At 64.9% G+C, this 55,302-nt stretch carries 50 protein-coding genes and 4 pseudogenes (1 of these 54 only partly in view); 23 read left to right on the top strand and 31 right to left on the bottom strand.

Annotated elements, in window-relative coordinates; genetic code table 11:
- Positions 1-153, top strand: the final stretch of a protein-coding gene (locus tag AC1DFE_RS19515) for a MarR family winged helix-turn-helix transcriptional regulator (protein ID WP_476907516.1). It extends 387 nt beyond the left edge of the window; 153 of the gene's 540 nt are visible here — the last part of the coding sequence; the start codon falls outside the window, past its left edge; it ends in the stop codon at positions 151-153.
- Positions 154-360: 207 nt separating this feature from the next.
- Here the strand turns inward: AC1DFE_RS19515 and AC1DFE_RS19510 are convergent, their stop codons facing one another.
- Complete coding sequence (locus AC1DFE_RS19510; RefSeq protein WP_476907515.1) at positions 361-750, bottom strand: MerR family transcriptional regulator; 390 nt, start codon at positions 748-750, stop codon at positions 361-363.
- Between the two features lie 197 nt (positions 751-947).
- On the opposite strand from AC1DFE_RS19510, the gene AC1DFE_RS19505 reads away from it, so the two are divergent.
- The 4 genes from AC1DFE_RS19505 to AC1DFE_RS19490 all read left to right on the top strand — a co-directional run bounded on the left by AC1DFE_RS19505 (position 948) and on the right by AC1DFE_RS19490 (position 4,658).
- Positions 948-2,447 carry a SulP family inorganic anion transporter gene (locus tag AC1DFE_RS19505; RefSeq protein ID WP_476907514.1) on the top strand — a complete coding sequence of 500 codons (1,500 nt, stop codon included), beginning with the start codon at positions 948-950 and terminating at the stop codon, positions 2,445-2,447.
- A 676-nt stretch (positions 2,448-3,123) separates the two neighbouring features.
- Positions 3,124-3,780, top strand: coding sequence for a phosphatase PAP2 family protein (locus tag AC1DFE_RS19500; RefSeq protein ID WP_476907513.1), 657 nt, complete (start codon positions 3,124-3,126; stop codon positions 3,778-3,780).
- A gap of 155 nt (positions 3,781-3,935) precedes the next feature.
- Positions 3,936-4,286: a DUF3846 domain-containing protein gene (locus tag AC1DFE_RS19495; protein WP_476907512.1), complete on the top strand. Its 351-nt coding sequence runs from the start codon at positions 3,936-3,938 to the stop codon at positions 4,284-4,286.
- Between the two features lie 150 nt (positions 4,287-4,436).
- On the top strand, positions 4,437-4,658 hold the full coding sequence (locus AC1DFE_RS19490; RefSeq protein WP_476907511.1) for a hypothetical protein: 222 nt from the start codon (positions 4,437-4,439) through the stop codon (positions 4,656-4,658).
- 443 nt (positions 4,659-5,101) lie between these two features.
- Here the strand turns inward: AC1DFE_RS19490 and AC1DFE_RS19485 are convergent, their stop codons facing one another.
- The 7 genes from AC1DFE_RS19485 to AC1DFE_RS19455 form a co-directional block, all read right to left on the bottom strand.
- A complete protein-coding gene (locus AC1DFE_RS19485; RefSeq protein WP_476907510.1) occupies positions 5,102-5,890 on the bottom strand; it encodes an SDR family NAD(P)-dependent oxidoreductase in 789 nt (262 codons plus the stop codon).
- Positions 5,891-6,273: 383 nt separating this feature from the next.
- Positions 6,274-7,089, bottom strand: a complete 816-nt coding sequence (locus tag AC1DFE_RS19480; RefSeq protein WP_476907509.1) for an SPFH domain-containing protein — start codon at positions 7,087-7,089, stop codon at positions 6,274-6,276.
- Between the two features lie 428 nt (positions 7,090-7,517).
- Positions 7,518-8,639, bottom strand: coding sequence for an NAD(P)/FAD-dependent oxidoreductase (locus AC1DFE_RS19475; protein ID WP_476907508.1), 1,122 nt, complete (start codon positions 8,637-8,639; stop codon positions 7,518-7,520).
- A 68-nt stretch (positions 8,640-8,707) separates the two neighbouring features.
- Complete coding sequence (locus AC1DFE_RS19470; RefSeq protein WP_476907507.1) at positions 8,708-9,751, bottom strand: Gfo/Idh/MocA family protein; 1,044 nt, start codon at positions 9,749-9,751, stop codon at positions 8,708-8,710.
- Positions 9,751-10,521 (bottom strand): amino acid ABC transporter ATP-binding protein, encoded by a 771-nt coding sequence (locus AC1DFE_RS19465; protein WP_476907506.1) that lies wholly within the window; start codon positions 10,519-10,521, stop codon positions 9,751-9,753. The genes AC1DFE_RS19470 and AC1DFE_RS19465 overlap by 1 nt, the downstream gene beginning before the upstream one ends.
- Entirely contained in the window at positions 10,518-11,306 is a 789-nt protein-coding gene (locus tag AC1DFE_RS19460; protein ID WP_476907505.1) for an amino acid ABC transporter permease, read from the bottom strand. Before AC1DFE_RS19460 ends, AC1DFE_RS19465 begins: the two co-directional genes overlap by 4 nt.
- Positions 11,307-11,387: 81 nt before the next feature.
- Positions 11,388-12,236: an ABC transporter substrate-binding protein gene (locus tag AC1DFE_RS19455; protein WP_476907521.1), complete on the bottom strand. Its 849-nt coding sequence runs from the start codon at positions 12,234-12,236 to the stop codon at positions 11,388-11,390.
- A 177-nt stretch (positions 12,237-12,413) separates the two neighbouring features.
- On the opposite strand from AC1DFE_RS19455, the gene AC1DFE_RS19450 reads away from it, so the two are divergent.
- Positions 12,414-13,487 (top strand): LacI family DNA-binding transcriptional regulator, encoded by a 1,074-nt coding sequence (locus AC1DFE_RS19450; protein WP_476907504.1) that lies wholly within the window; start codon positions 12,414-12,416, stop codon positions 13,485-13,487.
- Positions 13,488-13,736: 249 nt separating this feature from the next.
- On the opposite strand, the gene arfB is transcribed toward AC1DFE_RS19450, so the two are convergent.
- Positions 13,737-14,159: an alternative ribosome rescue aminoacyl-tRNA hydrolase ArfB gene (gene arfB / locus AC1DFE_RS19445; RefSeq protein ID WP_476907503.1), complete on the bottom strand. Its 423-nt coding sequence runs from the start codon at positions 14,157-14,159 to the stop codon at positions 13,737-13,739.
- A 55-nt stretch (positions 14,160-14,214) separates the two neighbouring features.
- A complete protein-coding gene (locus AC1DFE_RS19440; RefSeq protein WP_476907502.1) occupies positions 14,215-15,705 on the bottom strand; it encodes a PucR family transcriptional regulator in 1,491 nt (496 codons plus the stop codon).
- Between the two features lie 176 nt (positions 15,706-15,881).
- Between AC1DFE_RS19440 and speB the strand changes: the two genes are divergently transcribed.
- From speB to AC1DFE_RS19415, 5 genes are all read left to right on the top strand, one after another.
- Positions 15,882-16,886, top strand: coding sequence for an agmatinase (speB, locus tag AC1DFE_RS19435; protein WP_476907501.1), 1,005 nt, complete (start codon positions 15,882-15,884; stop codon positions 16,884-16,886).
- Complete coding sequence (locus AC1DFE_RS19430; protein ID WP_476907500.1) at positions 16,883-18,340, top strand: purine-cytosine permease family protein; 1,458 nt, start codon at positions 16,883-16,885, stop codon at positions 18,338-18,340. Before speB ends, AC1DFE_RS19430 begins: the two co-directional genes overlap by 4 nt.
- Positions 18,341-18,352: 12 nt before the next feature.
- Positions 18,353-19,876 carry an aminobutyraldehyde dehydrogenase gene (locus tag AC1DFE_RS19425; RefSeq protein ID WP_476907499.1) on the top strand — a complete coding sequence of 508 codons (1,524 nt, stop codon included), beginning with the start codon at positions 18,353-18,355 and terminating at the stop codon, positions 19,874-19,876.
- Between the two features lie 28 nt (positions 19,877-19,904).
- Positions 19,905-21,194: a D-arabinono-1,4-lactone oxidase gene (locus AC1DFE_RS19420; RefSeq protein WP_476907498.1), complete on the top strand. Its 1,290-nt coding sequence runs from the start codon at positions 19,905-19,907 to the stop codon at positions 21,192-21,194.
- 231 nt (positions 21,195-21,425) lie between these two features.
- Positions 21,426-22,448, top strand: coding sequence for a Gfo/Idh/MocA family protein (locus AC1DFE_RS19415; RefSeq protein WP_476907497.1), 1,023 nt, complete (start codon positions 21,426-21,428; stop codon positions 22,446-22,448).
- Here the strand turns inward: AC1DFE_RS19415 and AC1DFE_RS19410 are convergent.
- From AC1DFE_RS19410 to AC1DFE_RS19395, 4 genes and pseudogenes are all read right to left on the bottom strand, one after another.
- A complete protein-coding gene (locus AC1DFE_RS19410) occupies positions 22,445-23,686 on the bottom strand; it encodes an NAD(P)/FAD-dependent oxidoreductase (RefSeq protein ID WP_476907496.1) in 1,242 nt (413 codons plus the stop codon). The two genes, AC1DFE_RS19415 and AC1DFE_RS19410, sit on opposite strands and share 4 nt — an antisense overlap.
- Positions 23,687-23,893: 207 nt before the next feature.
- Entirely contained in the window at positions 23,894-24,073 is a 180-nt protein-coding gene (locus tag AC1DFE_RS19405) for a hypothetical protein (protein ID WP_476907495.1), read from the bottom strand.
- Positions 24,033-24,359 (bottom strand): annotated as a pseudogene (locus tag AC1DFE_RS19400) (hypothetical protein); the annotation flags it as partial. The gene AC1DFE_RS19405 and the pseudogene AC1DFE_RS19400, both read right to left, overlap by 41 nt.
- Positions 24,349-25,153, bottom strand: a pseudogene (locus tag AC1DFE_RS19395) (aldo/keto reductase). The pseudogenes AC1DFE_RS19395 and AC1DFE_RS19400, both read right to left, overlap by 11 nt.
- A 3-nt stretch (positions 25,154-25,156) precedes the next feature.
- Here AC1DFE_RS19395 and AC1DFE_RS19390 point away from each other — a divergent pair.
- Positions 25,157-26,028: pseudogene (locus AC1DFE_RS19390) on the top strand (helix-turn-helix domain-containing protein).
- A gap of 195 nt (positions 26,029-26,223) precedes the next feature.
- Positions 26,224-26,499, top strand: coding sequence for a hypothetical protein (locus AC1DFE_RS19385; protein WP_476907494.1), 276 nt, complete (start codon positions 26,224-26,226; stop codon positions 26,497-26,499).
- A gap of 30 nt (positions 26,500-26,529) precedes the next feature.
- On the opposite strand, the gene AC1DFE_RS19380 is transcribed toward AC1DFE_RS19385, so the two are convergent.
- Together AC1DFE_RS19380 and AC1DFE_RS19375 are read right to left on the bottom strand one after the other, a co-directional pair.
- Positions 26,530-27,156 (bottom strand): gluconokinase, encoded by a 627-nt coding sequence (locus tag AC1DFE_RS19380; RefSeq protein ID WP_476907493.1) that lies wholly within the window; start codon positions 27,154-27,156, stop codon positions 26,530-26,532.
- Entirely contained in the window at positions 27,153-28,559 is a 1,407-nt protein-coding gene (locus AC1DFE_RS19375; RefSeq protein WP_476907492.1) for a GntT/GntP/DsdX family permease, read from the bottom strand. Before AC1DFE_RS19375 ends, AC1DFE_RS19380 begins: the two co-directional genes overlap by 4 nt.
- 305 nt (positions 28,560-28,864) lie before the next feature.
- Between AC1DFE_RS19375 and AC1DFE_RS19370 the strand changes: the two genes are divergently transcribed.
- From AC1DFE_RS19370 to acs, 5 genes are all read left to right on the top strand, one after another.
- On the top strand, positions 28,865-30,709 hold the full coding sequence (locus AC1DFE_RS19370) for a glycoside hydrolase family 15 protein (protein ID WP_476907491.1): 1,845 nt from the start codon (positions 28,865-28,867) through the stop codon (positions 30,707-30,709).
- A gap of 188 nt (positions 30,710-30,897) precedes the next feature.
- Positions 30,898-31,260: a cupin domain-containing protein gene (locus tag AC1DFE_RS19365; protein WP_476907490.1), complete on the top strand. Its 363-nt coding sequence runs from the start codon at positions 30,898-30,900 to the stop codon at positions 31,258-31,260.
- 40 nt (positions 31,261-31,300) lie between these two features.
- Positions 31,301-32,623 (top strand): amidohydrolase, encoded by a 1,323-nt coding sequence (locus tag AC1DFE_RS19360; protein WP_476907489.1) that lies wholly within the window; start codon positions 31,301-31,303, stop codon positions 32,621-32,623.
- A 120-nt stretch (positions 32,624-32,743) separates the two neighbouring features.
- Positions 32,744-33,418 carry an acetate uptake transporter gene (locus AC1DFE_RS19355; protein WP_476907488.1) on the top strand — a complete coding sequence of 225 codons (675 nt, stop codon included), beginning with the start codon at positions 32,744-32,746 and terminating at the stop codon, positions 33,416-33,418.
- A gap of 6 nt (positions 33,419-33,424) precedes the next feature.
- The gene (acs, locus tag AC1DFE_RS19350; protein ID WP_476907487.1) at positions 33,425-35,404 is read left to right on the top strand and encodes an acetate--CoA ligase; all 1,980 of its coding nucleotides are present in this window, start codon (positions 33,425-33,427) and stop codon (positions 35,402-35,404) included.
- A gap of 61 nt (positions 35,405-35,465) precedes the next feature.
- Here acs and AC1DFE_RS19345 read toward each other — a convergent pair whose 3' ends face one another.
- On the bottom strand, positions 35,466-35,690 hold the full coding sequence (locus AC1DFE_RS19345) for a hypothetical protein (protein ID WP_476907486.1): 225 nt from the start codon (positions 35,688-35,690) through the stop codon (positions 35,466-35,468).
- A 282-nt stretch (positions 35,691-35,972) separates the two neighbouring features.
- On the opposite strand from AC1DFE_RS19345, the gene AC1DFE_RS19340 reads away from it, so the two are divergent.
- A complete protein-coding gene (locus tag AC1DFE_RS19340; protein WP_476907485.1) occupies positions 35,973-37,433 on the top strand; it encodes an MFS transporter in 1,461 nt (486 codons plus the stop codon).
- Here the strand turns inward: AC1DFE_RS19340 and ftsW are convergent.
- Complete coding sequence (gene ftsW, locus AC1DFE_RS19335; protein WP_476907484.1) at positions 37,430-38,668, bottom strand: putative lipid II flippase FtsW; 1,239 nt, start codon at positions 38,666-38,668, stop codon at positions 37,430-37,432. The two genes, AC1DFE_RS19340 and ftsW, sit on opposite strands and share 4 nt — an antisense overlap.
- A gap of 124 nt (positions 38,669-38,792) precedes the next feature.
- A complete protein-coding gene (locus tag AC1DFE_RS19330) occupies positions 38,793-39,266 on the bottom strand; it encodes a CHAD domain-containing protein (RefSeq protein ID WP_476907483.1) in 474 nt (157 codons plus the stop codon).
- A 226-nt stretch (positions 39,267-39,492) separates the two neighbouring features.
- Here AC1DFE_RS19330 and AC1DFE_RS19325 point away from each other — a divergent pair, with 226 nt between their 5' ends.
- On the top strand, positions 39,493-40,113 hold the full coding sequence (locus AC1DFE_RS19325; RefSeq protein WP_476907482.1) for a dihydrofolate reductase family protein: 621 nt from the start codon (positions 39,493-39,495) through the stop codon (positions 40,111-40,113).
- Between the two features lie 25 nt (positions 40,114-40,138).
- On the top strand, positions 40,139-40,804 hold the full coding sequence (locus AC1DFE_RS19320; RefSeq protein WP_476907481.1) for a dihydrofolate reductase family protein: 666 nt from the start codon (positions 40,139-40,141) through the stop codon (positions 40,802-40,804).
- Positions 40,805-40,866: 62 nt separating this feature from the next.
- Here AC1DFE_RS19320 and rhaS read toward each other — a convergent pair whose 3' ends face one another.
- From rhaS to AC1DFE_RS19300, 4 genes are read right to left on the bottom strand one after another with little or no spacing between them, the layout of a single operon-like run.
- Positions 40,867-41,964: a rhamnose ABC transporter substrate-binding protein gene (gene rhaS, locus AC1DFE_RS19315; RefSeq protein WP_476907480.1), complete on the bottom strand. Its 1,098-nt coding sequence runs from the start codon at positions 41,962-41,964 to the stop codon at positions 40,867-40,869.
- Between the two features lie 50 nt (positions 41,965-42,014).
- The gene (locus tag AC1DFE_RS19310) at positions 42,015-43,028 is read right to left on the bottom strand and encodes an ABC transporter permease (protein ID WP_476907479.1); all 1,014 of its coding nucleotides are present in this window, start codon (positions 43,026-43,028) and stop codon (positions 42,015-42,017) included.
- Positions 43,018-44,040 (bottom strand): ABC transporter permease, encoded by a 1,023-nt coding sequence (locus AC1DFE_RS19305; protein ID WP_476907478.1) that lies wholly within the window; start codon positions 44,038-44,040, stop codon positions 43,018-43,020. The genes AC1DFE_RS19310 and AC1DFE_RS19305 overlap by 11 nt, the downstream gene beginning before the upstream one ends.
- Positions 44,037-45,602 (bottom strand): sugar ABC transporter ATP-binding protein, encoded by a 1,566-nt coding sequence (locus tag AC1DFE_RS19300; protein ID WP_476907477.1) that lies wholly within the window; start codon positions 45,600-45,602, stop codon positions 44,037-44,039. The genes AC1DFE_RS19305 and AC1DFE_RS19300 overlap by 4 nt, the downstream gene beginning before the upstream one ends.
- 190 nt (positions 45,603-45,792) lie before the next feature.
- Here AC1DFE_RS19300 and AC1DFE_RS19295 point away from each other — a divergent pair, with 190 nt between their 5' ends.
- Positions 45,793-46,803 (top strand): LacI family DNA-binding transcriptional regulator, encoded by a 1,011-nt coding sequence (locus AC1DFE_RS19295; protein ID WP_476907476.1) that lies wholly within the window; start codon positions 45,793-45,795, stop codon positions 46,801-46,803.
- Between the two features lie 339 nt (positions 46,804-47,142).
- Here AC1DFE_RS19295 and AC1DFE_RS19290 read toward each other — a convergent pair whose 3' ends face one another.
- Entirely contained in the window at positions 47,143-47,301 is a 159-nt protein-coding gene (locus AC1DFE_RS19290) for a hypothetical protein (protein WP_476907475.1), read from the bottom strand.
- Positions 47,302-47,393: 92 nt separating this feature from the next.
- On the opposite strand from AC1DFE_RS19290, the gene ribA reads away from it, so the two are divergent.
- Positions 47,394-49,268 carry a GTP cyclohydrolase II RibA gene (ribA, locus tag AC1DFE_RS19285; RefSeq protein WP_476907474.1) on the top strand — a complete coding sequence of 625 codons (1,875 nt, stop codon included), beginning with the start codon at positions 47,394-47,396 and terminating at the stop codon, positions 49,266-49,268.
- A gap of 27 nt (positions 49,269-49,295) precedes the next feature.
- Here the strand turns inward: ribA and AC1DFE_RS19280 are convergent, their stop codons facing one another.
- From AC1DFE_RS19280 to AC1DFE_RS19250, 7 genes and pseudogenes are all read right to left on the bottom strand, one after another.
- Positions 49,296-50,480 (bottom strand): cytochrome P450, encoded by a 1,185-nt coding sequence (locus AC1DFE_RS19280; RefSeq protein WP_476907473.1) that lies wholly within the window; start codon positions 50,478-50,480, stop codon positions 49,296-49,298.
- Positions 50,477-51,154, bottom strand: a complete 678-nt coding sequence (gene bioD, locus AC1DFE_RS19275) for a dethiobiotin synthase (protein ID WP_476907472.1) — start codon at positions 51,152-51,154, stop codon at positions 50,477-50,479. Before bioD ends, AC1DFE_RS19280 begins: the two co-directional genes overlap by 4 nt.
- Positions 51,151-52,326, bottom strand: coding sequence for an 8-amino-7-oxononanoate synthase (locus AC1DFE_RS19270; RefSeq protein WP_476907471.1), 1,176 nt, complete (start codon positions 52,324-52,326; stop codon positions 51,151-51,153). Before AC1DFE_RS19270 ends, bioD begins: the two co-directional genes overlap by 4 nt.
- A gap of 8 nt (positions 52,327-52,334) precedes the next feature.
- Entirely contained in the window at positions 52,335-53,753 is a 1,419-nt protein-coding gene (locus AC1DFE_RS19265; RefSeq protein ID WP_476907470.1) for an adenosylmethionine--8-amino-7-oxononanoate transaminase, read from the bottom strand.
- On the bottom strand, positions 53,723-53,959 hold the full coding sequence (gene bsaP, locus AC1DFE_RS19260; RefSeq protein WP_476907469.1) for a biotin synthase auxiliary protein BsaP: 237 nt from the start codon (positions 53,957-53,959) through the stop codon (positions 53,723-53,725). The genes AC1DFE_RS19265 and bsaP overlap by 31 nt, the downstream gene beginning before the upstream one ends.
- Before the next feature lie 5 nt (positions 53,960-53,964).
- The gene (bioB, locus tag AC1DFE_RS19255) at positions 53,965-55,014 is read right to left on the bottom strand and encodes a biotin synthase BioB (protein WP_476907468.1); all 1,050 of its coding nucleotides are present in this window, start codon (positions 55,012-55,014) and stop codon (positions 53,965-53,967) included.
- Positions 55,015-55,210: 196 nt separating this feature from the next.
- Positions 55,211-55,302: pseudogene (locus AC1DFE_RS19250) on the bottom strand (aldehyde dehydrogenase family protein); the annotation flags it as partial.

The raw sequence follows: 55,302 nt of genomic DNA, 5'->3' as shown, positions 1-55,302 counted from the left end.
AGACTCCGGCAAGCCCTGGAACGGCTCCCGGAGTCCTACCAGGATGCAATAGAAAGCGCCGTTCCGGCCCTGGCCGCCCTCGCGTCCCTGCTGGAGACCAACGAGCAGTTCCAAGACCGGAACCCGCACCAGCAAAGCGGGATGCAGCAGTGACATGGAGCCCCCTCAGGGCCGACTCCGGAACAAACCGGAACAGTACGGAAAGAGGCTGGCCGTCCGGTTCGTCTACACCACCTCTACCGCGACACGTTCCGGTGACCCCTTTGCAGCCGAAAACGGTACCCCCTGCCCGGGCCCTTCCTTTTACAGCGCTGAACGGCGTGTCCCGAAGGTGCCGCAAGAGGGCTCGTTGGAGGCCGTCTACTGAGCGTGCAGTAGTGCCAGGAACTCGTCTGCCATGGCGAGTTGTTCCTCCAATTTGGCACGGCGCTTCGCTGCCTCTTCAATGAATCCGTTCAACTCGGAGCGAACATCGGTGTCGCCTTCGCCGGGTTCGGAGGTCTCCAGTGCGTCGATAAGCCGGAGGAGGTCAGCCATGGCTTCCAGCGTGAACCCTAGCGGCTTCATCCTGCGGATCAGGAGCAGGCGTGTGAAGTCGCGTTCGGTGTACAGGCGGAATCCGCCCTCCGTGCGGCCGGACGGTTTGAGCAGGCCGACCTCGTCGTAGTGGCGGATGGTCCTTAACGACATCTGCGAGCGGTCTGCCAGCTCGCCGATGTGCATTGTGGTCACGACTTCTTCGGCCGTCATGTCCTTCATCATCGCTTCACCCGTCCGACTCAACCCTCACGTTACGGTAATGTTGCAGTCGCGGCCGAAAAGTCACCGGTCTGCTCTTTTCCATACCCCATTGTCTTCCATGACAGGGCTGGACTCGTGCGCATCGTGGCGCGCAGACATGTTACCCACACGCTCTCGGGAGAGAGCCAAGCCCCTGGAGCCGCTCCTTGGCCACCGCCGATCGCCCACGCCTGGTCCGCCAGTCGGTCACCGTACTGAGCGCTCTGCGCTCTCCGCGGCAGCTTACCCGCGAGGTCCTCGCGGGCATGGTCACCACTCTCGCCCTGGTCCCTGAGGTCATTTCGTTCTCGATCGTCGCCGGGGTCGATCCTAGGGTCAGCCTCATTGCCTCCATCGTCCTGGCTTTGACCATGTCGATCCTTGGCGGACGGCCGGGCGTGATCACCGCCGCGGCCGGATCCGTCGCCCTCGTCATCGCCCCGCTCGTGCACGAGCACGGTGTCCAGTATGTTCTGCCGACGGTGATCCTGGCCGGTATCATCCAGATAGTCTTCGGCTTTGCCGGTCTTGCACGTCTGATGCGGTTCATCCCGCGCTCGGTGATGATCGGGTTCGTCAACGCCCTGGGTGTGCTCATTTTCACGGCACAGGTGCCCCACGTGCTGAACGTCCCCTGGCTCGCCTACGTCCTGTTCGCTCTCACATTCGCGATCATTTTCATCCTTCCGCGTTTCACCAAGGCCATCCCATCGCCGCTGGTTGCGATCGTCGTCGTCACGGCGATCGTGATCATTGCCCACCTCGTCGTTCCGGACGTCGCGGACGAGGGACCCATCACGGGGAGGCTGCCCGGGTTCACCCCGTTCCTCGTTCCGCTGGACCTGGCAACGCTCAAGCTGATTTTGCCGACTGCGCTGAGTGTGGCGTTCGTTGGCCTCATGGAAACCCTCCTCACCGCAAAACTCGTCGATGAGATCACCGACACCCCCTCGCACAAAGGCCGTGAGTCCTGGGCCCTGGGCCTCGCGAACATCTTCGCCGGGTTCTACGGCGGCATCGCCGGCTGCGCAATGATCGGCCAGACCGTCCTTAACGTCAAGACCGGCCAGGCCCGAACCCGCATCTCCACGTTTGTCGCCGGGGTCTTCCTTCTTGCCCTGGTGACGGGGCTCAGTTCGGTCATGGGGCAGATCCCCATGGTCGCCCTCGCCGCGGTCATGATGGTCGTCGCTGTCACCACAGTCGACTGGCACAGCGTCAAACCATCCACCCTGAAACGGATGCCCGTCCCGGAAACGATCGTCATGGGCCTCACCGTCGCGGTGGTGGTCACCACAGGGAACCTCGCCTACGGCGTCATCGCCGGTGTCATCCTCGCGATGGTGCTCTTCGCCCGCCGGGTCGCCCACGTTATCAGCGTCAACCGAACCCCGGCAGCCGATGGCGCGACCGTCCGGTACGAGGTGATCGGGCCGCTGTTCTTCGGCAGCAGCAACGACCTCGTCGACCATTTCGCCTACCCCGACGACCCGACCTCTGTGACCATCGATCTCAGCCGGGCCCAGATTTGGGACGCCTCAACCGTTGCCGCCCTCGACTCCATCGAGACGAAATACCGCAACCATGGCGCCACAGTGACCATCGAGGGTCTCGACGAGCGCAGCACTGGGTTCCACCGTCGCCTCACCGGCCAGCTCGGCGCCTGACCAGGCCACGAACGCGCGGAGCGCCTTGAAGAGATGGACTGGATCCTTCGGCCACGATGGCAATGAGAAGGGGTAGTTGGCCCTCACGTCGATAAGGTTCATCCAGGCTTCACTGCACCCGGTCGTGGCGTCCGCGATCGGCTCCACGTAACGCCGCTGGCTGCTGTAATTCAATGCCGCATAGAAGTCCTTAGCCTCGGGTTCCACCTCCAGGCGGCCGCGAGACCTTCGGAACGTCAATAGTTCGCGAGTTCGACATGTACCTCCCAAGCCGTCGGCTAGCGTAGCACTAACACGAAATTCGTCACTTCGCCCTCCACGTGGCCCACGAGGTCGCCGTACTGTGCCTGTGCGACCCGTGGCCGCAGATGTCCGGTTCGGAGACGCTGGCAGCACCCACCCCCTAAAATTAGTGGCTTGGAGCAACTTCTTGGATGCGGTCCCTTACTTTTTCCAAGGCGGCGCTGTCATCGTGAAGGGGGTTGGCCATGCCCTTTGGCGCGCCAAAGGGAGGCAAATCGCATCGAGGATGGTTTTCAACAGTCCGCTGGATGGGAGGAGCAAGACGGTGAGTCTTGTGCGAAGCAGGTTCAGGGTCGAAAGGCGTCCCGGACCTCCGGTTGAGGAGCCGCCAGTCCCGGGAGTGTCGCCGTCGCCCTCCCCCCGAATCCAGCGCATGTCGCTGTTTCGGCTCCTGCTGCCGGGCATGGCGACAGCCGTGGTGCTGGTTGCCGTGTCCGTCATGCTGTTCTGGTCTGTTACTACAGCTGGGGGCATCGCCGGGATCGACCATCCGGCACTGGTCGCGGGCAAGAAGATCCGCTCGCCCGAGCTGGATGCCCTGGTCACGGGGCTCGCCTTTTTCGGAGGCAACGTGGGCATGCCGCTTGTTGTGCTGGTCACCGCTGCGGTCGTCGCTGCCACGTTGCGATCCAGGGCGCCAGTCATCCTCATTGTCGTCGCCTGGACCGGTTCGTTGCTGGTCACGATCGCGGGCAAACGGCTCGCCCCCCGCGCCAGGCCTGCCCTTTCTGACGCAGTCCCGCCCTTTGATTTTTCAAGCTCGTTTCCCAGCGGGCATGCGTTGACCGCGGTGGTCCTGGCCGGCACGGTCGCCTACGTGTTCGCGCGCCGAGGAGCGAGAATGCGCAGGCGTGTGCTCGCCTCCTTCAGCGCGGCCGTCGCCGCCTTGGGCATGAGCCTTACCGGCGTCTACCTTGGCCACCACTGGCTCACCGATGTTCTCGTGGGGTGGTCGCTCGGCGGAGCCTGGCTGGCGGTGGTCATCACTGCCCATCGCCTGTACGGGGTCAGACAGGACGAACGGCCGTGAGCGGCTAAGTCGCCACAGATCATTGGCGACGCCCCCCGGCGCTGGAGGCCCCAAAACGCGCACTCCTTCCTCTTCCTGCTGCACTGCGGAGCGTATCCGCACTCCCGGACCGGAACCTGCCGGACCGGACCGTCGTTCCTTATGAAGGACGAAAAATGAGCACCACACACACCGCGCTGATAATCCCAGCCAGAACCAGCCAGACCATCCGGATCGAGCGGATCAACACCTCGCCCGACGCACTGCAGCTCCTCGTTGGCGGCCCGCTCGAGACCATCACCCGCGGCGACTGGCAGGTCTGCCTGAACGCCGAGGGCATGATCACTGACCTTCCCTCAAATCTGCGGGCCGCCCAGCTGATGTACGACTCCGGCTTGGATCTGGCTGGGCTGGCACGAGGCACCGCCGTCTTCCTCGGCAACGGCGACCACGGTGTGGAAACGGAAGTGCCCGAGCACCTAATCCGGCTGGCCCAGCAACTCTTCGATGTCCGGGGGGCCGCATGACCGGTACCGGCAAAAACTGTTGGAACTTCAGCTGACCCTGACCCAGTCTGCCGGGCTCGGGGTGGACTTAACGTCACTGGGCCTGGTCCAGGGCCCCGAGATGCTAGCAGGGCGTTGACATGACAACCCCCTGTTGTCACACGGGTGCGCATGACACCGAAGGCTATTTCAGAACAGGATCGCGGGAAGTTCCAGCGGTTGTGCGAGGTGCGCGGCGCAGCCGTTGAGCACGCCCGCCGGGCACAGCAGTTGTCTGCCGAGCGACGTGGCCTCATCACGGAACTGATCGATCTCGGTTACTCACAATCCGACATCGCGCGAGAGGTGGGTGCCAGCCGCCAAGCCGTGCAAAAGATGGCTTCCCTCCGCTGACGCAACGAAGATGCTGATCACCACGCCCCGTCCGCGAGGAACACTCGGGGCGTAGCAGTTTGGATATTCGGATGCTTGGGTGCTGCTGAATTATGGAGGAAACTCAGGACGAGCCACGAGCTCCTAGTTGCTCCTTGTCCGGGCCATGGAAGACCCGACGCTCGCTAACCCTGCGCCGCCCGGCTTCGGCGAGAGTCATCTCGAGGTTCTGCTGCCTTGTAAGTCCAGGCAACACATTCGTACGCGGACTAATCAAGGCAGCACGACCCGCGTCACAATCAACTTCGACCCCAACTGCCAGGCACTACGCCGACCAGAGTCAGGAAGAGTCGACGGCAGCCTGGCTCGACCTCGGACAGCACCACCACGCGCATAGGAACACGACCTGCAGCGCACGGCCGGGCAAGGCAGGAGTCCGTTTCCTACCAAGCGCAGTGCGACGGTCAGGGTTTGCGGCCGAAGACCGGCGTGCCTGCGAGCCGTCCGCCGTCGACGGCGAGCACGGTACCGGTGACAAATGAGGAGGCATCGGTGCACAACCACAACGCGGCTGCCGCGATCTCCTCGACGCGGCCGACCCGGCCGAGCGGCACGGCCGCCGAGGCGCCGGCCTGCGCGGCCTCACCCGCCGCGGCAAGCCGGCCGGTGAGGATAGGGCCCGGCGCAATCGCATTGACCCGGATACCCGAAGCCGCGTAGTCGAGGGCTGCCACGCGGGTTAGGCCACCTATGCCGAACTTGCTGGCCACGTAACCGCTTAGCCCGGCAACTCCCTGCTCGCCAGCGGTGGAGGACATGTTCACGATTGCCCCGCCGTTGGCTGTCTCCTTCATGAGTTCCACCTCGTATTTGAGGCAGAGAAACGTCCCACGCAGATTGACCGCGATCGCGCTGTCGAACTGCTCGCTGCTCCACTCGGCCATCGGGGCAGGCGGCCGGCCTCCGCCGGCAGCGTTGTTGACGGCGGCGTCGAGACGCCCGAACCGTGACCGGATGCCCGCCAGCAGCGCCCGGACCGAAAGTTCGCTGGTTACGTCGGTTGGCATCGCAACGGCGAGTCCACCGTCGCCGGTAATGGCCTTCACCTGCCGGGACAGCGCCGCCTCATTGCGCGAGGCGAGTACGACGTGTGCGCCAGCCGCCGCCAAGGTGGCGGCGATCGCCGCACCGATCCCCTGGCTGGCGCCCGTGACCAGCGCGACCTTTCCGTCGAGGCGCTCGGCGCCGGTCATCGTGCTTTCCGATTCGCGGAGGACCCGGGCGCGACGCCCTCCGGGGCGGTTTCTGGTCTGCCTGTCCATGCGTGGTCGAGGGCGGCCACTGTTACCGCCCTGGCTGCGAGCCTGAGCGCATGGACCCTGAACTCCGCACCACGCAATAACCGGCCTGTGAGCACGCCGCGGCGCTCGTAGGAGACACGTCCCATGCCGAACAATGTACTCCTTCCAATTAACGGCTGCTGCGTTGGCCCTGCTCACCCCTGGAGGATCGCCCCGCTAGTGTTCCTCTGCAAATATTCACGTTTACGCCCAAGAGGGGAAGACGGCTCAAAGTGGGCGGCTCATTCAGGTACCTCCCGCGCCGTCGACCGCGGGGCGGACTATCTACTGGAGGCTTATGCCGCTTTGATGGGTGTCTTACCGGTCGGGGCTGCGGCGGCCTGAGTTTCGCGGGCGAGGAAGGCGGAGAGTTCTCCGATCGTGGTCATCAGCGGGGCGGGGAATACGACGGTGGTGTTCTTGTCGACGCCGATTTCGACCAGGGACTGCAGATTCCTTAGCTGCAGGGCCAAGGGGTGGGCCATCATGGTGTCGGAGGCGTCCCCGAGGGCTGCTGCTGCGATGGCTTCCCCTTCGGCGGCGATGATCTTCGCTCTCTTTTCGCGTTCGGCTTCGGCCTGCCGGGCCATGGCGCGTTTCATGCTTTCGGGCAGCTGGATGTCCTTCAGTTCTACCAGTGTCACTTCGACGCCCCATTCGACGGTGAGTACGTCGAGGATTTCGCGGATGTCGACGTTGATCCGTTCGGTTTCGGCCAGGGTCTGGTCCAGGGTGTGGCGCCCCACGACTTTGCGCAGGGTCGTCTGGGCGATCTGGTCGATGGCTGCGGCCACGTTTTCGATAGCGACAACAGATTTCACGGCATCGACCACCCGGTAATAGGCGACCGCTGAAACGTCAACGCTCACGTTATCCTGGGTGATGATGCCCTGGGACTGGATGGGCATGGTCACGATCCGCAGGCTCACCAGCGGTAGCCGGTCGATGACCGGAATGATGAGTTGCAGGCCCGGTTCCCTGACTCCCACGACCCGGCCGAGCCGGAAGAGTACACCCTTCTCGTATTGGCGCACGATCCGGATGGACATTTTCGCGACGATAAGCACCAGTACGGCCAGGACGATGAAAATGACAGCGGCGGTGGGGTCCATCAGGATCCCCTCCTTGGTTTACTTGAGCGGGACTCGCCGATGCCGGACCGGCGCCGTGACGAGTGTCCTTGTTCTATTGTCCCAATAAAGTGAAAAAAGAGCCTTGAGCAACTGTCACGAGGTTTAAGGGGATGGCAGGGGAGGCGTGCGGAACTGCAATTGTGGAATGTTGTCCGTGACGTGCTCCGGGAGTGGACCTGCTACGACATGCTCGGTGCGGACGAGCCAAAAAAGTTTGTTCACCGTCTCGTAGCATCTGGGTGGCCTTCCGCTGCATCGGTCCGTGATCCGGTGTGCGTCCGAATCTGACATGAGCAGGGGACTTTTAATCCTCGGGTCGTGGGTTCGAGCCCACAGGGGGTGCTTCGGAAATGACCCCGGAAAGTCAGGCAGGAGCCGTGGTGGGGGCTCCTGCCTGGCTGGGGGCGTTAGGAGAAGCGTCCGGGGCGGAAGGTGGCCAGCATCGGGTGCTTTGTTCCGGTCAGGATCTCGTCGGCGAGGAGTTCGCCGGTGATGAGCCCGAGGGTGGCTCCGGAGTGTGTGAAGGCGATGTAGCAGCCGGGCACCTGGTCGAGTTCGCCGAGGACGGGTTCGCCGTCGCCGGGGATGGGCTTGTGGCCGATTTTCCAGGAGGCGGGTTTGAGTTCGGGGTTGCCGGCGATGAGCTTGGATGCTTCGTCGGCGAGTTCCTGGACCACGTCGTCGGGGATGCTGAAGGACCCGTCGCCGTGTTCGGTGATGTGTTCTTCGTACCAGTCGTGGTCCAGGGCAAAGGTGTTCCCGGGGTTGGGGCGTACGGCGGCCCGGGGGGTGTTCATGACGGCCTTGACCTTGTGGTCCACGGGCTTGGTCAGCACCAGCATGGAGATGGGGGAGCCGTTGGGGATGTGCACGCCGAGGGGGGCCACGACGGCGGGCGTTGCGGCTCCGCAGGCGACCAGTACGGCGTCCGCCTCGTAGGTCCCGCCTGCTGCGGTCTCGACGCCGGTGGTGCGGCCCCCGTCGACCGTGACGGAGGCTTTGCCGGCGTTGAGGACGAGTTCACCGCCGCGGGCGTGGAATTCCTCCATGAGGAAGTCCACCAGGTCGGGCAGGCTGACCCAGCCTTCGCCGGGGTTGAAGATGGCATTTTCCGGAACGGCGCCCGAATCGATGCCGGGCGTGAAGGCGTCAATGTGCTCCGGGGCAAGCAGTTTTGAGTCGTAGCCGATGGACTTTTCGTAGGCGTGCCGGGCTTCGGTGGCCGCCTGCTGGCCTTCGGCGTTCCACATGAGCCCGCCGCCGAACTGCAGCCACTCGCGGTTGGGGTCGGATGCGAAGAGCGTGCGGTATCGGTCCACGCCGGCGAGGCGCAGTTGGTGGTAGGGAGTGGAGCGTTCTCCGGCGGAGTTCAGCCAGGACAGCGAACGGCCGGTGGCCTCGCTGGCGAGGCCGCGCTCGGTCAGCAGGATCACGGAGGCGCCTTCGCGGAGCAGGTGGACGGCGGTGGAGACTCCGAGGATGCCGCCGCCGATGACGGCGACGCGCTTGGCTGGTGTGGTGGAGGACATGGGTTCTCCCTTTCTAAGAGTTTGTGTTTGTGGCTGTGTCCGGTGCGGGCCCGTTGGAGGCGTGCCGGCTAGGCGAAGGCGTGGATTTTTTCGATGATCCTGAGGACCTTCAGCGACTGGGCCGGATCAACAGGGACGGTTCCCTGGCCGTGAAGGGCTGTGGCGAGTTCGGTGTAGAACCGCGGATAGGCCCCGCGCTCGGCAGGGACGGGGGCGTTGGAGCCGTCCACTCCCAGGACCCCCCACGAGTCCTGGGGGTCGACGCCGTAGGCGGGATCGGACGGCGTCATGCCGGCCGCGAGGGCGGGTTCCTGGCTGTCCAGGCCCCACTTCGTATAGCCGGCCTTCGAGCCCAGGACGTGGAAGCGCGGACCCGCCTGGGCGGCCATGCCGTTCATCCACAATCTGGAGCGGACCCCGGAGTCGTGGAGCAGGGACACGAAGGCCTCGGTGTCGGCGCCTTCGGGGGCCGGGCCGTGGTTCGCAGTTTCCCCGTAGCTTTCCGCTACCGGGCCGAAGAGTTGGATGGCCTGGTCGATCAGGTGGGCGCCGAGGTCGTGGAGGATGCCGCCGCCTTCGGCCAGGGAGGCAGTGTCGCGCCAGTTTCCGAAGCCTTCTGGCCGCCACCACTCAAAGCGCGACTCGAAAGTTCGGGTTTCACCCAGGGCACCGTCCCGCACGAGCTTTTGAAGGGTCAGGAAGTCGGCGTCCCACCGGCGGTTCTGGAACACCGTGAGCTGCACCCCGGCCTCGGATGCAAGGGCGATGAGCTTCTCGCCCTGGGCGGAGGTTGGCACGAAGGGTTTGTCCGCCACCACGTGGAGGCCGTGCGCGATGGCGGTGGCCGCGAGGTCGAAGTGGGTGAGTGGGGGAGTGCCGAGGACGGCGAGGTCCAGTTCACCGGCCTGGGCGAACAGCGCTTCGGGCGTCGGGACAATCCGGGCCCGTGGGTAGAGCCGGGCTGCTTCGGCGGCCCGTGCCGGGTCCGCCGTGACGATGACGTCCAGTGAGTAGCGGGGATCCGCAGCGATCAGCGGGGCGTGGAAGACTTTGCCGGAAATTCCGAAGCCGACGACGGCGGTCCGGACGGGTGCCGCTATGGACGCACCCATTAGAGCACCTCCGAGAGAAAGCGCTGCAGGCGTTTGCTTTGGGGGTTGTCGAAGAGGTCGGTGGGTGTGCCGGCTTCGACGACTTCGCCTTCGTCCATGAAGACGACCTGGTCCGCGACCTTGCGGGCGAAGGCCATTTCGTGGGTGACCACGAGCATGGTCATGCCGCGGCGGCCGAGCCCGGCCATGAGGTTCAGGACGCCTTTGACCAGTTCCGGGTCCAGGGCGCTGGTGGCTTCGTCGAAGAGCATCACTTCCGGTTCCATGGCCAGGGCCCGGGCGATGGCCACACGCTGCTGCTGGCCGCCGGAAAGGTCGCGGGGCCGGTGGTCGGCCCGCTCGGCCAGGCCCACTTCGGCGAGGCTCCGGCGGGCGCGTTCCCTGGCTGCGGCCTTGGACATGCCTTTGACGCTCCAAAGGGCCAGGGCCACGTTCTCGAGTGCGGTGTGGTCCGGGAAGAGATTGAAGTGCTGGAATACCATGCCGATCCGGGCGCGCAGGATGTCCGGTTTGACCTGCAGGGCGCTTTCGCCGGCCAACAGCACGTCCCCGCTCTTGGGTTCGTGCAGCCGGTTGACGCCGCGCAGGAGCGTGGACTTACCCGAGCCCGAGGGCCCGATGATGCAGGTGGTGGTGCCGGGGGCCACGTCCAGGCTGACGTTGCGGAGCACCTCGACGTCGCCGTAGGCCATGGTGAGGTTCTTAAGCTCCAGGGACGAGCCGTGGAAGGTGTGGACACCGGCTGCGGTGGTGTTGCTTGCGAGGCTCATGTGTTGCTCCCGGTGATCAGCGGCGAGGCCGCATCCAGTTCTGTGACTTCCTTCAGTCCGCTGGTCGGCGCGGTGGGCCGGCGGCGGCCGGTGCGGAAGCGGCTGTCGAAGTAATTGACCAGGTGGGTCAGGGGCACGGTGATGACGAGGTAAAAGACACCGGCCATGACCAGTGGTGAAAGGTTTCCGGAGAGCACGGCGGCGTCCTGGCCCACCCGGAACAGTTCGCGTTCGCTGACCAGCAGGCCGAGGAAGTAGACCAGGGAGGAGTCTTTGACGATGGCGATGAACTGGTTCACCAGGGCCGGCAGGACGCGGCGGACGCCCTGGGGCACCACCACGAGCCGCATGGATTTTGCGTAGCTCATGCCTAGGGCCCGGCAGGCCTCACCCTGGCCCTTGTCGACGCTTTGGATGCCGGCACGGAAGATTTCCCCGATGTAGGCGCTGGCGATCAGGCTCAGCGCGATGATGCCCAGCGGGTAGGGGGAGGGCCCGAAGATTGACTGGCTGAGCCGGGCGAAGCCCTGCCCGATCAGAAGGATCGTGAGGATCGCGGGCAGGCCGCGGAAGAGGTCGGTGTAGATCCGGGCCGGGACCCGCAGCCATTTGGACGGTGAGATGCCCATGACCGCGACGACCATGCCGAGCGCGACGCCGATGATGGTGGCCGCGACGGAAATAATCAGGGTGTTCAGGAGCCCGACTCCAAGGAGTTGGGGCAGGACTTCGGCCATAGCGCCGAAATCGAAAAAGGTACGGATGATGGTGTTGAGCCAGTCCATGGTTGCTCTCAGACGTTAGTTGTTTCGCAAGCGCCGGGCGGACCGCCGGTGGTGGCCCGCCCCGCCGCAAGCCGGGTGGCTTTACTTGCTCGGTGCCGGGCTTGCCGTCTGCTCGGCCTTGGGAAGGTACTGCTTGGGCATCGGGGAGCCCGGGAACCACTTCTGGTAGAGCTTCTTCCAGGTGCCGTCCTCCATCGCTGCGGCCAGGCCCTTGTTCAGGGCCTCCTTGAACGCTGTCTTGCCCTTGGCCACTGCGAATCCTGCGGGGGCGTCGAAGGAGGGGATGTCGGCCGCGCTGACCAGGCCGTGCTGCTTCTCGTACGCCTTGGCAGCCTCAAAGTCCAGGAAGTGCGCGTCCACCGAGCCGCTGTTGACCGCGGCGATAGCGGTGTTGTTGTCCGGGAAGCGCACCAGGTTGGCCGAGGTGAAGTTCTTCACGGCATAGGCTTCCTGCAGCGTTCCCTGCACCACGCCCAGGCGCTTGCCGGCCAGGCCGTTCACGTCCCTGATGCCCGAGGTCTTGGTGGTGATGACGGTCAGGTAGCCTGCGAGGTAGCCGTCGGAGAAGTCAACCGTTTCCCTGCGCTTGTCCGTGATGCCAATCGCGGCCACACCGACGTCGAACTGGCCGTTGGCCACGGCGGCGAGCAGACCGGAGAAGTCCTGGCCGGTGAAGACCACGTTGTCCACCCCGGCCCGGTGGGCCACGTCCTTGAACAGTTCCACGTCGAAGCCGGTGAAGTTGCCCTGCGCGTCGGCGAAGGTGTAAGGCTTCGCGTCCCCCAGGCTCGCCACCCGGATGGTGCCCGGCTGGATCAGCCCGTACGGGTTATCGGCCGTCGAGGACGCAGGGGTCGAACCGCCACAGCCCGACAGCGCCATGAGTGCTGCGACGGCGGCCGCAACGATCACCCCGGGGCGCCGGTTCATTCGTTTAGTCACTTCATCATTCCCATCATTGGAGCAAGGCCGCCATTGGCCCTGAGGTCTGGATTCCCTTGCTGAGTCCGGTCTCAACCGCTAGGATTGAGACCGGACTCACATCGGGCTTGCTAAAAAATGTAACCCAAGCCACAACGGCCGTCAAGGCCCACCGAAAGGCCACACATGAGCAGCAACGGTTCACGACGACGGGACGTCACGGTCGCGGATGTCGCCAAGGCAGCACAGGTGTCCAAGGCCCAGGCCGCCCGTGCCCTGGGCAACTACGGCGCTGTCAGTGACGACGTCCGGGAGCGCGTCCTGGCCGCGGCGGAGGAGCTGTCCTACCGACCCAACGAACTGGCCCGCAGCATGAACACCGGAAAGTCACACACCATCGGCGTGGTCGTGGGAGATATCGAAAACCCCCACTTCGGCCTGGCCACCAGGGGCATCACGGACACCGCCAAAAAGAGCGGCTTCAACGTCATCCTGGTCAATACCGACGAGGACGCGGCAGCCGAAATGGACGCCGTCCGCGTGCTGCTCGATAAAAGGGTGGACGGCCTGATCGTGGCCCCCGCATCCTCGCTGGAATCGCAACACCTGCAACGCGTTCACGATTCCGGCCGCCCCCTGGTCCTGCTGGACCGGACGGCCGGGAGCCTGGACGTAGAGACCATGGCAGTGAACATGGCTGACATTTCCTACGAGTCCACCCGGTACCTGCTGCAGGCCGGACACACCCGGGTCGCTTTCATCTCCACACTCAAGACGGAAACCCCGTACCTCCCCGGAATGCAGCTTGACTCATCCCAGATCGCCGACCGCCTCGACGGCATGCAGCAGGCCTTCCAGGAACGTGGGATTCCCCTTCCGGAAGACCTCATACGGCTCAACGCCGGCGACGCGGATTCGATCCGCCGCATTACCCGCGATGTGCTCAGCATGCCCGATCCCGCCACCGCCGTCGTCGCTTCGGATGGGCTCGTCGCCCTCAGCAGCGTCGAGGCCATCCAGGAACTGGGCCTCACCATCCCGACGGACGTCTCGTTCCTCATGTACGACGACTTCGCCTGGACGCGCCTGACCACTCCGCCACTGACCGTGGTTGCCCAACCCGTGTACAACATGGGCGTGGCTGCTGCGAAAGCACTTATCCGCCAAATCGAGGGCCTGCCTCCTCTGGCTCCCGCACCCAAGTTCACCGCGACGCTGGTCCGGCGGGGATCGGTAGGGGCGCGCCGGGCACACGACTAAGCCTCCTAATATCTCGACCGCCGGTGACTAGGCATTCTGGTCACGGGCCGGCGTGCCGCAGAACTCCTCGCTCCAATAATCGTCACGAGCTGGTTGGGCTGGCGAGTGAGCATCTGAGCTAACCAGTGATCCTGCCGGTGAAGGAATCCTGCCGGTCAAGGAAACGCCCGGAGGCGAACACGAGAACTCCGGCGTCAAGCTGCACGGTGCCCCTGCTCCGGGCGGAACATCGTTGCGGACTGGACGGTGCTACTCGGCGGAAGGTCGTTGTCGTTGCCGTTTAGTGGCCGCCCGTTGTTCCTTCGCGGCGAGGCGCCGACGGTTAGAGCCGCGGGTGGGTTTGGTCTCCCGGCGGCGGGCAGCTTCGGGAGCAAGACTTTCTGCCAGGAGGTCGGCGAGTTTGGTGAGGGCGATCTCGCGGTTGCGTAGCTGAGAACGCCTCTCGGAGGCGGTTACGGTGATCACCCCGGCGATGATCCGTCGGCCGAGTCTGGTGAGCAGAATCAGCCGTTGGCTGTCGGAGAGGGCGGCGGAGTCTCTGACGTTCCAAGAGAGCTCCACGCGGCTGTCCGAGGTGTTGACGTGTTGACCGCCTGGCCCGGACGAACGCGAGAACCGCCAGCGGAGTTCCGACGCGGGAATCGTGAGCGTGGGCGACACCTCCAGATCCATGGAACCAGCCTTGCACAATATGTGCGCGGCGACGGGATGGCACCGCGGCCACCGCCTAATTGTGCATGGCTTCGTGGATCTGCAGCGCAAACCACAGCTGGGCCAGCGTGGACGTTTCAGTCATATCCAGCCCGGTTAATTCGCTGACCTTCCGGATGCGGTAAATAACGGTTTGCCGGTGGGCGAAAAGCGCCGCAGCCGTCTTTTGCCACGACCTCTGCGTATCCAGGAAAGTCCGCAAAGTCACGATGAGATCGCCCTGCTGGCTCTGCTCGTACGCGAAGATCGGGCCCAGCAGGCGCTGAACCAAGGCCGTCCCTTCCTCGAAGCTCGTGAGTCCCAGCCATGAAGGCCCCTCGGCATAACGGGCCAGGTTCATGGCGTTGCCTTTGGCTGTGCCGAGCGCCCACAGAGATTCCTGGAGGGCCCGCTGGATGCCGATGGCGGACGCAGGTGAGCTGATGCCGATCCGGATCCCGGGCCCGGCACAGTGGAGCAAGATGCCGTCGGCCAACCCGGCGTCGACCGCCACATGCAGGGTGTTGATGCGCCGGAGGCAAGCCGCCGGTAGACCGTGGCGCCAAAGGTCGATGTGGACATTCGCCAACTGCTCGCCGTCCGCCGCGATCGAGACCATCACGAAATGCTGCGCCGGAACGCCAAAGGACAAGAGTCGGCTCTCCAACTCCGCGACCCCAAGCCGCCCGTCGATAGCCTGCAGCAGCACTTCCGCACCCAGCCGGCGCTGGCTTTCCAAGGCAAGCACCGTCCGCGACAGTTCCAGCCCCAGCACGGTTGCCGCGTGAAGAAGCACGACGGCGTCGGGGTGCGGTTCGACTTTGGGCAGCACCACAAGGAGTGCATTGGCGTGTGTGGGGATATCCATCATCAACACGTGCCTCCCCCTCACACGATGCCACTGGAAGTTCTTCCCGGTCAGGGACACCTCCCCGGAGAGGGGGTCCCATTCCTTTTGCAGGAAGTCTGGCAGCGGGGCGCCATCCGGATGCCACGGATGCAGGCATCGCCGGTCCACGACGAATAAATCCGCGTCGAGTTCAGCCGCGAGCCCCTGGAGAAGTCCCCGCCAGTGGTCCTCGGATGTTCCCGCCGTCCGGAGCAAATCGTAGACGCGGGCCGTCTGGCGCAGCCGCCGGGACTCTTCGAGCAAGGAAGACTCAGCCACCGAACGGGCAATGGCGATGAAGGGCAGCGGGTACGGGATATTGATCAGTGGAAGCGGCAACTGCTCGCAGGCCGCCAGGAGCTCCGGCAACAACTCCGGGGCGTGCATCTTCTCGCCGATGGCCAGCGCGCTGGCGCCTGCATCCACCAGCGCCTCGGCGAGCGCCACCTGCCCGGCAGCATCTGAGGGGATGGACAGCCCGTTGGTCATCATGAGTTCGCCGCCGGTGACCCATTCCCACAGCCTCGGCAAATCGGAGGTGTGGGCCCACGTAATGCGGTTGCCGGTGCCTGCGGATCCGGCCAGGAGCCTGAGCCCAAGCTGGGGCTCTGCGATGAGCTCGGCCACAGTAATTGCCATGGAACCTGTTCCGTAGTCGTTGGGGCGGCCGCGGCGCGGGCATTTAGACGAATGTATATACGCCTCGGCCATTTGTAGCCAATCTACCCCTATCCGCCGTGATGCGCGTCACCAAGAATTGAGTTACTTACTTCCCGCCCAACGGCGAGCACCCTCAGCAACCGAAGGATCCCGGCATGACAACGCACAAGCCCATCGGCCCCGTCGACGCTACAAAAGTTCCCCGGTATGCAGGCCTCGGCACCTTCGCCAGACTGCCCCAAATCGACCGCGTTCCGGATTATGACATTGCTATTGTCGGCGTACCGTTCGACGGCGGGACCTCCTTCCGCCCAGGCGCCCGTTTCGGTCCTGCCGCAGTCCGCGAGGCCTCCCGGCTCCTGCGTCCCGGGTACCACCCCGAACTGGACGTCGAGCCTGTCTACGAGGCCCAGGTTGTGGACGCCGGCGACATCGCGTGCACGCCCTACGACATCACCCGGGCAGTCCGCGAAATCGAAGAGCAGGCACTGCCCCTGATCAGTGCGGACAAGAAGCTCATTTCAATTGGCGGCGACCACACCATCGCCCTCCCGATGCTGCGGGCCTTGAACAAGGTCCACGGCCCCGTCGCATTGCTGCACTTCGACGCCCACCTGGACACATGGGACACCTACTTCGGCCAGCCGATCACCCACGGGACCATCTTCCGGCGGGCGTTCGAGGAAGGCCTCCTGGTGGAAGACAGGTCCATGCACGTGGGCATCCGCGGACCGGTGTATGACCGCAACGACTTCCTCCGGGACCACGAGTTTGGGTTCCAAATCATTCGCTGCTCTGACCTGGACGTCATCGGCGTTCCGGCAGCCATCCAGCGGGTCAAGGACAGGCTTGGCGACACCCCTGTCTACGTGTCCATCGACATCGACGTCCTGGACCCGGCCTACGCTCCCGGCACGGGCACCCCCGAGATGGGCGGGCTCCACTCCCGTGAGCTCCTGGCGCTGCTGCGCGGACTCAACGGAATCAACATCGTGGGTGCCGACGTCGTGGAAGTCGCTCCGGCCTACGACCATGCAGACATCACTACAGTGGCCGCGGCCACCCTCGTCTTCGACCTTCTCGCGCTGATGGTGAACCGCGGCAAGGTCGGGACGATGACCGTCCGCGAACTGCAAGCGGCCTCTTCGAGCGCATCATGAGCGCCCGGACCACGCCCGTGGCCACGGCCGAGGTGCCGCGGCTCGAAGACAAAACCATCCAGCCGATCCCGGCAAACGAACGCCACGGAAAAGCCCGGGACCTGTTCACCATCTGGTTCGGCTCCAACATCATGATTATGACCATCGTGACCGGCGGTCTCGCCACCACGGTGTTCGGCCTCGGGTTTGTCCCTGCGGTCGTCGGCATCATTATCGGGAACGTGGTTGGCGGCATCTTCATGGCGCTGCACTCCGCCCAAGGCCCGCAACTGGGCGTGGCTCAGATGATCCAGACCCGCGGCCAGTTCGGTTCATTCGGGGCCCTGCTGATCGTGGTGATAGTAGTAATCATGTACGTCGGGTTCTTCGCGGCAAACCTTGTCTTTGGCGGCGAAGCAATGGCCGCAGTCAGCCCAGGGATCAGTGTTGACGCGGGCATCATTATCATCGGGGTCGTCAGCGTCATCGCCACGATTTTCGGCTACCGGCTCATTCACGCCTACGCCAGGTTCCTGAGCATCGTAGCCGGTGTGGCGCTGCTGCTGGCTTTCGCCTGGATCCTGTTGGTCCACGGCCTGCCGGCCAGCTTCCTGGACCAGGGAAACTTCAACTGGGTTGGCTTCATGGCGACCGTTTCCGTCGCCGCCTTGTGGCAGCTCGCCTACGCACCCTACGTGTCCGACTACTCCCGCTACATGCCCCAAGGCACGGGCTCAGCCCCGGCGTTCTGGGCATCCTACTCAGGCTGCGTTCTCGGAACGCTGTTCCCCATGATCCTGGGTGCGTTGGTGGGAACGCTCGCCGTGACCATGAGCAGCGCAGCCGGGGACGTCGAGATCGTCGGCAGCCTGGGTGCGTTGCTCCATCCGTGGACCCTGGTGGTGGTCGGGATCTTCTGCCTGGGCGTTGCGGCGTCGAACGCCATGAACCTATACTGCGGCGTCCTGTGCACCCTCACCATCGGGCAGACGTTCAGGCCGAACTGGTTGCCGCATGCCAAGACACGAAGCATCGCGGCGGTAGTCCTCTTCGCAGTCGCGCTGATGATCGCACTGTTCGCCCGCGACAATTTCATCCTCTTCTACACGAACTTCCTCTCCTTCCTGATGTACGTCCTGGTTCCCTGGACGGCCATCAACCTGGTGGACTACTACCTCCTCCGCCACGGTGACTACAAGGTTGAAGACTTCTTCAAGCGCGACGGCGGTGTCTACGGGCGGTTCAATTGGGTCGCCATCGGCTCCTACGTAGCAGGCGCCCTGATCCAGGTTCCCTTCTCGGCAACTGCGGTCTATACCGGACCGCTGGCCGCGGCAATGGGCGGCGTGGACATTTCATGGATCGTCGGCCTGGTCGTCGTAGCCCCGCTTTACTACTTTGCGGCCCGCGTCTTCCGTAAGAAAACGGACGCTGCCCCCTTTCAAGCCCCTGTCCTCGCGACTGACCTCATCTGAAAGCGAAACACCATGACTATCACCAACACCGAACAGTTCACCGTCCGACGCTCCTCCGAAGCTCAGAGCCCCGCGCATTCCAGCCTTGGAGGCGTACTGCCGCTGCCTCCCGGCGGGCACTTCATTGGAGGATCCTTCGTTCCAGGTTCCTCAAACCAGCTGATCGACGTCGTGGACCCCACCAACGAGCAGGTCATCGCCTCGGTCCAAGCAGGCACAGCGGCCGATGTTGATGTTGCGGTTGAGGCCGCCATGGCAGCCCAAAAGTCCTGGGGAGCCACCACCCCCAAGGAGCGCTCCGAGGTGCTGAACCTGATCGCTAACATCATCGAGGCCAACCGTGAGGCCTTCGAGGTCATCGAGTCCGCCAACACCGGCAAACCGCGAACCGTGGCAGAGGACGATGTCTCCAGCACCGTTGACACCTTCCGCTTCATGGCCGGAGCTTCCCGCACTCTGACGTCCATGGCCGGCGGCGACTACGCAACCGGGCACACCTCGGTGATCCTCCGGGAGCCCGTGGGCGTGGTCGGCGTCATCACCCCGTGGAACTACCCGCTGCTGATGGCCGCCTGGAAAATCGCACCCATCCTGGCCGCAGGAAACAGCATCGTCCTGAAGCCTTCCGAGCAGACACCGTTAACCACGCTGAAGCTAGCCGAACTCGTGGCCGGACATATTCCCGATGGCATCCTCAACGTCGTGACAGGACAGGGCCGAACCGTCGGCCAGCGGCTGTCCGAACACCCGGACATTGCCCTGGTCGCCCTGACGGGCAGCGTCCTCAGCGGACAAGCCGTTGCGGAAACCGCCGCGAAATCGGTCAAGCGCGTCCACTTGGAACTCGGCGGCAAGGCTCCGGTTGTTGTCTTTCCCGACGCCGACCTCCGCGCCGCCGCTGCAGGCGTCCGGAACGCCGGCTTCTGGAACGCGGGCCAGGACTGTGGCGCTGCCTGCCGCGTGCTCGTGCACGAATCGGTGGCGGAGGAGTTCACCGCACACCTGGTGCGTGAGGTCAGCACCCTGGTGGTCGGTGCGCCCGAGGCAGGCAACGACGTGGAAGTCGGTCCCATGATTTCGCGCCCGCATTTTGAGCGCGTCAAGGAATCACTTGCCGAGGCCAAAGCCGCGGGCCTCAATGTTGCAATCGGCGGATCGGCCCTGGAAGGGCCCGGGTACTTCATCGAGCCCACTGTGATCAGCAACGTGCCGGCTGGAGCACCCATCGCCACGCACGAGATCTTTGGCCCCGTGGTCACTGTTGAGACTTTCAGTTCCGTCGACGAGGCCATCACCAGGGCAAACGAAAGCCCGTACGGCCTCTCCGCCTCCGTCTGGACCCGGGATTCAAGCCTCTCACTCCGGGTTCCCAAGCAGCTTGACTTCGGCACCGTCTGGGTCAATTCCCACCTGGTGTTGGCCTGCGAGGTACCGTGGGGCGGATTCAAGGGATCCGGCTACGGCCGCGACCTCTCGCTCTACGCCCTGGACGATTACTCGCGCACCAAGCACGTCATGATCAACCACGGCGCATGAGCCTTCTGACCGACAACGGAGCTGAGAAATGACCACCACCAACGTTCCCCGTGCCGGGGCACGCGCCGCCACACCGTCCGCTCCGTTCGGGACGGACGTCACGTGGACCAACTGGGGCGGAAACCAGAGTACGACGCCTGCCTTCACCGTCCGGCCGCGCACTGAACAAGAAGCGCTCGACGCCGTTCGCTTCGCCATCCGCGAAGGCCTGCCCGTGCGGGCAGTCGGCTCGGGACACTCGTCCTCGCCGCTGGTCCAGACGGGCGGTGTCCTGATGGACATGTCTGCTCTCTCGGCGATCACCGGAACCGACCCCGTCCGGCGTCGAGCCAGAGCGCTGGCCGGCACCACCGTCAACGCCTTTGGCGATCCATTGTGGGACCAGGGCCTGGCACTCGGTAACCAGGGCGACATCGACAAGCAGCAGATCGCCGGGGCGCTTGCTACCAGCACCCACGGCTCCGGGAAGGACCTGGGCAGCTTCTCCTCCAATCTCCGCTGGGTGAAACTGATCAACGGGTACGGCGAAATCGTCGAAATCGGCGAGGGGCAAATCCGCGAACTCAGGGCTGCCCAGGTGGCCCTGGGCACGCTCGGGATCTTCCTGGAGGTGGAGCTTGCGGTGGAGGACCGTTACTACCTGCAAGAGGAGATTACGTACCCCACGTGGGCGGAGACCCGCGCAACCTGGCAGCCGGACATCGATTCAAACAGGCATTACTCCTTCCTCTGGTGCCCGGACGATGACTCTTGCGAACTGCTGGACCTGCCCGGTTCGCCGGGCCAGAGCATGGCCAACCGCAGCTACACCAAGCGGTACAACATCGCGCAGATCCAGGATGAGAGCCAGATTTCGGGGACGGAGGGTGCCCGGTTGGACCGCTCGTACCGCATTTACCCGGGCGGCTTCACCACGCAGTTCCACGAACTCGAGTACTTCGTTCGCAGCGAGGACGGTTTGGCCGCCGTCGAGGCCGTCCAGGCCCTGATCCGCACCAAGTATCCCGAGCAGAAATACCCCGTGGAGGTCCGCTGGGTGAAAGCCGATGAAGGCTACATGTCACAGTTCCAGGGCCGCGACAGCACCGTCATCACCCTGACCACCGAACCGGGAACCGACTACTGGGAGTTCTTCCGCGACGCCGATGCGGTGCTGCAGGAGTTCGAGCCGCGCGCCCACTGGGGGAAGATCCATTTCATGACCAGGAGTCGCCTCGAACTTCTCTACCCGGAGTTGGACACTTTCCTCCAGGTGCGGCGCGAGTTCGATCCCCGTGGACTTTTCCTCAATGACCATACGCGTGCCCTGTTGGGCTGATCAGTGCACTTAATGAACGGTCAAGGGGTGTGCACATTGTGCACACCCCTTTGCCTCAGCCCGGTAACCTCTTTTCGCCCACGCCGAACTATCCTCGCCCTTCGGGTGGCATAGACTCGGCGGCATGCCGATCACGAACAACGTCGCCGGGGATGCGCGGTCCGAGTCCTTCAAGTGCCGGGACGCGACATACCCTTCTCTGGCGGGGTACGTCGTAAAAAGGAGACTTGAATGAGCGAGAAATTGCGTTGGGGCGTCCTGGGCAGCGCCCGCATTGTCCGAAAGACAATTCCCGCGTTGCAGGCAACGAGAAACGGTGAGGTCGCAGGCATCGCTTCCCGCACCGAGGAGAAGGCGAGGGAGTACGCTGACAGGTACGGCGTCCCACAGGCCTTCGGCTCTTATGAGGCGCTGCTCGCTTCCCCGGACATCGACGCTGTCTACATTCCGCTGCCGAACGCGCTGCATCTCGAGTGGATTCTGAAGTCATTGGATGCAGGTAAGCACGTCCTCTGTGAAAAACCTTTGGCGATGACCGCCGCTGAGTGCGGGGAGATTGCACGCAAGGCCGACGAGGCCGGGCTCAAAGTCTTAGAAGGCTTCATGTACCGTTTTCACCCGCGTTTCGAGAAGCTGCAAGAACTGCTCGCGGCTCATGCGGTGGGCAAATTGACATTCGTCCACGTTGGTCACTCCTTCGATGCGGGCGGGGACGACAACATCCGCTGGTATACAGCGCTCGGGGGCGGCGCACTTTTCGATACGGGGTGCTACTGCGTCAACGTGAGCCGGATGGTCACGGCGCAGGAGCCGACTGGAGTCGCCGCCTTCGGCAACTACCGCGACGCCAACGACGGCGGTCGCATTGACACCAGCATTGCGGGCATGTTGCGCTTCCCCGGCGGCGCAACAGCGCTTTTTGATACCGGAGTGAACCTCGAGCGGCGAAACTTTTTAGAACTCACGGGTACCGAGGGCCGGCTCTACCTCGACAATCCTTTTGGGCTCCTGGAGGAGGATTCGGTCCTGGAGGAGCATCACTTCGGACAGGACACCATCTTTCACCAGGTCAAGGGCGGAAACCATTTCGTGCGGATGGGCGAACACTTCGCCGACAGCGTCCTGAACGGTACACCGCTCCGCTACGATCTCACGGACGCGGCGAACAACGCGCAGGTATTGGAAACTCTCGACAGGGCAGCGCGGAAACAAGAGGGAGCGTCTGGACCGAGCCCACATGGTGCTGGCTCTTAGTCGGACCTTCCTACGACGACGTGTGATGGGCTGTGGATGACGTACCCGGTCAGCCAGGAGGAGAGGGCGCGGACCTTCTGTTGGGTGCCGGGGAGCAAGGCGAGGTGAACCCCCAGCCAGGAGAGGAATGCCAGTGATCCCTGGAGTTGGATGCGTTTGCGGCCCAGTTCGGCGACCGCTGCGCCGCGGCCGACCATGGCCATGTAACCCTTGTCCCAGTAGGCGAAGGGCTGCCGTGCGCCGCCGGTCAGGTCAGCGTGGATATTGCGGGCGGCCCATTTCCCGGACTGCTCGGCAACGGACCCGAGCTGGGGCAGTTTGGCGCCGGTGGCGTCGGTGATGTTGGCGGAGTCACCCAGGACGTAGACGCCTTCGGCGCCGGGTGCGGTGAGGTCCGGCAGCACGTCGATGCGTCCGCCTTTCCCCTGCGGCAGGCCCGATTCGGCAATGATTTTTCCGGCTTTCAGGCCCCCGGCCCACACGACTGTCTGCGCGGGAATGATGGTCCCATCCGCCAGCGTCACGCCGTCGGCCCGGACTTCGGTAACACCCTGGCCCATGTGCAGCTGGACCCCAAGTTTTATCAGCCGGTCACGGGTGTACGCCTGCGACTTGGCAGAGAAGGGCATGAGCACGTTCGGCACCATATCCACAAGATGGACGCGGCACCGGTCTGCCAGCCCGGGCGAGAAATACTTGGGGACCAGGTACTTGATGTTCTCGGCGAGGGCGCCGGCTGTCTCCACTCCGGTGGGGCCTCCGCCGACCACGACCACTTCTGCGCGGCCGGCCGTCACACGGTCCGCATGGTCCAGGGCTGTAGTGAGGGCAGTGCTCAGGCGCGTGGCGTCGGACACTGAGTACAGCGGGAAGGCATGTTCTTCGGCGCCGGGGGTGTTGAAGAAGTTGGGTACCGCGCCTGCGGCAATGACCAGGATTTTCGCCTGGTAGCGGGAGCCGTCGACAGTGGTGACAGTACGGGTAGCGGATTCGATTGCCGTCACCTCCGCGGTGAGGACCCGGACACTTTTGGCGCGGCGGAACATGGACCGCAGCGGCCGGGCCACAGCTGACACGCCGATCTGCGAGGCAGCAACCTGGTAGAGGAGGGGCTGGAACTGGTGGTAGTTGTTCGCGTCGATAAGGAGCACCCGGATGCCTTTCCGTCCGAGTTGCTCAGCTGCTGTCATGCCGGCAAACCCGCCGCCGACCACGATCACCTGAAATGTATCGTCCATTTGTGCAACATACCCTGCCAAGCAACGGTGCAACAGTGCGTGTTTTCAGTACTGGATTGCCGCATGACGGCTCCTACAGTGGAAGCAGCGATCTACGACGCGATGGATCGAGCCGGGAACGCTGTCTACGACAGCTTACGGAGGGCGGGCCGGCATCACGTGGCCCAGGTGACCTTCGCTCCCGGCCGCGTCCGTCATGCGCGTCCGTCATGACTGTTTCCGCCGTCGTGCCTGTGCGGTGAGTTCGTGCGCGCCGTAGCTGTTGTCGTCAGGGTTGGCGGTGACGCCGGGTGTGGTGAGCTTGTCGATGCGGTCCAGGACGTCGGCGGACAGGGTGATGTCTGCTGCCGCCGCCGAGCGGGCTGTATGTGAGGGTGCCCATCCCATGGCGCTGCACCGTGGGGAGGACGTCCTCTTCGATGCCGCGGACTAAAATCGAGTACGGCGGCTGCTCGGTGTTCAGGCGGCGGAGGGAGTTTTCGACCGCCCGCATGATCCAGCGGCGGGATGCCCGCGTCGAGGGCGCGGTGGATGATGCGGATGTTGTCGGCGCGGTCTCCGTTGCCCCAGGGGCCGAACATCATCGCGCCGAGACACAGGGGGCTGACCTCACACCGGTGCGGCCAAGGGGGCGGTAGCCTTGATGGTTTCTCCTCTCTGTTTCAGGCTTCAGGAATGACCATGGCGAAGCGCTCCTCGCGGGCTTCGTCCGGGTCGGGTCCGTTGCGCACGCCGGCGTCGAGGGCGTCGATGGATGAGAGCTCGTCGGGGCTGAGCTCGAAGTCGAAGACGTCGAAGTTCTCCGTGATGCGTTCCGGGTTCGTCGACTTCGGGATGGCTGAGCGGCCCTGCTGCAGGTGCCAGCGCAGCATGACTTGGGCGGCGCTCTTGCCATGCGCCTGTCCGATGGCGGCGATTGCGGGGTCTTCCATCACGTTCCGGCGGTTCTCACCCCAGCCGGGGTAGAAGGTGATGCCGCCGATGGGTGACCAGGCTTGGGGGGAGGATGCGGTTGGCGGCGTCGGCGGCCTGGACGGCGGTCTGGGTGAAATAGGGGTGCAGCTCGATCTGGTTCACGGCCGGGACGATGTCGGTCGCACCGAGCAGCTGCTCCAGGTGGTGCGGCATGAAGTTGCTGACGCCGATCGCCCGCACGCGTCCGTCGGCGAGCAGGGTTTCCAGCGCCTTGTACGCTGCGATGGTCTTTTCGAACCGGTCGGGGGCGGGCTGGTGCAGGATGAGCAGGTCGAGGCAGTCGGTGCCTAGCTTGGCGACCGCCTTGTTCCAGGCGTGCAGTGTCTCGTCGTAGCCGTAGTCGCTGACCCAGACTTTGGTCTCGATAAATACGTCCGCCCGGTCGACGCCGGAACGCCGGATGCCCTCGCCGACCTCCCGTTCGTTACCGTACGCGGCGGCGGTGTCGATGTGCCGGTAGCCTGCAGCCAGCGGCCGCCGCGTAACGTGGATGCCATGACAGACAGCGACGACGTGCTGAAGTTCCTGACCTCCCGCCGAGCCAGGATCACGCCCGAGGAAGCCGGTCTGCCGGTCTTCGGGGGCAACCGACGCGTCGCTGGCCTGCGCCGTGAGGAAGTCGCGATGTTGGCCGGGATGAGTATTGACTACTATATCCGCCTGGAGCGGGGGAACCTCTCGGGTGCTTCGGACAGCGTCCTTGAGGCTCTTGGGCGTGCACTGAAGCTCGACAACGCCGGGACGGCCCACCTCTTTGATCTGGCCCGCGCCGCGACATCCGCTCCCCGGGTCCCGCGCAAGCGCAGCCCGCAGACGGTACGGCCGAGCGTGCTGCGCGTTATCGACGCGATTACGACGGTGCCGGCCTGGGTCCGCAACGACCGCGGCGATGTCCTCGCCGCCAATGAGCTTGGCCGGGCCCTCTATCTGGATCTGATGGCCGAAGCAACCACCCCGCCGAACAGCGCACGGTTCACCTTCCTGAACCCAAAAGCGCGGGAGTTTTTCGCCGATTGGGAACGCAGCGCGGACGACATCGTCGCTGTCCTGCGCTCCACCGCGGGGAAAAACCCCTACGACAAGGACCTCACCGACCTGATCGGTGAGCTCTCAACCCGTAGCGAGGAGTTCCGCGCACGGTGGGCCCGGCACGATGTGAAATACCACCGCACAGGCCGCAAACGGCTCCACCATCCGATCGTCGGCGGCCTGGATCTGAGCTTTGAAGCCTTGGAGCTGCCCTCTGACCGGGGCTGCGGATCAACGTGTACACGGCCGAGCCCGGGACACCGTCCGAGGATGCGCTCAAAGTCCTTGCCAGCTGGGCCGCCACCCAGCGAAACGCGACGGAGATTCCCGTCAAGTAGAAGCAGTGACGGAACGTCCCCGACCGTGCTCCTCCTCGGCGCCACTGGCAGCGGCAACGCAGCATCGGGGCAAAAGGCCGCCGAATCCGCGCCGTGACATTGGACTCGTATCCGCCCGCACAGGAATAACAGAGGCCTCAAGGACCTTGTTGCAGACGGGCTCCGACCATCGGTTGCCCCGTGAAAGGACCACTTTTGCCTACAGCTTTCATCCCGTTCACCATGTGCGCCACAGTCCGCGACGACCTTTCGCGCTCCTTCCGTACCGACATAGAACGCCTCACCTCCGGCCACCGCGGTTGGGCGCCGTTGGACGTGGTCAGGTCGACCAACACCAAGGCACTTCTGCGGGGAGCGATCCCGCAAGGCGATCACACCGCCAGCGACGCGAGTCTTGCCCGCTACCTCCAGGACCGCCTTGTGGCCGATAAGGACATCCATCTGGATCTCGTCGTCAGCATCCATCGGTAATCTCGGACAGCCCCGGACCTGTCGTTGGATCTACCCTGTAGGAGAATCCTCGGCTAGGCCTGCGGTCCCGGCTGAGGAGCTGCCCGGGGAGGGATGGCCCAGGGCCGTGGATCCGGATGCGGGGGAGAGGCCGAGCCGCCGGACCACCTCAGCCGCCTCCTCGGCAGGAGTCCGGCCCACGTCCACGACGATTGTGTTCTCATCGGGTCCGGGCGGCTCCAGCGTCGCGATCTGTGAATCCAGTAGCGTGGCCGGCATGTAGTGGTCCATGCGCGCCGTCAGGCGGCGGGCAATCTGTTCCTTGGAGCCCGACAGGTGCACGAAAACGACGTTCTTTTCGCGCAGGCGGTCCCGGTATACCCTTTTCAGCGCTGAGCACGTGATGATGCCTGGTATCCCGGCCATGGTGTGCTCAATGATCCAGGAGGCGATGGTATCAAGCCACGGCCAGCGGTCCTCGTCCGTCAGCGGAACGCCGGAGGCCATCTTCGCGACGTTTTCCGCTGGGTGCAGATCGTCTCCCTCCTCGAGGTCCCAGCCCAGCTGGCCGGCAAGGATGCCCGCGACCGTCGACTTGCCCGACCCGGACACGCCCATGATCACGAGGACGGGTTGCTGGACCGACGCGGGGGTCGGTGTGTCTCCCGGCGTGGTCATGCGATCACCAGGGAAAGAAGCATGACCAGCCCGAAGCCCACAACGGAGATCAGCGTTTCCATGACGGACCAGGTTTTGAACGTTTCCCCAACCGTCAGGCCAAAGAGTTCCTTGACCAACCAGAAACCGGCGTCGTTCACGTGGGAAAGGAACAGCGATCCGGCGCCCACGGCGAGGGCGAGCAGGCCAGCGTGGACGGGAGAGAGGGAGCTAGCCAATGGCGCCACGATGCCTGCCGCAGTCACTGTGGCCACGGTGGCGGAGCCGGTGGCCAGGCGCATGGCGACGGCGATCAGGAACCCCAGGACGAGCACTGAGATGTTGGCTCCCGTGGCCCACTTGGCAACGGAATCGCCGACGCCCGCACCGATGAGGGTCTGTTTGAATCCACCGCCGGCACCGACGATAAGGATCACTGCCGCGATGGGTCCCACCGAAGCACCGATCTTGCTGCCGATTTTGCCGCCATTGAATCCGACCCCATAGCCGAACGTCACCAGGGCCAGCAGCACTGCCAAGGTCATGGCCACCAGGGGTTCGCCGATGAAGTCGAAAAAGACGCGTGCACCGCTGGGGTTCTTGGCGTCCGGATCGATAATGTCGACGATGGCCTTGAGGAGCATCAGCACCACGGGGAAGACGATCGTCAGCAGGGTGACGAGGAAGGTCGGCTGGCGCTTCGCGTCGGGATCCGCCTGGGCGTGCTCGGTGTCCACGCCGCCTGCAAGCTTCGGTGCGTCCACGGGCACCCAGCGTGCGGCGAGAGTCGAAAACAGCGGTCCACAGATGATGACAGTGGGTATTGCCACCAGCAAGCCGAGTGCCAGGGTGATGCCCAACGGTGCGTTCAGGCTGGCAATGGCGACGAGCGGCCCCGGATGCGGGGGGACGAGGCCGTGCAGAACTGACAGGCCGGCGAGAGCGGGAATCGCCACCCGCATGAGCCTCCCGCCGGAGCGCAGTGCCACCAGCACGATGACGGGCAGCAGCAGCACGAGGCCGATCTCGAAGAACATCGGCAACCCGATGATCACGGCGACGAGCGCCATAGCCCACGGGAGCAGTCTCGGAGAAACTTTGCCGAGCAGGGTGTCCACCACACGGTTGGCACCCCCGGAATCGGCCAGCAACTTCCCCAGCATGGCACCCAACGCGATCAGCAGCCCCACTTCCTTTAGGGTGGCCCCCACACCGTCCTCAAAGTTGCTGATGACCTTGCCGAAGTCAACGCCGGACGCGAGCCCAACGAACGCCGAACCGAGGACCAGCGCCAGGAACGGGTGGAGCTTGAGTTTAACGATCAGGACCACGATCAGTGCGATGCCAATGGCGGCCACCACCACGAGCTGGGTATCGTGTCCGTTCCACGGCTCCACTGCAGCCGGAAGGAGAAGGGGTTCCATAAATTCCTCGAAATTGACGGGTGACCGGCATGATCATGCTAGTCGCCGACCTGCAGATATGCGACGAGGCGCGTGAGTTTCTTTTCCGGGGTCGGAATCGCTGGCAAGCAACAGAATCAGCCCGTACGACGGGGCGTACAGGCCCCGAACGTGCGCCTTTTTGAGCGGCTGCAATGCGAGGCGCCGATGCGGTTTGCACGGCAGAAATATGTTCCTCGTCTGTGTTCCTCGTCGTCCTCTTCTTGCCAGGACGATTTTCTGCTGGCAGCCTAACGTGGACAAGCCAGGTGTGCTTTAGTAAAGCCATGGCTGCTCCCATCGAGGACTACGCGCTGCTGTCGGATCTCCAGACAGGGCCCCTGATCTCCAGGAACGGGAGCATTGACTGGCTTTGCTTCCCGCGGTTTGACTCCCCGTCGTTGTTCAGTTCCCTGGTTGGCGTCGAGAGTCATGGCCGCTGGCTCCTTACTCCCCGCCATTCCGAAGCAGCGGTGGTGAAGCGGCATTATGTCGATTCAACCTTTGTGTTGGAAACAGTCTGGAAGACGCCCACGGGACTGGCCCGGGTCACGGACTTCATGCCGGTGGGGCATACGGGTTCGTCGATTTTGCGCCGGGTCACCGGGCTGGAGGGACGGGTCGAGATGTGTCAGGAACTGATCATCCGTCCGCGATACGGCACGGTGGTGCCTTGGGCCAGGCGAATCCAGGACGGCGCGGCTCCCCGCGGAATGGTGCTTTTAGCCATGGCAGGCCCGGACGCCGTTGCGCTGCGGGGACCGTATCTGCCTGAGGCCCACGCACATGGACACTCGGGGGAATTCCACGTGGCAAGGGGAGAAGTTGCCGACTTTGAACTGACCTGGTTTCCATCACACCGGCCTGTCCCTCCGGCGATCGACGTCGACGCTGCACTCGAACAGTCCATCGATTATTGGACCCGATGGGGCAGCCATTGCCGTTCAGACGGTCCTTACGGGGGCGCGGTGAAGCGTTCCCTGTTAGTGCTGAGGGCGCTGACGCATTATGAGACCGGTGGCATAGTTGCCGCCCCCACCACCTCCCTACCGGAGGAGTTCGGCGGGCCGCGGAACTGGGACTACCGGTACTGCTGGCTGCGTGACGCTGCTTTGACGCTGGAGTCCATGCTTACCCACGGCTATGAAACTGAGGCCCTCCAGTGGCGCAACTGGTTGCTCCGGGCCCTCGCCGGCGAGCCCGAAGATCTGCAGATCATGTATGGCATCGGCGGGGAACGGGACTTGCCGGAGCGGGTCCTGGACCATCTGCCCGGTTACCAGAACTCACAGCCGGTGCGAGTTGGAAATGCGGCGGTCGCCCAGTTCCAGGCCGACGTCGTGGGCGAAGTGATGGTGGCGCTTGAAAGACTCCGCTTGGCCGGGGGCAAGGAAGACCACTTCTCCTGGACGCTTCAGCAGATCCTGCTGGGCTTCGTGGAGAAACACATCGAGGACAAAGACTTCGGCCTGTGGGAAATGCGGGGAAACCCGCAATTCTTTACACACTCACGAGTCATGATGTGGGCCGCTTTCGACTGCGGAATACGCGCGGTCCGCAACCACGGTCTGGATGGACCTGCTGATCACTGGGAACACCTGCGCGGGCGGCTGCGGACGGAAATCCTGCACGAAGGATTCGACCGGAATCTCAATTCCTTCACCCAGACCTACGGCGGAGGGCAGACCGACGCGGCCTTGCTCGTCATGCCGCAGGTCGGGTTCCTTCCCTACAACGATGACCGCATGCTGGGAACCGTTGCACGACTGGAGGAGGAACTCCTCACCGACGACGGCCTGCTGTTGCGGTACCGCACCGAGACCGGCGTTGATGGGCTGGACCCAGGGGAGCATCCCTTCCTTGCGTGCTCCTTTTGGCTGGTTGAGCAGTACGCCCGCACGGGCCGCAGGTTCGAGGCAAAGAACCTGATGGACAAACTGGTGGGATTCGCCAATGAACTCGGCCTCCTAAGTGAGGAGTACGCCACTAAGGAGGGGCGGATGGCCGGCAATTTTCCGCAGGCGTTCTCGCATCTGGCACTCGTGCGGGCGGCGGACGCCATGCATGGCGTAGACCTACTGAGCATGGCCGCGGAAGCCACCCCAACGGGTAGTTTAAACCATTCCGAATGAGTGTTTTCTCTGAGGCAAATAGGCGGGACGATGGATATCAGGCCTACCCGTGGGAGTGGGAGTGGATGTGACTGCATCGCTCAGTCCTCCCACGGCGGCTGAAGATTCAACCGCCGCTTGACTCCAGCCGCGGCCTTGCGACCACCCCGCCGGCGCGTTACGGCGAGCACAGCAGAAAGGCACATCCAATGAGCAAAACCTTCCAGCCCGCCGAGCTGTTCGAGGGCAAACTAGATGAATCCCTGCTCGGCCCTCCCTTGGCCGAGGTGCTTGGCGACGAGATTCCAACGAGGATTTCCATTCCTTTTACCAGCGACGACTCCCGCATCCTCTCTGGGGTCTGGGAAGCCGACCCGGGCCTCTCACGGTGGGAGTTTTTGGAACGCGGTGAGGTGATTCACGTCCTTGCAGGCCGCATGGTGGTCACTGAGGACGGCGGTGAACCGGTCACACTGGAGGCTGGAACTGCAGGCTTCTTTCCAATCGGGTGGCGAGGAACCTGGGAGATCCAGCAACGGATCAGAAAGTTCTTTGTGATCTTCACGTCCTGACCGGCCATCGGCCACCGCATCAAACAATGGAGGAACGGAAATGGAGGCAGGTGACGGCGCCGCCGGCCGGGATCCGGCATCCCTGGTGCTTTCCGGGCAGAAGGGCATTGCGGCCTGGCAGGAAGACCTGTACCGGGCATTTCACCAGCATCCGGAACTGGGTCATCAGGAGGTTGAAACGTCCGCGACCGCTGCCCGGCTTCTGACCGGGTTCGGTTTCGGCGTCCGGGAGAAGATTGGCTCCACCGGCGTCGTTGGCATCCTGAACAATGGGGACGGCCCGACTGTGCTGGTGCGTGCGGACATGGATGCCCTGCCCATGGCCGAGGACACAGGACTGGACTATGCCAGCACCGACACCGCGACCGACGACGCCGGAAACACCGTCCCCGTTGCCCACGCCTGCGGACATGACGTGCACATCGCGTGCCTCCTGGGTGCTGCACGGCTGCTGGCAGCCGAACGCACGGCCTGGAGGGGAACTTTCGTGGCACTCTTCCAGCCAGCCGAGGAACTGGCTGATGGGGCGCGCCGGATGGTCGGGAGCGGGCTTGCCGACGTGATTCCAAAGCCGGACGTGGCCCTGGCCCAGCATGTGCTCGCGTTTCCCTCCGGGCGTGTCGGAACCCGCCAGGGGGCGGTCCTGTCCAGCGCTGACAGCATGAGGATCACCGTGTACGGGCGCGGCAGCCACGGCTCGATGCCGCAGCTGTCGGTCGATCCCGTGGTGCTCGCGTCGATGATTGTCATCCGCCTGCAGCAGATCGTGTCGCGTGAGGTCACGCCGGGGGAGTTTGCCGTCCTCACGGTCGGACGGATCAGCTCCGGGTCCAAGAGCAATATCATCTCGGACCGTGCGGTGCTTGAACTGAATATCCGCACCTTCAACACGGGCACGCGTGACTTGATATTGAACGCGGTCAAGCGCATCGTGACCGGTGAATGCGTGGCAGCGGGGTCGCCGAAGGATCCCGAATTCGAGCTCTATGACCACTACCCGCTGACGGAGAACGACCCAGGCGCGACGGAGAAGGTTTCCTCGGCTTTGCGGAAGTACTTCGGCGATCGGGCGTTTACGATCGGCCCGCAGCCGGCCAGCGAGGACTTCAGTGAGATCCCGGACGCCTTGGGTTCTCCCTACACCTACTGGGGAATCGGCGGGACCGATCCGCAGCTCTACGCGAGGGCCGAGGCCGCCGGCACCGTCTTGACCGACGTTCCCGGTAACCATTCACCGAAGTTTGCTCCGGTAATCACCCCCACACTGCAGACCGGCACCGCGGCCATCGTCGTAGCCGCCTGCGCCTGGCTCGGCCACACGCCAGACGCCGGACCAAGCCGCGCGGGCGACGGGATGATGTGATTTACCTAACATCAGGTTGTGATGCGAGCCACACAGGAGTCGATAATTAGCTTGCATATTCGGGTGTAGCCTGATATACGTCACCAGCAATGGTGCTGGTGCTGACCAAGGAGTCGTACCATGAGTATCGAATCAAGCTCCGCGGCAGGGACGGTCCCAGCGGGAAGTGCCCGCAGGCCCGAAAATCCCTTACCGGCCCAGGGCACGGTTGTGTCTCCGCAGGCGACCATCGGCCCACCCTTTGCCGATCCGGCCGCTTTAGGTCTGGGCGCTTTCGCAATGACCACCTTTGTCCTCAGTGTGATCAATGCAGGCCTGATCCCCAAAGCGGACGAACCGGTAGTCCTGGGGCTTGCACTGTTCTACGGCGGCATCGCGCAGTTCGCCGCGGGAATCTGGGAATTTGCCAACCGCAACGTCTTTGGTGCGACGGCTTTCTGCTCGTACGGAGCCTTCTGGCTGTCCTTCTGGTTCTTGAGCCAGTTCAACGCGGCCAGTCTCCCGGCAGCGGACGCCGGGAAAGCAGTCGGCCTCTACCTTCTGGCCTGGGCAATTTTTACCGCCTACATGACCATTTCCGCGTGGCGTGTCAGCATGGGCGTCTTTGCCGTTTTCGTCTTCCTGACACTGACGTTCATCGCGCTGTTTCTCGGTGCCTTCGCCGGGGCAACCGGATTGACGGTGTTGGGTGGATGGCTTGGCATCGTCACGGCGCTTATTGCCTGGTACTGCTCCCTCGCGGTGGTCGCGAACGCCACCTACAAACGGACCGTGCTTCCGGTGGGACGACGGTGAGAGGCTATGGCGGCAGACCCAACAGAATCGGACGAGACCCTCGCAAACCTGTTGCACGAACAGCGGCGCTTTCCTCCGGAAGCCGGCTTCTCCGCCCAGGCCAACGCGACGTCGTCGGACTATGACGACGCCGACGCCGACAGGCTGGCGTTCTGGGCACGGCAGGCGGGTCGGCTGGACTGGTCCCAAAAATGGAGTGATGTACTGGACTGGTCCACTCCGCCATTCGCCAAATGGTTCGTCGGGGGCAGGCTCAATGCCGCCTACAACTGCCTTGACCGGCATGTAGCTGCCGGCCGCGGAGACAAGGTCGCTTACTACTTTGAAGGCGAAGCCGGGGACAGCCGCACGATCACCTATGCCCAGCTCACCGATCTGGTCTGCCAGGCAGCGAACACGCTGACCGATTTGGGCGTCATGTCCGGTGACCGGGTGGCCATTTACATGCCGATGATTCCGGAAACCGTCGTGGCGATGCTGGCCTGTGCGCGAATTGGAGCACCGCACACAGTCGTGTTCGGCGGGTTCTCTGCGGACGCGCTCCGGACGCGGATCCACGACTGCGATGCGCGGATCGTCATAACGTCCGACGGCGCCTACCGCCGCGGCAAGGCCAGCGGGTTGAAGTCCGCCGTCGACGAGGCCCTGCTGGACTGCCCGGACGTTCGCAACGTCCTGGTGGTCCGCCGGACGGGCCAGGAGGTCGATTGGACACCGGGCCGCGATATTTGGTGGCACGAATCGGTTGAGCTGGCTTCCGCCGATCACGACGCCGAGGCCTTCGACGCCGAACATCCCCTGTACGTGATGTACACCTCGGGCACCACGGGCAAGCCCAAGGGCATCCTGCACACCACCGGTGGCTATCTCACGGCCTGCGCCTACACCCACTGGGCGGTGTTCGACATAAAGACTGAGTCCGATATTTTCTGGACAGCCGCTGACATTGGCTGGGTTACCGGGCATAGCTACATCGTGTATGGTCCCTTGGCCAACGGTGCTACCTCCGTGCTGTACGAGGGCACGCCGGACACCCCGCACCAGGGCCGATGGTGGGAAATCATCGACAAGTACAAGGTCACGATTCTCTACTGTGCCCCGACCGCCATCCGGACGTTCATGAAATGGGGCGCCCAGATACCGGCCAAGTACAGCCTCGGGAGCCTGCGTGTGATCGGCACCGTGGGCGAACCGATCAACCCGGCTGCCTACATCTGGTACCGGGAGAACATCGGGCACAACCAAACGCCCGTTGTGGACACCTGGTGGCAGACCGAGACCGGGGCCATCATGATCAGCCCGCTCCCGGGAGTTACAGCAGGTAAACCCGGCGCCGCCATGAAGGCACTCCCCGGGGTCGTGGCCGACGTCGTGAATGACGCGGGCGCACCGGTTGCTAACGGCTCCGGCGGCTATCTGGTACTGAGGGAACCTTGGCCATCCATGGTGCGCACCATCTGGGGCGACAACGACCGCTACGTTGAGACGTACTGGTCACGGTTCCCGGGGCTCTACTTTGCCGGGGACGGCGCGAAGAAGGACGAGGACGGGGACATTTGGCTTCTCGGCCGGGTGGACGACGTGATGAACGTGGCAGGACACCGGCTTTCGACGACGGAAATCGAATCGGCGCTCGTCGCCCATCCGAAAGTCGCCGAAGCCGCCGTCGTCGGCGCCCTCGACGACACCACCGGGCAGGCCATCGTCGCCTTCGTCATCCTGCGCAGCGGGGCAGGGGACGGCGGACCCGAGGTCGTGCAGGAGCTGCGGGAACATGTTGCCAAGGAAATCGGCAAAATCGCCCGGCCCCGGCAGATCATGGTGGTCGCGGAGCTGCCCAAAACCCGGTCCGGCAAGATCATGCGACGGCTCCTCAAAGACGTGGCGCAGGACAGGCCGATCGGGGATGTCACCACCCTGGCGGACTCGTCAGTCATGGACCTGATCAAGGCCGGCATGCCGGGCGGCGCCGGCTCGCCGCAGTAGATGGCCGCCAGGTAGTGCTGAACAGTGGATTCCGTAGGGGGAGAGTTGTCCCCCTACGGCGCTAATGCAAAATAGCGCTGATCTCCGCCCGGACCAGCCGCTCGGCCAGTTCGCCAAGGTCCAGGTTCAGGACGGCTTTGAGGGCGCGCGCCATATTGGGGGCTGCGGCAAGAAATTCGGCCAGGCCCGCATCAGCTTCCAGCTCACGTCCGAGCTTTAACCGAACGTCATCGGCGGTCCAGTGGCTGTCGGAATGCTGACTGGTGAGTACAGTCCTGGTGTTCATGGCCCTGCCCTTCCTTCGCATGTGCATTGGCTTTGCCATAAACGACTTTGCCCGTCTGGGCTCAAGAATGGGGCAGGCAGCGAGCCAGATTTCAACAGGTTTTGACCAAGTTTTCCTCAAGCCCTAACTCCGCTGCGGACCACGTCCTGGCGGGCCTGCGCTGGATGTGGGATCCGTCTCCGTTCGTGGCGGGACTAATCCGCCGGTTGGCACAGTTATGCCCTTGGGGCCAAACATGGCTGCGCACGCACCTCGCTTTGATGACAACGGGAATGAGCTTTAATGACGACGACAACTGCCGAGGGAGTCGGCTTCCGTTCCCGGCGGGGGCCCATCCTGATAGCCCTGATGCTCTCGACCGGTCTGGTGGCGATCGATTCGACCATCGTTGCGACGGCGGTGCCGTCGATCGTGGCAGATGTCGGCGGGTTCACCTCGTTCCCGTGGCTTTTCTCGGCCTATTTGTTGGCACAGGCTGTCTCGGTGCCCGTCTACGCTAAGCTCTCTGACGTCGTCGGCCGCAAGCCAATCATTCTCAGCGGCATAGGCCTATTCCTGCTCGGTTCGATCCTCTGCGGACTGGCCTGGAGCATGCCGGCCCTCATCGCGTTCCGTGTGCTGCAGGGTCTTGGCGCGGGAGCAGTACAGCCGGTGGCCATCACCATCGCCGGCGATATCTACACGCTCGCCGAACGGTCAAAGGTGCAAGGCTACCTTGCCAGCGTGTGGGCGATATCCTCCGTCGTTGGCCCGACGCTCGGGGGCGTGTTCTCCTCGCTGGGCATCTGGCGTGGAATCTTCCTCGTGAACATCCCACTTTGCCTGCTGGCAGGGTGGATGCTGATCCGAACATTCCACGAGAATGTCGAGCACACCAAGCACCGGGTCGACTACCTGGGGGCCGGACTGCTGACCATTTCGCTCAGCCTGCTCATCCTTGGCGCCCTCGAGGGTGGCCAGGCGTGGGCCTGGAACTCGTCCATCAGCATTGCTGTCTTTGCCGTCGGAGCGCTGATGTTCGCGGCGTTCCTCCTCGTCGAGAGGAGGGCAGCCGAACCGGTGCTGCCGCCGTGGGTCGTGTCCCGCCGGCTGCTGGCGACGACGGCCATGATCTCCTTCGGCGTCGGTGCAGTCATGCTGGGTCTCACCTCCTACGTGCCCACCTTCCTCGAAGGAGCACTGAAGACCTCCCCGATTCTTGCCGGGCTCGCGTTGGCGGCATTGACCATCGGCTGGCCGATCAGCGCGTCCCAAGCGGGCCGCTTCTATCTTCGGATTGGGTTCCGGAGGACCGCCCTGATCGGCGTCACGGTAACGGTCATCGGAACCGCCGTTCTTGCCTTTACTGCCCCCGCACCCAACATTCTGTTGGCAGCGGCAGGTTGCTTCGTCGTCGGGCTCGGACTCGGGCTGGTTGCAACCCCGAGCCTCATTGCCGCCCAGTCAAGCGTCGAATGGAATGAGCGCGGTGTGGTCACCGGCACCAACCTTTTTGCACGTTCGATCGGCAGCTCCATCGGCGTGGCCGTTTTCGGAGCAGCGGCCAACGCGATTTACGCCAGCGCCCCCGGCGGTGTTGCCGATCCGCAGACGATCGTATCGGCGTCGACCGCCGTATTCCTGGCCGTACTGGTCGGTGCGGTACTCACCGTGTTCGCCGTTATCGCGATGCCTGCCACCGATGGCAAGGGAAGCAGCCCCGACGCCGCCGCCAAGGCCAGGACGGCATCCTCACAGGATTAGGACCGCACCCACAGCATGCGGGCGGGCGCCGGCAGCGGCTTCTTGAATCGAGCGGTCTGAACAGGCCGAGGGCGTGTGACGGCCAGGATCATTCCGACGCCGGCCATCGATGAGACCATGGCGGAGCCGCCGTAGGAGATGAACGGCAGGGGCACGCCAATGACCGGGAGTAAGCCGGTGACCATGGCGATGTTCACCACGGCCTGACCGATAATCCAGGTGATCACGCTGGAGGAGACAATGCGGGCGAACGTGTCCTGGGTCCGGGCAATGACCTTGAAAACAGCGATGGCCAGGACCGTAAACAGCACGAGCACCAAGAGTGTTCCAGCCAGGCCGAGTTCTTCGCCGAGGATTGTGAAGATGAAGTCGTTGTGGGCTTCGGGGATCCAGTTCCATTTTTGCCGGCTCTGCCCCAGGCCCACGCCGAACCAGCCGCCCGAGGCCAGGGCATACTGGCCGTGCAGTGCCTGGTAGCCGACTCCCTGGGAATCATCCTCTGCACCCGCCCCAAGCCAGGACGAAATTCGCCCGACACGGTTGCCGCTCGTGGCCACCAGGATGAGGGCTGCCAGGGCGCCGAGAATGCCGGCGACACCGAAAACCTTCATCCGTACGCCGCCGTAAAACATCGTCGCGGCGATGATCATCATGATGATCATCGCCGTACCCAGGTCATGCCCGAGTGCAACAAGCCCGATGATGAGGACGCCGGCCGGCACGAGCAACGGGACGACGGCGTGCCTCCACTGGTGGAGCAGGGCCTGCTTGCGGGACAGGACGGCCGCTGCCCAGACGATAAGCGCGAGCTTGGCGAACTCGGATGGCTGCACGGTGAACCCACCGAGGCCCAGCCAGTTCCGATTGCCGTTCACGGTCATGCCCAAGGGCGTGAACACCAGGCCAAGGGCTACGACGGCGGCACCCAGAAGCGGCCAGGCGAGCTTGCGGATGTGCCGGGTCTGCAGGCGCGCCAAAACGAACATGATGGCTATCCCGGCTGCCGTCCACGTGGCCTGCTTCAGCGGAAGGTCGTACGGATTCCTTCCGGCCGCCACCGACTCCACTGAGGACGCCGAGGCAACCTCGATCAGGCCGAGTGCTGCCAGAACCAGCACGACCGCCAGAATGACCGGCCGGGTGCGGTCCCCGGACTCATCACCGAGCCAGCGTCCGATGCGGAGCAGGAGATCGCTGCGCCCCGTCATTCTGCCCGGCGGAAGCTTCGGGGTCATTTGCTCATCACTGTTTTCCTTCCCTCGGCCGGCCCTGCTCCGGGCCGTTCCGGGAAGGAGAAACCCACCGGGGAGAAATCATACGTCCTGGCCGGCAGGATTTGGTGCTCTGCCGGAGATGAGGTCATCCCCAGTAGAGCTGCCGGCCGTAGAGGTGCCTGCGCCGCGGTTGCCTCACCGGGGGAGCGGAACAGAACTCCTGGAGGTCGGCGACCAGCCGGAAGTACCGGTCTGATTCCAGGGCGGCGAGTGCAGTGTCGTAAGCCACTTCATAGGCGCTTCCCTGTGCGCTGCCCGAGTCCTGGTGGTTCCATGGAGTCTGTTCGTGCACGGGTGCGGAGTGGCTGAGTGGCCCCAGTGCTTCGGTGAGCCAGGTTAGCTCTGTGCGGAGCTCATCCACTGCAGTCCGGTCGAAGAGCTTGCGGTCCCCGAGCACTGACCAGACCCGTCCCGCGGCAGCACTCATGGCGCTTGAGGCACCCTGTTCGCCGGACCGCACACTGGGGTCGTAACAGAGCAGCGCGGCGACCTGATCGTAAAGGAAGGATGATGCGACCGGCTCGGCTTGATGGTGGGTTCTCTCCAGAGCTTTCAGCATTTTCGTGTCCCGACTCTCCCGATGCCCGGGCCCACCGAAGGCCCGGAGATTTCATCGTCTCCGACAGCTTCATGCTGACCCGCGGACCTGAGACAGCGATGAGAAGCCTGTGAGGGTCTTCTCATGCGCGCTTTGCCGTTGGACGTGGTTCGGCGGATGTCTATGCTGATGCTTGCAAGCAAGCTCACCGCGAGGCGATGGAGGTCGCCGTGAGGAGGCTAGGGCAATGGCAGAACCTAAGGGCAGGGTAGTCTGCGACATCACGGTCACGGCTGACGGCTACTCTGCCGGGCTCAACCAGACCGAGCAGCGCCCGTTCGGAGACGACGGCGGCGACGGCTCCGGCGACGGGCTGCACGCATGGATGTTCAGAACTCCCGAAGAGAACCGGGCGGAGATCGACCAGATTGTCGCCGCCAAAGCGTTCATCATGGGGCGCAACATGTTTGGCCCGGTGCGTGGTGAGTGGGATCGGCAATGGAACGGGTGGTGGGGCGACGATCCGCCGTTTCACGGTCCGGTCTTCGTGCTGACACACCACGCCCGCGAGGCACAGCCGATGGACGGCGGCACCACCTACCACTTCGTCACCGACGGCATCGAGTCGGCGCTGGTACAGGCACGCGCGGCTGCCGGGGACGGCGATGTCGCGATCGGCGGTGGCGCCACGACGATTAACCAGTACCTCACGGCGGGCCTGATCGACGAGCTGCGCGTGCACATCGCGCCGCTCACGTTCGGCTCCGGCACACGACTGTTCGACGGCGTCCCGCCGCTGAAGCTCGAGCAGGTGAAGTCCCGGGCAGCGAGCCTGGTCACGCACGTCACCTACCGCGTGCAGTCGTGAAGCGGATTAGATCGAGGAGATGGCAATGAGCGCAGCGAATGCAGAAACACCATCAGCGGATCTGTTGGTTGACCTGATCATCTCCTTGGATGGGTATGCCTCGGCCGAGGGGTGGCCCGGCTGGTGGGGACTGGAAGGGCCGGAATACCTGGGCTGGCTCGAGCAGGAGGGCAAGAAGAACTACACCTTCCTCATGGGGGCGAATACTTACAGGGTGATGTCCAGCATGTCCAAGGAGGCCGCGGCCAACGGATCGGGCTTCTCGCAGGACGAAGGAGCCGCCCTGACCGGCCTTGACAGCGTCCCGAAGGTCATCTTCTCCTCCACCCTGCAGGCGCCCCTCACCTGGCCCAACTCCGAGCTGGTTACCGGCGACGCCGTCGAGGCCGTGAGGGAGATGAAACGGACCGGGCCCCGGCCCCTCAGCACGCTCGGCAGCCTCAGCCTCTGCCGGTCCCTGCTGAGCGCCGGCCTCGTGGACCGGTTCCGGCTGGTCGTCTTCCCGGTGATCACGGGCCGCACGGGGCGGGAGCGCATCTACGATGGCTATCCTGACGTCTCGCTGGAAATGGTGGACAGCCGGACCTTCGACGGCAGGCTCCAGCTGCTCGAGTACGTCCCCACCGTTCTCAACGGGCCGCCGCTCAACGGGCCGCCGGACAGCGGCTCGCCCGGCGGCGGCCCGAGCTAAGCCGGCCCACGGCAATGCCCGGGCGGGCGCCTGTTCGGGCACCCGACCGGGCCATCCGTCACCTAGAAGTTGAACTTATCCACGTTGTCCGCGGTAAAGACGGTGGGGTCACCGAGGAGTACTACGCCATTGGCTCCCACCGTGAATTCGCCCAGGTCGCCGGCCTTGAACTTCTCGCCTTCGGCGCCGGTGATCTGGCCGGAGGCGAGGGCGGCACCGGCGTAGGCGGTGAGGTAGCCGAGCTTCTCGACATCCCACAGCGCGAACGACTTCATGGTGCCGTTCTTCACGAACTCCTTGAGCTGGCTGGGGAATCCAAGCCCGGTGAGCTGGACCTTGCCCTTGTATTCAGAGCCTGACAGGTACTGCGCGGCGGCCGCCACACCAACGGTGGTGGGGGAGATGATGCCCTTGAGCGTGGGGTGCTGCTGCAGCAGCGCCTGGACTTCCTGCTGGGACTTCTGGGCGTTGTCATCACCATAAACCGTGGCTACCAGCTTCAGCTTGGAGTACTCGGGCTTTTCGAGTTCCTTCTTCATGAGCGCGATCCAGGCGTTCTGGTTGGTCGCGTTGGCCGTGGCGGACAGGATGCCGATGTCGCCGCCGTCGGCTCCGATGGCTTCGGAGATGAGCTTGATCTGGGTGGCGGCGATGCCTTCTGCCGTGGCCTGGTTGATGTAGATGTCACGGCATTCCGGGTCGGTGTCGGAGTCGAAGGTCACCACCTTGGCTCCGCCACTGCGCGCCTCGTCCAGGGCCGAGCAGATGGCCTTGGGGTCGTTGGCAGACGTGGCGATGACGTCCGTTCCCTGCTGCGTGAGGGTGTTGATGTAGCTGACCTGGCTGGAGGCGCTGGCCTCGGACGGCCCAACTTCGGAGAAGGCGCCCTTGAACTCTCCGACCGCCGTTTTGCCGCCGCGGTCCGTGACGGTGAAGTAGGAGTTGTTCAGCTGCTTGGGCAGGAACGCGACCTTCAGGCCCTCCTTCAGGGGCGCGTCCGGGTTCGCGGACGCGGTCGCGGTGCTTCCGCCACCACCGCCGCTGGATCCTGAGTTGACCGTCGTGCCGCCGCAGGCCGTGAGCGCCAGGGACAGTCCCGTCACGAGGGCGACGACGATCGGCGTGGCCCGGCGGGCCCCCGGCTTGGAGCTGAGTTTCATTGTTTTGCCTTTCAACTGAACATCGTTGTTGTTGTCATGGGAACCACTGGCTAGGAAGTGCTTGTCCTGCGGGAGAGGGTCCGGCTCCACGCAATGGCGTTGGGGGCCACCACCGCGAGGATCAGCAGGCCTCCGGTGAGCATGGACAGAGTGTCCTCCGGGACGCGGGCGAGCTGGAGCGCGTTGCGGAGGATGCCGAGAAGCACCACACCCGCGATGACGCCGGGCAGGTTGCCCTTGCCGCCGAAGATTGACACGCCGCCCAGCAGAACGGCTGCGATGACGGACAGCTCCAGTCCTGTGGCGTTGTCGCCGCGGGCACTGCCGTAGCGCAGGGTCCACCAGACGCCCACCAGTGCGGCCACCGCACCGGAGATGATGAAGAGCCAGAACTTGGTCTGCGCCACGCGGATGCCGGCGAACCGGGCCGCTTCTTCGCTGTAGCCGATGGCGAACAGTGACCGTCCGAACCCGGTGAAGTGCAGGACGACGCCGAAGACAACGGCGAGGATGATGACCGGAATGATCCACACCGGGATGCCCGAGGCGCCGATCTTGGTCTGCAGGCCGGTGGTGATGGCCCGCGGGAAGCTGGTGACCGCCTGGTCGCCGAGCACCACAAACGCCAGGCCGCGGTACAGCGCCAGGGTGCCGATGGTAACGGCGAGGGAAGGCAGCCCCAGCACGGAGACGAGGATGCCGTTGACGGCACCCGAAACCGCGCCCAGGACGAGGCACAGGGGAATGATCAGCTCCAGCGGCAGGCCGGCGCTCCAAAGGGATCCGAAGACGCAGCTGACGAATCCCGCGACGCTGGCCACGGACAGGTCGATCTCCCCGGTGAGGATGATCAGGGTCACGGGAAGGGCGAGCAGGAGGATGGGGATTAGATCGATCAAGAGGAACCCGGTGTTGCGGGGCGAGGCGAAACCCGTCACCGTTGCTGCGGCGACCGCGATGCTGAGGAGGACGGCGATGATGATCGCGGTGTCCCAGCTGCGAAGGAAGCCAAGGCGCGGGGCTGTGTCACGGACGGCCGCGGGCCGTGTTGTTTCAACCAGCATGTTTGTCGTGTCCTCTCAGGCGGCGCTCGGTGCGCAGGGCCAAGTAACGGTCGAGGGCGATGGACGCCAGGATCAGTGCGCCGATCATGGCCCGCTGCCAGAACGGTGAGACCCCCAGGACGGGCAGTGCCGAGGTGATGGTGGTCAGAAGGACGGCACCGATCGCTGCCCCGTAGACCGTGCCCACCCCGCCGGCGATGGCTACACCGCCGACGACGGCCGCCGCCACGACGTTAAGCTCCAGCCCCTGGCCCGCCGTCGCGTCCAGGTTGCCGTACTTGGCTGCGTAGATGACTCCGGCCAGTCCGGCGAGGGCACCGGAGATGGCGAACGCGGTGAAGACCTTCCGGCCAACGCCGATTCCGTACAGCCGTGCGGCCATGACGTCCGAGCCGATGGCGTAAAACTCCCGCCCTGAGCGGTAATTCCGCAGGTAGAGCCCGAATGCGATGACCACGGCCAAGGCAATAAGGGCCAGGTAGGGGAGGCCGAGCAGGGCGCCGCTGCCGAGCGCCAGGAAGGACTCCGGCAGGTTGGAAGGATTGATTTGCTGGCCCTGCGCCCAGGCGAAGTCCACGCCGCGGAAGATGTACAGGGTTCCGAGGGTGACCACGAGCGAGGGGACCTTGGCCACCGCGATGAGGGCGCCGTTGACGGCTCCGAGGGCAGCACCGATTCCGACGCCGATAACCAGCATGGCGATGACCGGCAAGTCAGGCAGTGCGATGAAGATCTTGCCGGTGGCGAAGGCGGTCAGCCCGAGGACGGACCCGACGGACAGGTCCACGTTCTTGGTGACGATGACTACCGCCTGGCCGACGGCGAGGATCACCAGGATCGAGGAGTTCAGGAGCAGGTCCTTGGTGCTTTGGGCACTGAGGAATCGCGGGTTGGCTGCCACCGTGGCGGCGACGAGGATCGCCAGCGCGAGGAAGACGCTGAACTCGCGCGAACGGGTCAGCGTTCCCAGCCACGCCGTCGACGGCTGGCGGTTGAGGGCTAATGTTGTCACGCTGGGGTCTCCTTGGTGGATGCATCGGCTCCGGTGGCTGCCGTCATCACGGTTTCCTCTGTCGCCTCGTCGCGGCTGAGCTCCGCAGTGATCCGGCCTTCGTGCATGACCAGCACGCGGTCGGACATGCCGAGGATCTCCGGCAGCTCGGAGGAGATCATGAGCACGGCGAGGCCCGTTCCAGCCAGCTCGGAGATGAGCCGGTGCACCTCGGACTTCGTGCCGACGTCGATGCCGCGGGTGGGCTCGTCGATGATCAGGACCTTAGGGCCGGTGGCCAGCCATTTCCCGAGGACCACCTTCTGCTGGTTGCCGCCGGACAGGGTGGAAATCGGCGACGTCGGTGCGCCGGCCTTGATCTGCAGTTTCTTGGCCCATTCCTTGGTGGACTGGGCCTCCGCCTGGTTGGTCAGCAGCCCGAAGCGGCTCAGCTTCTTGCGCAGCGTCAGTGTCAGGTTGCGGCTGACGTTGAGTTCCATCACCAGGCCCTGCTTCCGCCGGTCTTCCGGGACGAAGCCCAGGCCTGCTGCCATGGAGTCGCGGGGGGAGAGCGGTTTCAGGGCCTCGCCGCGGACCTGGATGGCTCCCGAATCGTACTTGTCGATGCCGAAGATAGCGCGTGCGACCTCGGAGCGTCCGGCCCCGACGAGGCCGCTGAGCCCCACGATTTCACCGGCCTTGACGTTGAAGGAGATGTCAGAGAACACGCCTTTGCGGCTGAGGCCTTTGACGTCGAGTGCGATGTCGCCGATGATTGTGTCCTGTTTGGGGAAGAGCGACGCCACGTCGCGGCCCACCATCTGCCGGATCACGTCGTCGACGGCGAGGCCGGCGGCGCGTGAGGTTGCCACGTGCGCGCCGTCACGCATCACGGTGATCCAGTCCGCGAGGGCGAAAACTTCCTCGAAGCGGTGCGAAATGAACAGCACGGCCGCGCCGCGCTCCTGCAGGGTGCGGGTGACGGCAAAGAGCCGGTCCACCTCCACTCCGCTAAGCGCCGCCGTCGGCTCATCCATAATGAGGACCCGGGCGTTGAGGCTGATGGCCTTGGCGATTTCCACCACCTGCTGGTCTGCGATGGACAGGCCCTGCGCTGCCCGGTCGGGATCGATCTTGACGCCGAGCTGGCGGAAGAGCTCCAGCGCCTGCTGGCGCATGGCTTTCCGGTCGATGCGCCGCAGGGACCGGACGGGCTGGCGGCCCATGAAGATGTTTTCTGCCACCGTCAGATCGGGGAACATCGTCGGTTCCTGGTAGATCACCGCAATCCCCGCCTCGCGGGCATGAAGGGGGTCGCGGAAGGACACCTCTTCACCGTCCAGGTAGACCTGGCCGCGGTCCTGCTGATGCAGCCCGGCGAGCGTCTTAACCATGGTGGATTTGCCGGCCCCGTTTTCGCCGACCAGCGCCGTGACCTGTCCCTTGTGCAGGCTGAGATTCGCACCGCGCAGCGCTTTCACTGCGCCAAATGACTTGTGGATGTCACGCAGTTCCAGGACGGGGGTTCCTGTAGCTGCGGTGTTTGGGCTGCTTCGGAGCTCGACGTCGTAGCTGTCGTCCATAGCCGCTACTCCTTTTTATGAATCGATTCATCTGTGAATCTCCTCACACGCTAGGGCACCTGTCCGGCGTCTGTCAATAGCGGCCGGATGCAGACTAGATAAGCCGGTTTTTCCCGGAGCTAGCAGGAAAGCGATTGCCCATGCGTAGTATGGTCCTCAGACTTGATTCGATTCATAAGGAGGCGTGTCGATGACGACCGGACCCAGCGTCAAAGACGTCGCTGCGCTGGCGCAGGTCTCTGTCGGGACGGTCTCCAACGTGCTGAACCGGCCCGAGCAGGTCACGCCGGAGAAGCGGAAGCGGGTGCAGGCGGCTATCACCCAACTCGGTTTCGTGCGCAACGAATCGGCGAGGTCGCTTCGATCAGGGTCGAGCCGAAGCGTGGGAATGCTCGTTCTGGATGTGCGAAACCCGTTCTTCACCGACGTCGCCCTCGGGGCCGAAGACGTTGCCGAGAGCCACCGGCACTCGTTTATCCTGGCCAACAGCAGCGAGGATGCACGGCGGGAGCAGGCCTACCTGGACCTGTTCGAGGAACAGCGCGTGCAGGGCATCCTGATCACGCCGTTTTCGGACGTTCTCCCACGGCTGGAGGCGATGCATTCGCGGGGGATTCCGTCTGTTTTAGTGGACCGGCTGGCCGGGTCGAAAGACTTTTGCTCGGTGTCGGTGGACGATGTAGCCGGTGGACGGGCCGCTGCAGAGCATCTCATTGCGGGCGGAGCCCAGCGGCCGGCGTTCGTGGGCGGGCCCTTCACGCTGCAGCAGGTTTCGGACCGCCACCGCGGTGCACTCGCCGCCGTCGAAGCCGCCGGCCTCACGCTGCAGGTTTTTGAAACCCCGAACCTGAAGTTCGACCGCGGACGGCAGATCGGTGACCTCATCGGCGACCTGCGCCAGTCTAAGCGCCCAGATGCGGTTTTTGCCGCCAACGACCAGCTCGCCCTGGGTCTCCTGCAGTCCTTCGCGGCCACCGGAATACGGGTGCCCGAGGAGATCTCCATCGTCGGCTTTGACGACATCGACTTCGCCTCGCAGTCGAGCATCCCGCTGTCCTCGGTGCGGCAGCCGCGGCAGCTGATCGGGGAGCGGGCGGGGCAGTTGCTGTTCGACGAGATTGAAAATCCCAAGGGGCATAAGCACCAGCAGATCGTGTTCACGCCCGAGCTCGTCATCCGGGAGAGCAGCCGCTTGGCGTAGGCGGCCACAGGCCACACAGGCCACACAGGCCACACAGGCCACACAGGCCACCAAAAACCTACTGCGGAACGAGGCGCTTCTCGAGCCGCTGCCGGGCGCTGGCCAGGGACTGCTTGGTCAGCTTAGTGGCTTCCTTCACATCCCGTGCCCGTGCTGCAGCAGAGCGTTTAGATGACATTCACTAGAACCGGGTTGCCGATACTGGCGCCACTGCTTGCTGTCGGAATACGTACTGTCGAGCTCCGTCCGCATGGGTTGACGTACTCCACACGTATGGTGGTGTGCGGTTAAATGCGTAAGAGGAGGGCCGGGAAACCCGGCCCTCCGTCTCGATTGTTATTAGACCATCAGCCCCTGCAACGCACCGGCCAGGGTCTGAGCCCCGGTTTCGGCGTCCTCGTCCACTACGTGTTCTTCGGGGGAGTGGGACACCCCGCTGAGGTCGTTCCGGTGGCCAGGACAGAAAAGCGGTCTGAGCTGCAGGCTCTGGCGTTTCATTCCAGGGAAACAATTACTTGAAGCTTGAACTAAATACGGCTACGGTTAGTTCAAGCTTCAAGTTATTTCTCATGGAATGTCGAGGACCTCGGATGACCGCTTGTGTTGAAACTGCCCTGCAGGCGCCGGCCCTGCCCGCTGACGCCGCGCGCAGCCAAGTTACTGTGCGCAGCCAGGTTACTGTGCCGCTCCGCTTTCCTGACGGATTCAGCACCACGGCCGAGGTGCTGACGTTCCGTGGCCTCTCTGACGGCAAGGAGCACCTGCTGCTCGCCCTGGGTCAGTGGGAGCAGCAGCTCCTGACGCATGACGTGCCGCTGGTCCGGCTGCACAGCGAATGCATGACCGGTGACGTGTTCGGCAGCGAGCGATGTGACTGCGGACCGCAGCTGCGCGAGGCTGTCGAAGAGATCGCGGCGGCAGGCGGATTCCTGCTTTACCTCCGCCAGGAGGGCCGCGGCATCGGGCTGTATTCCAAGCTCGACGCCTACGCCCTGCAGGACACGGGCCTCGATACCTACGACGCCAACCTGGCCCTGGGCCACGGCGAGGACGAGCGCGACTACACAGCCGCGGCCCAGATGCTGGATGCCCTCGGCGCCACCAGCATCCGGCTGCTCAGCAACAACCCGGACAAGGCCGGGCAGCTGACGGCCCTGGGCATCAGCGTCACCGAACAGGTTCCCACCGGGGTTTACCTCTCGCCCGCCAACCACGGCTATCTGGCGGCCAAGCGAGACCGTACCGCGCATACGCTGGAACTGTCCAGGGCCGACGTCGGGCACGTGCCGCCGGTGCCGGGCGGCACCGTTTCCAGCCACGACGAGATGCTCAGCCGCGTTGACGCGCTGGTTCCGCGGCTGCGGGAGCGGGCGGAGGAAACGGAGCGGCTGCGCCGCCTCCCGGAATCCACCATGACCGAACTGAAGGACGCCGGCGTCTTCCGGATCCTGGCTCCGAAGAGTCTGGGCGGATACGGCATGGGGGCGGATACCTATGCCGAGGTCATCCGGCGGTTGGCCCAGGGCTGCGCGTCCACGGCCTGGACCGCCGGGCACCTGATCGAGCACGTCTGGATGCTGGCCCGTTGGCCCCAACGGGTCCAGGACGAGGTCTTCGCCAACGGGCCTGCGCCGCTGGCTGCCGCCACCAGTGCGCCTGTGGGCACGGCCAGGAAGGTCCCGGGAGGATTCTCGGTCTCCGGCCACTGGAGCTTCGCGTCCGGGGTGATGCATTCGGAGTGGGCCCTGCTGGCGGTTCAGTCTGACGGCGTCCGCCTGCAGTGCCTTGTCCCGGTGGACGAGCTGGAGCTGCTGGATGCTTGGCACACGGCCGGGCTGCGGGGGACCGGCAGTAACGACCTTCGGGCCGACAGCCTGTTTGTTCCGGAGCATCGGGCCATGGACTGGGCGGTGCTGAGCGCCGAGGACAACCCTGGCAGTCGCATCCACCAGGGCCCGATGATCCACACGCCCATGGCCACGCTGCTGAACCTGGTGGCACCCGCCGCGGCGCTGGGAGTGGCCGAGTACGCCGTCGACGTCTTCCGGGAAAAGATGCTGCTGCGCAAGGTGAAGAACACCGTTGAGAACCGCCAGGCGGATTCACCCCTTGCGCAAGCCCGCTTCTCGCAGGCCTACGGACTGGTGGCCACGGCGCGGCTGCACTGGCGGGAGGCCGTCGGCATCGTTTCTTCGTCACTCGGGCACCGGCCTTCCGCCCTGCCGGAAGATGAGCGGGCCAAGTACCGGCTCTCCCTGGCCCTCAGCGGTGAGGCAGCGGAAGAAGCTGTCCGGCTCATCGTCTCCGGCTCCGGAGGGAGTGCCCACCGGCTTTCGCATCCCCTGCAGCGGATCCAGCGCGACGTGAATGTCCTCCTTAACCATCCGACGCTGAGCCTGGACCCGATCCTGGAGCAGGCGGGCCGGGGCCTGCTGGGCCTTGGGTTCACGGTGTCGTCCTTCTAACCAACACCTTGTCCGCACGCGGTCAGGTCAGCCTGGCCGGCCTGTGACGCTGACGCTCCGTGGCGCCTGGAAGGACAGGTGCCGGATCCAGTCCGGGTTGTGGTTGCGCAACTGGATCTGGGGCAGAGCGGCCGCGGCTTCCTGAATGATGACGGCGGCCTCCAGTTCTGCGAGTTTGGCCCCGAGGCAGCGGTGGATGCCAGAACCGAAGATGAGGCCTGTTGAGGATCCGCGCCCAACCTGCTGGGACGGGCTGCCCGGGCTCGCAGCTGTACCGCCCGAGGTGATCCGGTTGCCCGACAGCTCAAGGAGTATCTCGGTACCGGCCGGGATCCGGTCGCCGCCGAGGTCGGTGTCGTGGGCTGCCACGCGGCGCCAGGTGGGGACGGATGATTCGGTCTCGAGCACATGCCGGACCACAGACTCGGCGCCGGCTTCCGAGGCCGCTTCCTTCCAGCCCACGGGCGCGGAACCCTCCAGCAGCCGGAACAGCGTGGTGCTGATCAGCTGGGTGGTGGTTTCCTGGCCGGCAATCAACAGGAAGTAGCCCAGCGAGCACATCTCGGTCCTCGAGAGGCCGTGCTCGGCCAGCGACTTGAACAGGTTGTGTCCCGGCGCCGCCACGGATTCTGCCACGAGTGCGCGCAGCCAGCCATAGAACTCGGCGGCGCTGCGGGCCAGGTCAAGCTGCCGCTCTCCGTCGGCCCAGCCCCAGAAGAGTTCCATTGAGTCCAGGCCCCAGCGTTTGAGGTCGGCAAGATCGCGCACGGGCAGCCCGAGGAGTTCAAGCATCACGACCGCCGGGGGAAATGCTGCCACCGTCTGCACGAGGTCCGTGTGACCGGACCGGGCGAGATGATCCGCGGCATTTCCCGCCGCTTCCCGGGCCAGTTCCCGGATGCGCGGCTCCATGGCGGCCACCGTGGCGGGCGTGAAAAAGCCGGCCACCACCTTGCGGATTCCGCCGTGCGAATCGGTATCGTTGCTGGCCAGGACCGGAGGCAAGGCGAAGCCCACGCTCTGCAGCGCGCGCAGGGCGGGTCCCTCCAGCGGCGTCACCGCCACCAGCGCATTCGCCGGACTGAAGTCGGCGGGCCGGTGCAAAACATCCCGGACCGAGTTCGGGTCCCGGACCACGAGGTAGGGGCAGCTGGCCGCGTCGGCAGTTTCCGCTGGGGCCGGCGCCAGTGTCGCACTGGGTGCAGGCATCATGCGGGCACCCCGTTGAGCCAGGCGGCGGCGCCGGCGCGGAAATCAGCCGGGGACAGTTCCGAGGCCCGCTCGGGAAGCACGCCGAGGAAGGGCACCCGCAGCGATCCGAGCGCTTGCCGGTTGCTGTGGTGCACGGCGTCGGGGCGGGCTGGCCAGGTCCCCAGCACGACGCCGAGGACCTCGAGCCCGCGGCCGGACAGCGCCTCGAGGGTCAGGGCTGTGTGGTTGAGAGTGCCGAGGGCCGGCCGGGCGACCAGCATAAAGCCCGCCGCGAGCAGCGATCCGAGGTCCGCCAGGGTGCCGCCGTCGGAATCCAGTTCCACCAGCAGCCCGCCGGCGCCCTCCACCAGGACGTGGTCGTGGGAAGCGGCGAGTTCACGGATCCGCCGTGCGTGCGCAACCAGCGCGGGCAGCGGCATCCCGTCGACGGCGGCAGCCGCGACGGGTGCCATGGGTTCCTGGAGGACGATGCCGGTTTCAGCGGTCACGGCGCCGGCGAGCCGGACAATTTCGGCTGCGTCGGAATCGCCGTCGGCGGCACCCGACTGGCACGGCTTGTAAACCGCGACGCTTCGTCCCATTCCGTGCAGGACGGCGGCGAAGGCCGCCGTCGTTATGGTTTTGCCGACGCCGGTGTCCGTTCCGGTGACCAGAATGACGGGGGACAGGTTCATGGAAGTTCCTCCAAAATGGTGCGCAGCACTGCGCAGCTGTCGTCGATTTCTTCGGGCGTGAGGGTGGCGCGGGCGGTGAGCCGCAGCCGCGGGATCCCGTCCGGAACGGACGGCGGCCGGAAGCAGCCGATCCGGACGCCGGCGCGGCGCGCGGACTCGGCGGCAGCCAGTGCCGATTCCGCTGACGGCATGGGGATGGACTGGACGGCCCCGGCTGCCCGGTCGGGGGTGGTGCCGTTTTGGCCAACAGTGCCGCGGCTGGCAAGGGCCGGGGCAAGTCCGGCGGCAAGCGCCGCCGCGTTGGCATGGACGGATCCCGCCCGCCACGGTTCGTCCCTGATGATCCGCACCGCGGCGAGGGCCGCTGCGGCAGACGCCGGCGCCAGGCCGGTATCGAAAATGAAGCTGCGGGCACGGTTAAGGAGGTGTTCCCGCAGCAGCGCGGATCCGAGCACGGCCCCGCCCTGGCTGCCCAGCGCCTTGGACAGCGTGGCGGTGGCGATCACGTTCGGATGCCCGGCAAGGGCGGTCCCGGCCACCGAGCCGCGGCCCTGAAAGCTGCCTGCGCCGGTGACGCCGAGGCTGTGGGCCTCGTCGATGAGCAGCATGGCGTCGTGCTGCACGGCCAGTGCCAGGAGGTCCGCGAGCGGCGCTTCGTCGCCGAGGACGCTGTAGACGGATTCGACGGCGATCATCGCCCTCGGTTCTTGACGGCTGGCCAGCAGCCGGACGGCTTCCGCCACGCTGTTGTGGGCAAAGGACTCGGTGCGGGAACGGCTGAGTCGGAACCCGTCAATCATCGAGGCGTGGCAGTGCTCGTCCGCGACGATCAGGGTTCCGGGACCGCCCAGCGCTGTGATCACTCCGATGTTGGCCAGGTAGCCGGAGGAGAAGACCAGCGCAGATTCCATCCCGGCCAGCGTGGCCAGTTCCTGTTCGAGGTCCAGATGAAGCTGCGTGGTACCGGCCACCAGCCGCGAGGAGGTGGCGCCTGCGCCCCACCGCGACGCTGCTTCCGAGGCTGCCCCGGCAACCCGCGGGTCCGTTGAAAGGCCCAGATAGTCGTTGCTGGCCAAGTCGATGAACCATTCATGCGCGACGCGGGGGACCGGGCGGCGGACCTGGCCCCGGCGTTCCCGGACGGCGGCCTGCCGCCCGAGCCACTGGGTCATTGAGCCGCTCATGACGCACTTCCGGAGTGGGCCGGGACCCCTTCGTAAACCCCGGCTTCGTGCGTCCGTGTTTCGTGGACCTCGGCGACGGCCGCGGTCATCCCGGCGGTGATCTGTTCGATGTCCGACTCAGTGCTGATGTACGGCGGCATGGTATAGAGGAGGTTCCGGAACGGCCGGACCCAGACGTCGTGCCGGATGGCTGCCGCCGTGACGGCGGTGACGTCGACGGCGTCGTGCAGCTCAATGACCCCGACGGCGCCGATGGTGCGGACGTCGCGGACGGCCGCGAGGTCCAGGGCAGGAGCCAGCCCGGACGCGAGGCCGGTGCCGATCCGGGCGACGTCGGCCCGCCAGCTCCCGGTTTCGATGATGCCGAGGCTGGCGTTGGCCACGGCGCATGCCAGCGGGTTGCCCATGAACGTGGGCCCGTGCAGCAGGGCACCGGCCCGGCCGGCGGAAACAGCCGCGGCCACCTCAGCGGTGCAGAGCATCGCGGCGAGAGTCATGTACCCACCGGTCAGGGCCTTGCCCACGCACATGATGTCCGGCACCACGCCGGCATGATCGGCCGCGAACAGCTCGCCGGTGCGGCCAAAGCCGGTGGCGATCTCGTCGAAGATGAGCAGCAGCCCGTGCCGGTCCGCCGCCTCCCTGAGCGCCGTCAGGCATTCGGCCGGGTACGCGTGCATGCCGCCGGCGCCCTGGAGCACAGGCTCGACGACGATCGCCGCCAGTTCCCCGGAGTGCCGGGCCGCGAGCTCCGCCACGTCCGATGCCCACGCCTGGACGGTTTCCGGGGTTGCCGACGCCGCCGCCGGCGGACGCGGCGCAAAGACGTTGCCCGCGAGCAGTCCGGGGAAGGCCGAGTGCATGCCGTCCACAGGATCGCAGACCCCCATTGCCGCGAAAGTGTCGCCGTGGTAACCGCCGCGGAGGCTCAGGAACCGTTGTCGCCGTGGACGCCCGGACGCGGTCTGGAACTGCACCGCCAGCTTCAGCGCCACCTCGACGGCAACCGAGCCCGAGTCCGCGAGGAACACCCGCTCCAGCCCCGGCCGGCCCGGTGCCGCAGGGGCCATGTCCACCAGCCGCTCGGCCAGTTCCACCGCCGGGGCGTGGGTGAGCCCGCCGAACATCACGTGGCTGAACTTTTCCACCTGCGCTTTGGCAGCGGCATCCAGGACCGGGTTGCGGTAGCCGTGGATCACCGACCACCACGAGGACATCGCGTCGATCACCTCGTGGCGGTTGCCGTCTTCACCGCGGAGCCGCAGCCGCACGCCGTCGGCCGCCTCCACCTCCCACAGCGGAAGGTCCGGTGACGCCGGAGCGTAAGGGTGCCACAGCCGCGCGCGGTCCCGCTGGATCAGGCTTGCATCTGCTGAATTTCGCGTCACGGGACCAGCACCCCGTGGCGGGAACATTCCGCTGACCAGCCCAGCGGCGTGACCTGCACCTTCATCCGGCGGCGGCAGGCGGTGCAGTAGCGCGGCGGTTCCATTGCCAGGCGTTCGCCGCACTCACGGTGGGCGTACGACGGCGGGCGGTTGCCGCCGTCGTACGGCTCACCGCAGTGCCCGCAAAAGGCAGCCCCGCTGGTTGAACCTCCGCTGGTTGACCTTGTTGACACCCCGGTCACAGCGTCTTCTGGAGTTCCTTGATGGGCATGTTCAGCTCGACCAGCAGGTTCAGGTCCTCCGTCGCCGGGCGGCCGAGCGTGGTGAGGTAGTTGCCGACGATGACCGCGTTGATCCCGCCCATCAACCCGTCACGGGTGCCGAGATCGCCGAGGGTCAGTTCCCGGCCGCCGGCGTAGCGCAGTACGGTGCGGGGCATGGCGAGGCGGAACGCGGCGATGGCGCGGAGGGCATCCTTGCCGTCCATGATGCCCTGGTTTTCCAGCGGGGTTCCGGGGCGGGGGTTGAGGAAGTTCAGCGGCACCTCGTGGGGTTCGAGGGCTGCGAGCTGGGCTGCGAGTTCTGCGCGCTGTTCGAGGGTTTCGCCCATGCCGATGAGGGCGCCGCAGCACAGTTCCATGCCGGCTTCCTTGACCATGTTGCAGGTGTCGAGGCGTTCCTCGTAGCTGTGCGTGGTGACCACTTCGGGGAAGTAGCTGCGGGCCGTTTCCAGGTTGTGGTTGTAACGGTGCACACCCCACTCGGCGAGCTGGTCCACCTGGCGCTGGGTGAGCATCCCAAGCGAGCAGGCGATGTTGATGTCCACCTCCTCGTTGATGCGATCGATCGCGAACTTGATCTGGTTCATGAGCTTGATGTCAGGGCCGCGGACGGCGGCGACGATGCAGAATTCGGTGGCCCCGGTGGCGGCGGTTTCCTTCGCGGCCTTGACCAGTTCGGGGATGTCCAGCCAGACGCCGCGGACCGGGGAGTCGAACAAGCCGGACTGGCTGCAGAAGTGGCAGTCCTCCGGGCAGCCTCCGGTCTTGATCGAGACGATGCCTTCCACCTCTACGTCCTCGCCGCAGTGCCTGAGCCGGACCTCGTGGGCCAGCTGAAGGGCCGCGGGAAGGGCCTCGTCCGGAAGGCGGAGCACTTCCTCGAGTTGCGCCTGGGTGAGCCCGATGCCGTCCTCGAGGACCTGCTGCCTGGCGGTTTCCAGGATGGTGTAGGTGCCCGGGATAGTCGCGTGGCGCGTGTCTTCGCTCGCGTTTGCCTGGATCGTCATTGATGGGTCCTTTGCGTGTGATGGCTGCGGATATTCCTCGGAACTGACGCTAATTGCCCATCGAGGACAAGATTTTGTGGGGTCCCGACAAGCCGATCAGCAGAACGTTAGCCGGGTCCGTACTTTGGCGGTGGCGCATACAGGAAGAGCCGCCGTCGCGGGTGGCGACGGCGGCTCTCGTGTTTCGGGGGGCGGGTTAGCCGTTGATGATCTGGGGGACGCCGAGGTGTTTGAGGCCTTCGACGCCGAATTCCAGGCCGTAGCCGGATTGCTTGGCTCCGCCGAAGG

Source organism: Arthrobacter sp. 05T423 (assembly GCF_056396245.1).
Note: the sequence above shows the minus strand (reverse complement) of the source record. Positions and strands in the feature narration are given on the sequence as shown.

What these genes read in the sequence shown, in the direction of transcription:
- AC1DFE_RS19470 (WP_476907507.1), bottom strand. Translation starts at nt 9,751, where the DNA reads ATGGGTGCGTCCATAGCGGCACCCGTCCGGACCGCCGTCGTCGGCTTC.
- AC1DFE_RS19465 (WP_476907506.1), bottom strand. Translation starts at nt 10,521, where the DNA reads ATGAGCCTCGCAAGCAACACCACCGCAGCCGGTGTCCACACCTTCCAC.
- AC1DFE_RS19410 (WP_476907496.1), bottom strand. Translation starts at nt 23,686, where the DNA reads ATGGACGATACATTTCAGGTGATCGTGGTCGGCGGCGGGTTTGCCGGC.
- bioB (WP_476907468.1), bottom strand. Translation starts at nt 55,014, where the DNA reads ATGACGATCCAGGCAAACGCGAGCGAAGACACGCGCCACGCGACTATC.
- AC1DFE_RS19455 (WP_476907521.1), bottom strand. Translation starts at nt 12,236, where the DNA reads ATGAACCGGCGCCCCGGGGTGATCGTTGCGGCCGCCGTCGCAGCACTC.
- speB (WP_476907501.1), top strand. Translation starts at nt 15,882, where the DNA reads ATGACAACGCACAAGCCCATCGGCCCCGTCGACGCTACAAAAGTTCCC.
- AC1DFE_RS19370 (WP_476907491.1), top strand. Translation starts at nt 28,865, where the DNA reads ATGGCTGCTCCCATCGAGGACTACGCGCTGCTGTCGGATCTCCAGACA.
- AC1DFE_RS19420 (WP_476907498.1), top strand. Translation starts at nt 19,905, where the DNA reads ATGACCACCACCAACGTTCCCCGTGCCGGGGCACGCGCCGCCACACCG.
- AC1DFE_RS19425 (WP_476907499.1), top strand. Translation starts at nt 18,353, where the DNA reads ATGACTATCACCAACACCGAACAGTTCACCGTCCGACGCTCCTCCGAA.
- bioD (WP_476907472.1), bottom strand. Translation starts at nt 51,154, where the DNA reads ATGAACCTGTCCCCCGTCATTCTGGTCACCGGAACGGACACCGGCGTC.
- AC1DFE_RS19415 (WP_476907497.1), top strand. Translation starts at nt 21,426, where the DNA reads ATGAGCGAGAAATTGCGTTGGGGCGTCCTGGGCAGCGCCCGCATTGTC.
- AC1DFE_RS19360 (WP_476907489.1), top strand. Translation starts at nt 31,301, where the DNA reads ATGGAGGCAGGTGACGGCGCCGCCGGCCGGGATCCGGCATCCCTGGTG.
- AC1DFE_RS19290 (WP_476907475.1), bottom strand. Translation starts at nt 47,301, where the DNA reads ATGAAACGCCAGAGCCTGCAGCTCAGACCGCTTTTCTGTCCTGGCCAC.
- AC1DFE_RS19270 (WP_476907471.1), bottom strand. Translation starts at nt 52,326, where the DNA reads ATGACCCAGTGGCTCGGGCGGCAGGCCGCCGTCCGGGAACGCCGGGGC.
- AC1DFE_RS19325 (WP_476907482.1), top strand. Translation starts at nt 39,493, where the DNA reads ATGGCAGAACCTAAGGGCAGGGTAGTCTGCGACATCACGGTCACGGCT.
- AC1DFE_RS19375 (WP_476907492.1), bottom strand. Translation starts at nt 28,559, where the DNA reads ATGGAACCCCTTCTCCTTCCGGCTGCAGTGGAGCCGTGGAACGGACAC.
- AC1DFE_RS19300 (WP_476907477.1), bottom strand. Translation starts at nt 45,602, where the DNA reads ATGGACGACAGCTACGACGTCGAGCTCCGAAGCAGCCCAAACACCGCA.
- ribA (WP_476907474.1), top strand. Translation starts at nt 47,394, where the DNA reads ATGACCGCTTGTGTTGAAACTGCCCTGCAGGCGCCGGCCCTGCCCGCT.
- AC1DFE_RS19495 (WP_476907512.1), top strand. Translation starts at nt 3,936, where the DNA reads ATGAGCACCACACACACCGCGCTGATAATCCCAGCCAGAACCAGCCAG.
- AC1DFE_RS19320 (WP_476907481.1), top strand. Translation starts at nt 40,139, where the DNA reads ATGAGCGCAGCGAATGCAGAAACACCATCAGCGGATCTGTTGGTTGAC.
- arfB (WP_476907503.1), bottom strand. Translation starts at nt 14,159, where the DNA reads ATGGATCTGGAGGTGTCGCCCACGCTCACGATTCCCGCGTCGGAACTC.
- AC1DFE_RS19295 (WP_476907476.1), top strand. Translation starts at nt 45,793, where the DNA reads ATGACGACCGGACCCAGCGTCAAAGACGTCGCTGCGCTGGCGCAGGTC.
- AC1DFE_RS19440 (WP_476907502.1), bottom strand. Translation starts at nt 15,705, where the DNA reads ATGGCAATTACTGTGGCCGAGCTCATCGCAGAGCCCCAGCTTGGGCTC.
- AC1DFE_RS19405 (WP_476907495.1), bottom strand. Translation starts at nt 24,073, where the DNA reads ATGGGATGGGCACCCTCACATACAGCCCGCTCGGCGGCGGCAGCAGAC.
- AC1DFE_RS19330 (WP_476907483.1), bottom strand. Translation starts at nt 39,266, where the DNA reads ATGCTGAAAGCTCTGGAGAGAACCCACCATCAAGCCGAGCCGGTCGCA.
- AC1DFE_RS19310 (WP_476907479.1), bottom strand. Translation starts at nt 43,028, where the DNA reads ATGCTGGTTGAAACAACACGGCCCGCGGCCGTCCGTGACACAGCCCCG.
- AC1DFE_RS19340 (WP_476907485.1), top strand. Translation starts at nt 35,973, where the DNA reads ATGACGACGACAACTGCCGAGGGAGTCGGCTTCCGTTCCCGGCGGGGG.
- ftsW (WP_476907484.1), bottom strand. Translation starts at nt 38,668, where the DNA reads ATGACCCCGAAGCTTCCGCCGGGCAGAATGACGGGGCGCAGCGATCTC.
- AC1DFE_RS19480 (WP_476907509.1), bottom strand. Translation starts at nt 7,089, where the DNA reads ATGGACCCCACCGCCGCTGTCATTTTCATCGTCCTGGCCGTACTGGTG.
- AC1DFE_RS19280 (WP_476907473.1), bottom strand. Translation starts at nt 50,480, where the DNA reads ATGATGCCTGCACCCAGTGCGACACTGGCGCCGGCCCCAGCGGAAACT.
- AC1DFE_RS19460 (WP_476907505.1), bottom strand. Translation starts at nt 11,306, where the DNA reads ATGGACTGGCTCAACACCATCATCCGTACCTTTTTCGATTTCGGCGCT.
- AC1DFE_RS19450 (WP_476907504.1), top strand. Translation starts at nt 12,414, where the DNA reads ATGAGCAGCAACGGTTCACGACGACGGGACGTCACGGTCGCGGATGTC.
- AC1DFE_RS19365 (WP_476907490.1), top strand. Translation starts at nt 30,898, where the DNA reads ATGAGCAAAACCTTCCAGCCCGCCGAGCTGTTCGAGGGCAAACTAGAT.
- rhaS (WP_476907480.1), bottom strand. Translation starts at nt 41,964, where the DNA reads ATGAAACTCAGCTCCAAGCCGGGGGCCCGCCGGGCCACGCCGATCGTC.
- AC1DFE_RS19485 (WP_476907510.1), bottom strand. Translation starts at nt 5,890, where the DNA reads ATGACCGGCGCCGAGCGCCTCGACGGAAAGGTCGCGCTGGTCACGGGC.
- AC1DFE_RS19430 (WP_476907500.1), top strand. Translation starts at nt 16,883, where the DNA reads ATGAGCGCCCGGACCACGCCCGTGGCCACGGCCGAGGTGCCGCGGCTC.
- AC1DFE_RS19490 (WP_476907511.1), top strand. Translation starts at nt 4,437, where the DNA reads ATGACACCGAAGGCTATTTCAGAACAGGATCGCGGGAAGTTCCAGCGG.
- AC1DFE_RS19355 (WP_476907488.1), top strand. Translation starts at nt 32,744, where the DNA reads ATGAGTATCGAATCAAGCTCCGCGGCAGGGACGGTCCCAGCGGGAAGT.
- AC1DFE_RS19265 (WP_476907470.1), bottom strand. Translation starts at nt 53,753, where the DNA reads ATGTTCCCGCCACGGGGTGCTGGTCCCGTGACGCGAAATTCAGCAGAT.
- AC1DFE_RS19345 (WP_476907486.1), bottom strand. Translation starts at nt 35,690, where the DNA reads ATGAACACCAGGACTGTACTCACCAGTCAGCATTCCGACAGCCACTGG.
- AC1DFE_RS19510 (WP_476907515.1), bottom strand. Translation starts at nt 750, where the DNA reads ATGACGGCCGAAGAAGTCGTGACCACAATGCACATCGGCGAGCTGGCA.
- acs (WP_476907487.1), top strand. Translation starts at nt 33,425, where the DNA reads ATGGCGGCAGACCCAACAGAATCGGACGAGACCCTCGCAAACCTGTTG.
- AC1DFE_RS19500 (WP_476907513.1), top strand. Translation starts at nt 3,124, where the DNA reads ATGTCGCTGTTTCGGCTCCTGCTGCCGGGCATGGCGACAGCCGTGGTG.
- AC1DFE_RS19475 (WP_476907508.1), bottom strand. Translation starts at nt 8,639, where the DNA reads ATGTCCTCCACCACACCAGCCAAGCGCGTCGCCGTCATCGGCGGCGGC.
- AC1DFE_RS19380 (WP_476907493.1), bottom strand. Translation starts at nt 27,156, where the DNA reads ATGACCACGCCGGGAGACACACCGACCCCCGCGTCGGTCCAGCAACCC.